Genomic DNA, 56,405 nt, shown 5'->3' on the forward strand with positions numbered 1-56,405 from the left:
CGATGAGCAGCCCGGCGGACAGCGCGCCGGGTACGCCCGGCGGATCGGGCGCCTCGTCGATGATCTGACGGCCGTACGCGGCACATGACCGAGGGATCAGAACAGGCGGAGCTTGTCGTCCTCGATGCCGCGCAGCGCGTCGTAGTCCAGGACCGTGCAGCCGATGCCGCGGTCCGTGGCCAGGACGCGGGCCTGGGGCTTGATCTCCTGGGCGGCGAAGACGCCGCGCACCGGGGCGAGGTGCGGGTCGCGGTTCAACAGCTCGAGATAGCGCGTGAGCTGCTCCACGCCGTCGATCTCGCCGCGCCGCTTGATCTCGATGGCCACGGTCGCGCCGTCACCGTCCCGGCACAGGATGTCGACGGGCCCGATCGCCGTCGGGTACTCGCGGCGGATGAGCGTGTAGCCCTCGCCGAGGGTGTCGATCCTGTCGGCGAGAAGCTCCTGGAGGTGCGCTTCCACGCCGTCCTTGATGAGACCCGGGTCCACACCCAGTTCGTGCGAGGAGTCGTGGAGGACTTCCTCCATCGTGATGATGAGTTTCTCGCCCGCCTTGTTGATGACGGTCCAGATGCCGCTGTCGTCGCCCGTGCCCTCCTTCAGGGTGCAGGGCGGGGACATCCAGTTGAGAGGTTTGTAGGCCCTGTCGTCCGCGTGGATCGAGACGCTGCCGTCCGCCTTCACGAGGATCAGGCGGGGAGCCGACGGGAGATGGGCTGTGAGCCTGCCCGCGTAGTCCACGGAGCAACGGGCGATGACGAGACGCATGGTCGGCAACGCTACTCGACGACCGGTGGTCCACGCGATTCGCCCTGGAACTACCGGGTTCGTTATTGGCCGGTTGTGGACCGACTGTGCCTGCGATCCCCTGTTGCGGGCCCCAGACGTTGCTTAACGTATAAGCGGGAGGTCGCGACGCCTGTACGCAGCGTGTTCGTGGTCGTACGTCGTCGCGCGCTCCTTACCTGCCCGTCAGCCCCCGCTCCCCGCGGGGGTGCGAGAGGAGAACCCATGTCGCTCGACGTCTCACCGGCACTGTTGGAACAGGCCGAGCGAGGCGAGGTCGACGAAGCTGACTTCGTCGACTGCGTCCGGACCTCCCTGCCTTACGCATGGGAGATGATCAGCTCCCTGGTGGCCCAGCTGAAGGTCGACGGCGGAGATTTCGCCGACAACCAGACGCCTCCACCGGACGAGCAGGCACGTGGGCAGCTGCTGCGTGCGCTCGCGAGTGACGCGATTCGTGGCGCGCTGCAGCGGCACTTCGGTGTACGGCTGGCTTTCCAGAACTGCCACCGTGTGGCGGTGTTCCCACAGGACCCGTCGGTGGACGGCACGCTGGCCCGCTTCACCTCGGCCCGCAACCAGCTGTTGAACCAGTCCCCGGAATTCAGGGACTGCTGATGGCCGGTTGACGGCGGAATCGGATGGTCTGCCGCTCCGTACGCGGGAGGTGCACAAGTACGGAGCGGTGGACTACGGGTCGCACCGCCGTTGCGCGACTCAGCGGAGCCGGGGGAGCACCTCGGCGCCGAGCCTGCGCACGTTCTCCTCGGTGGCCGCGAGATCTCCGGAGCCCTCGACGAGCAGGGCGAAGCGTGTGATGCCCGTGCGCTCCGAGGTCGCCGCGAGCCGGTCGGCGCACTGTCCGGGAGTCCCCACCGGGTGCAGCCCGCACAGGAGTTCCGTGTACGCGGCCGGGTCCCGCATGGACCGCGTGCGGCCGTCCACCGTCACATGGGCGTCGAGCCCCTGTTTCAGCCAGCCGGGCATCGCCTTGAGGAGTGTCTCCCGAGCGTGCGCCGTTCGGTCGCCGATCTGGGCCACCCCGGCCGAGACGTGCGCCGCGGCGTGGATCTCCTCCGGGCTGCGGCCACAGGCCCGTGCGTGCGAGCGCCACAGGGAGACCATCTCGGCTTTCTCCTCGTCCCCGGAGTGCATGCCGAGCAGCATCGGCAGGCCGCGCTCGGCCGCGAGCCGCACGCTGTTCGGCGAGGTGCAGGCGACCACCACCTCGGGGCCGTCGGGGGAGTCGAGCGCCTCGTCGGGGCGCGGGACCACGGTGACCTCGCGGAAGGCGAACCGTTCCCCCTCGGCGTCGACCCGTGGCTCGCGCAGCCAGCGCAGCAGCAGGTCCAGGGACTCCGGGAACCCTTCCTCGTACGCCTCGATGCCCGAGCCGAAGACCTCCAGGTCCACCCAGGGGCCTCCGCGGCCGACGCCGAGCGAGAAGCGGCCGCCGGACGTCAGGTGCAGCAGGGCCGCCTGCTCGCCGAGGGCGACCGGGTGGGCGGTCGGCAGCACACTGACCGCCGTGCCGACGCGGATGCGCCGGGTGCGGCCGAGCAGTAACGCCGCGAGCGTGACCGCGGACGGACAGGTGCCGTACGGCACGAAGTGGTGCTCCGCCAGCCAGACGGAGTCGAGCCCGGCCTCCTCGGCCGCCTCGGCGGACCGCACCGCCCGGTGCAGCGCCTCCCCCTGTCCCTGGCCGGGGAACTGGGCCGCCAGTACAAAAGTTCCTACGCGCATCGCACTCCTGCCTTTCTTGGCGCCGACGCGGCACTCCCCCTACCGGCAATAACGGCTGACAAGTGCCAAGGGCACGGCTTGCCATGGAGATTGGCAGATTTTCCGGAGAACTCATGAGGGTGATGGTGTGCGCGTACCCGAGAGGCGTCCGCGTACGCTGGACGTGAGCCCCAGTCCCAGTGCAGGCACCTGTACAAGTCCCAGAGGAGAGCCGGTGTCCCCGCGCCGAAACAAGTCGTCGCCCCGCCGCGGCGGCCGACCGTCCAGCCAGGCACCGGACGAGGAACAGGGCAGCCGCTACGGCGGATTCGAGCGTACGGAGAGCTGGCAGGGCGAGGAGTGGAGCGTGCGCCAGGTCGCGGGCGCGAGCGCCGCCGGCAAGACGTACCGGTGCCCCGGCTGCGACCAGGAGATCCCCTCCGGGGTCGCGCACGTGGTGGCCTGGCCCGCGCACTCGGGCGTGGACGAGCGCCGGCACTGGCACAAGGCCTGCTGGAACGCGAAGGACCGCCGCACCACACGGGTGCAGCGGTCCAGGAACGCGCCTCGTTACTAGGGCCTGCCGGCCCTACACGTCGCGCCGCTCGAGCAGTGCGAACGCGCCGACCACGGCCGCTGCCGTGACGCCGACGAGCAGCCACACCTGGGACCCGCCCGTGCTCCCCTCGTCCGCGCCGAAAATCTTGGCGAGGGCGTTGATGGCGTTGTACTCCTGCATCTTCTCGCCGAGCGTCCGCGTGCTGCGCGAGATCATCAGGAAGACCGGCAGGATCGACGGCAGCAGCACGACGCCGAGCATCGCGGTGATCGCGCCCGCCGAGTGCCGCAGCATGGAGCCCACGGCGAGGCCGAGGACGCCGAGCAGGGACACGTAGAGCCCGCCCTTGAGGACTGTGCCGCCCCAGCTCAGGTCGCCCGCCTCGGGGCTGCTGTGCATCGCCGACGTGACCAGGCCCACCAGGAGGATGGAGCCCGCGGAGACCGCGAACGAGACCGCGAAGAACACCAGGATCTTGGCGGCGAAGACGCGGTAGCGCTGCGGCGACGCGGTGAACGTCGTGCGGATCATGCCCGTGCCGTACTCCGACGACGTCACGAGGACGCCCAGCGTGATCAGGCAGATCTGGCCGAGCAGCAGCCCGATGAAGGCCGGGAACGTGAACGGCACGTCCTGGTAGTTGAGGTCCTCGGTCTGCGAGGAGACGAACAGACCGCCGCCGAGGACCAGGAACAGGAAGATGCCCAGCGTCCAGAGCGTGGAGCGCACGGACTTGATCTTCGTCCACTCCGAGGCGAGCGCGTGCCCCAGGTGCGTGCGGGTGACCGGGATGGGCGAGGTGTACGAAGTGCCGGGCGCGCCCTGCCAGTTGGGCGCGCTCTGCTGGGCGTAGGCCTGCGGAGCCGGCTGCGGGGGCGGCGTCGTCATCGGGGGTCCTCGGGCTTGTTCAGGTCGGCGGGGGCAGGAGCGGAGGCCGGGGCCGGGGCCGGGGCTGCGGGGGCCGGGGCCGCGGGTGCGGCAGGCGGCTGCTGCGGGGGCGCGGCATACGGGTTCGGCCCGCCGGGCGCGGCCTGCGGCGGGGCGAACGGCTGACCGCCCTGCTGGGGCGGCGGCGGCGCGTACCAGTCCGGCTGGCCCTGGCCGGGCGCGGGGAACTGCTGCTGCGGCATCGCGCCCGGCGGGAGCTGCTGCTGCAGACCGGCCCGCTGGTCGACGGTCGAGCGGTAGTCGACGGCGCCCTGCGTCATCCGCATGTACGCCTCCTCCAGCGAGGCCTGGTGCGGCGAGAGCTCCCACAGGCGTACGTCGGCACCGTGCGCCAGGTCGCTGATGCGGGGGAGCGGCAGGCCCATGACGCGCAGCGCGCCGTCCTGCTCGGGCAGTACCTGGCCGCCGGCCTCGGTCAGCGCCGCCGTCAGCTTCTCGCGCTGCTGCGGCTCCGTCTCGGGCGTGCGCACCCGCGCGAAGTCGGCCGAGTTGTGCGAGATGAAGTCCCGCACGCTCATGTCGGCGAGGAGCTGGCCGCGGCCGATGACGATCAGGTGCTCCGCGGTCAGCGCCATCTCGCTCATCAGGTGCGAGGAGACGAAGACGGTGCGGCCCTCGGCGGCGAGCGACTTCATCAGGTTCCTGACCCAGAGGATGCCCTCCGGGTCGAGGCCGTTGACCGGCTCGTCGAAGAGGAGCACCTGCGGGTCGCCGAGCAGCGCGGCCGCGATGCCGAGGCGCTGGCCCATGCCGAGCGAGAAGCCCTTGGAGCGCTTCTTCGCCACGTCCTGGAGGCCGACGACGCCGAGCACCTCGTCCACGCGGCGGGCCGGGATGCCGGACAGCTGCGCGAGGCAGAGCAGGTGATTACGGGCGTGCCGGCCGCCGTGCACCGCCTTGGCGTCGAGCAGGGCGCCGACCTGGCGCGGGGCGTTGGGGAGCTTGCGGTACGGGTAGCCGCCGATCGTCACCTGGCCCGTAGTCGGCTGGTCGAGACCCAGGATCATGCGCATGGTCGTCGACTTGCCGGACCCGTTCGGACCCAGGAAGCCGGTCACGGTGCCCGGCCGGACCTGGAAGGAAAGGTTGTACACGGCTGTCTTGGCGCCGTAGCGCTTCGTCAGGCCGACTGCCTCGATCATTCTCCGCACCCATCGAAAGGTTCAGGACATCGGGGCACACGCCCCCGTAAGGGTTAGGAGGGTATCGGGGCGCTGACGGTTCCGGCCAAGACGAGGCAAAGCCCCTGAGCCTGCCCGCGGCCCCTTACGCGTCCCGCTTCTTGAGGAGCACATATCCGAGGATCAGGGCCAGGACCACCCAGATCACCATGATGCCGAGGCCGCCCCACGGCCCGTAGGGGGTGTCGTCGTCGAGCGGCGTCACCACCTGCATGATCTTGCTGCCGGCCTGGTCGGGCAGGTACCGGCCGAGCTTCTTCGTCGCCGAGACGTTGCCCAGGATGTTGGAGATCAGGAAGAAGAACGGCATCAGGATGCCGAGCGACAGCATCGGGCTGCGCAGCATCGACGCGACGCCCATCGAGAACATGGCGATGAGCGTCATGTAGAGGCCGCCGCCGATGACCGCGCGCAGGACGCCCGGGTCGCCGATCTGGGCCCGGTACGCGCCGAGGACGGCCTGCCCGAGGAAGAACGCGATGAAGCTCGTGGCGAGGCCCACGACGAACGCCAGGGCGGTGGCCACGGCGACCTTGCTGAACAGGAACGTGCCGCGCTGGGGGACCGCGGCGAGCGAGGTGCGGATCATTCCGGTGCTGTACTCGTTCGAGACGACGAGGACACCGAAGACGATCATCGCGAGCTGTCCGAGACTCATCCCGGCGAAGCTGATGAACGTGGGGTCGAAGGACAGCCGCTCCTTCAGGCCCATGTTCTTGAACTCGTTCCTCGACAGGATCGAGATCAGCACGCCGAGCACGATCGTCAGGACGGCCGCGAGGCCGAGCGTCCACACCGTCGAAGCGACGGACCTGATCTTGGTCCACTCGGACCGGAGGACCTGGGTCGTGGCCATCGGTCAGGCTCCCTTGTTCTTCGTACGGTCCCAGCTCTCGCCCCAGCCCTGCTGCTGTGCCGGTGGTGGCAGCCGGTCGGGCGGCGGCATACCCAGCTCGTCCGTGTGCGCGTGGTACTCCACCGACTCCGCGGTGAGCTGCATGAACGCCTCCTCGAGCGAGGCCTGCTGAGGGCTGAGCTCATGCAGGACGAGGTGGTGGGCGGCCGCGAGGTCACCGAGCTGCTCGGGGCTCCGGCCATCCACTTCGAGCGTGCCGTTGCCCGCCTCCACGACGGTGATCCCGGCCTCGTGCAGCACATCGATGAGCCGCTCCTGCTGCGGCGAGCGCAGCCGCACGTACGAGCGGGAGTTCTGCTGGATGAAGTCGGACATCGAGGTGTCGGCGAGGAGACGGCCCTGGCCGATGACGACCAGGTGGTCCGCGGTCAGCGCCATCTCGCTCATCAGGTGCGAGGAGACGAAGACCGTACGGCCCTGGCCGGCGAGCGACTTCATCAGGTTGCGGATCCAGTGGATGCCCTCGGGGTCGAGCCCGTTGACCGGCTCGTCGAACATCAGGATCCGCGGGTCGCCGAGGAGCGCGCCCGCGATGCCGAGGCGCTGCCCCATACCCAGCGAGAAGCCCTTCGCCTTCTTCCTGGCGACGGGCGTCAGGCCCACCGTGTCGAGGACCTCGACGACGCGGGTGCGCGGGATGCCGTTGCTCTGCGCCAGGCACAGCAGGTGGTTGTAGGCGCTGCGGCCGCCGTGCATGGCCTTGGCGTCGAGGAGCGCGCCGATGTACCGCAGAGGGTCCTTCAACTGCGCGTAGTGCTTCCCGTCGATGCGTACGTCGCCGGCTGACGGGTTGTCGAGACCGAGCATCATCCGCATCGTCGTGGACTTGCCGGCACCGTTGGGGCCGAGGAACCCCGTGACGATGCCCGGTCTGACGGCGAACGTGAGGTTGTTGACGGCCAGCTTCTCGCCGTAATGCTTGGTCAGCCCCTCGAGCTCGATCATGCGGCAACGCTAGAACGGGACAAAGCCCCCTGCCACTGGAGCGGCAGGGGGCTTCGGTGTCCGGCTTCGGTCGTTCAGCGGGTCTGCTGGGCGGGAACCCCACGCGAGATCGGCTCGTCCTCCGCGGGCGCGCCCGCGGCGGCGACGGCCGCACCGGTGAGCGTCGCCAGCATCTCGCGCACGTTGGTGAGCTGCGCGTTGATGGAGTCGCGGCGGTTCGTCAGCGCGGCGAGCTCGCGCTCCGATTCCGAGCGGATCCGGTCGGCCTTGGCGTTGGCGTCGGCCACGATGTCCTCGGCCTGGCGCTGCGCGGTCTCCACCGTCTGGCGGGCGCGGCGCTCGGCGTCGGTGCGCAGCTTCTCGGCCTCCAGGCGGAGCTGCTCCGCGCGGTGCTCGATCTCCGCGAGACGCTTCTCGGCCTTCGCCTGACGCGAGGCCAGGTCGCGCTCGGACTGCTCGCGGCGCTTCGCCAGGTTCGTCTCGAAGTCCGCGGCGGCCTGGGCGGCCTTGGCGCGGGTCTCCTCGAAGAGGGCGTCCGCCTCCTCACGCTTCGACTGAGCGTCCTTCTGGGCCTCGGCGCGCAGCGTGCCCGCCTCGCTCTTGGCCTTCTCGACGATCCGGACGCCCTCGTCCTCGGCCTTCGCCTTGCGCTCCGCAGCGAACGATTCTGCGTCGTTGCGCACCTGCTGGGCCGCCGACTCGGCGAGCTCGCGGTGCTGCTCGGCGGCGCGCCGGGCCTCCTCGCGCAGGTCCTTCGCCTCCTCCTCGGCGAGGCGGAGGATCTTCTCGACGCGCGCGCCGAGGCCGGCGTACGACGGCTCGGCGTCGTTCACCTGCGCCTGGGCGTTCTGCGTCTCGAGGTGGAGCTCCTCGATGCGCTTTTCCAGAGCAGTGATACGAGCGAGAGCGCTGTCACGGTCGGAGACGAGCTTGGAAATGCGTTCGTCCACCTGAGCGCGGTCGTACCCACGCCGCACAAGCTCGAAGCCGTAGGGGGAAGTGTCGCTCATGGGGTTCCTGTCGAATGAGACCGGTGAGGTGATAGGGGGAATCCTAGGGGTCAAAGCGGCGTGTCATCGAGCAGATGCCCGTTTGATCTGGAGAATGACACCCCTTTTGAGTGGCTAACCGCAGGATGGCTTGCCAGCGGCAGCGCCGAAGGTCCTTACCAAGCACGCTCGTTGCCGTCCTGGCTACCCTTCCGACCCCTTGCCACCCGATCGGGTAGCGCCAGCCGCGGCTCCCGCCTTGACGGCGCCCTCCTTGGTCCCGCCGCCGGCGGACGGGGCCTCGAAGGACTCCAGCGCCTCCAGGACGTCCTGGACGCGGGAGATCTCGGCGTTGATGTCCTCGCGGCGGCGGACCAGGACCTCCAGCTCGTGCTTGCCCTCGTCGACCGTGCGCTCGGCCTCCGCCTGCGCCTCGGACAGGACGCGCTCGGCCTCGCGGGTCAGCTCGGTCTTCTTCGCCCCGGCCTCCTTGAGCAGGCCCTCGGCCTTCTTCACGGCGGCGATCCGGACCTTGCTCGCCTCCGAACCCGCCTCCGCGACCATCTCCTTGGCCTTCGCCTGTGCCTCGGCGAGCTGCTCCTCGGCGGCCTTCACCAGCGCGTCGCACCGCTCGCCGGCCGTCTTCATGGCTTCGGCGGACTCGCGCCGCGCCCGCTCGTGCAGTTCGTCGATCTCGCCGGTGATCCGCTCGCGCAGCTCCTCGGCACGCTCCCTGATCGCCGTCGCGTCGCGGCGCGCGCCGACGAGCAGCTCGTCCGCGTCCGTTCGGGACTTCTCCACCAGGGAGTTGCCCTCGACGGTCGCCTCGGAGACCAGCCGGTCGGCCTCCTTGCGCGCCGCGCCGACCATCATGTCGGCCTGCGACTCGGCCTCCGTGGTCGCCTTCAGCGCGGACCGCTGCGCCTCGGACGTCAGCTTCTCGGCCTCCGCGCTCGCCTCCGTGATGAGCTTGTCGACCTGCTCGGCGGCCTCCGAGCGGCGCTTGTTGGCGTCCTTGCGGGTCTCGTCGAGCGTCCGTTCGGCCTCGGCCCGGGCCGAGGAGGTGAGCCGGTCGGCCTCCGCCTCCGCCTCCGCCTTGACGCGCTCCGACTCGCTGCGGATCCGCTCGGCGTGCTGCTGGGCGGACCCGACGGTCTCGGCCGCCTCGGCGCGCAGCCGCTCGGCGTCGCCGACCGCGTCCGCGATGAGCTTCTCGGCCTTGGCGACCGACTCGGCGCGCACCCGCTCGGCCTCGGTGAGGGTCTCGTTCGTGAGCTGCTCGGCCGCCGCGGTGGACTCCGCGTGCAGCCTGGCGGCCTCGGTCGTGGCGCCGCCGACGAGCTGCTCGGCACGCGCGACGGACTCCGAACGGACGCGCTCGGCCTCGGCGTTGGTCTCGTTCGTGAGGCGCTCGGCCTCGCTCGTGGCCTCCGTGATGAGGGTGTCCGCCTGCGTCGCGGCGTCCGAACGGATCCGGTTGGCGTCCTCGCGGGCATCGGCCCGGGTGCGCGAGGCGTCCTGTTCGGCCGACGTGAGCCGCTCGGAGACCTCCGTACGGACCTGCTGGGCGTGCTCCGACGCCTCGGACCGCATCCGCTCCGACTCGGCGATCGCCTCCGAAACCGTGCGCTCCGCAAGGGACTTGGCGGCCTCCGACTCGGCGGCGGCCTCGCCGCGCACGCGGTTGGCGTCGTCGGTGGCGCGCTCGCGCTCCGCATACGCGTCGGCGCGGACCCGGTCGGCCTCCTCCTGCGCCTCGCGCTTGGTGCGCTCGGACGCGTGCTCCGCGGCGCTGCGCAGGCCCGCGATCTCCTCCTGCGCCTGCTCCTGGAGCCCGGACACGGAGTCGCGCACCTGCTGCGCGGTCTGCTCGGCGGCGCCGACCATCTCGGTGGAGCGCCGGTCGGCCTCCTCCACCAGACGTACGGCCTCTGCCTGCGCCTCCTCGACACGGGCGCGGGCGACCGCGAGGAGTTCCTCGCTCTGCTCGCGGGCCCGCTCGCGCTCCTGGTCGGCCTCCTGGCGCGCGGAACCGAGGGTCTCCTCGGCCTCGCGGCGCCGCCTGGCGGCCTCCTCCTGGGCGGCGGTGAGCGCCTCCGCGGCCTCCGTGGCGACGCGCTCGGCCGCGGCCGCGGCCTCCGCGCGCACCCGGTCCGCGCTCTCCTGCGCCTCCGACTTGAGCCGCTCGGCCTCGGCCGCGGCCTCGGACCGCAGCCGTACGGCGACGTTCTCCGCCTCCGCGCGGGTCCCGGACGCGTCCGCCGCGGCCTCCGTGCGCAGCCGGTCGGCCTCCGTCTCGGCCTGCGCCTGGAGCGTACGGATCCGCTCGGCGGCCTCGGAACGCAGCCGCTCCGTCTCGTCCGCGGTCTCCCGGCGGATGCGCTCCGACTCGGCCCGCGCGTCGGTGAGTGCGGTCTCGGACGCCGTCAGGCGCTGCTCGGCCTCGGTGTGCAGCCGGGTCAGCTCGCCGGCGGCCTCCGACTGCCGGGCCGCGACCGCGCGCTCGGTCTCCTCGCGCAGCTCCTGCGCGGCCCGCTCGGCCTCCGCCTTGGTGGCCTCGGCCTGCTCGGCGGCCTCCTCGCGGTGCCGCTCGGCCTCGGCGCGGGTGCGCTCCAGGGTCTCCTCGGCCTGCTTGCGCAGGTTCGTGGCGCGCTCGATGGCCTCGGTGCGGACCCGCTCACTCTCGGTCTGCGCACCGGCCCGCAGCTCGTCCGCGTCCGCCTTCGCCTTGGCGAGCAGCTCCTCGGCGGTCCTGGCCGCCTCCTCGATCTGCTGGACGGCCTCGCGCCGCGCCTCGCTGCGGATGCGCTCGCCCTCGTCGACCGCCTCGGCCCGCAGCTGCTCGGCCTCGCCGCGCAGCCGTCGCGCCTCCTCCTGGAGCTCGACGGTCTTGGCGCGGTAGTCCTTGGTGTCGTCCTTCGCGGCGCCCTTGAGCTGCTCCGCGATGTCGTGCGCCTCGCCGCGCAGCCGGTCCGCCTCGGCCTCGGCCTCGCTGCGCAGCCGCTCGGCCTCCTCGGAGGCGGCCCTCGTGGTGGCCTTGGCGTCCTCGGACGCCTTGTTGAGCACCTCTTCGGCCGTACGGGCGGCCTTGGCCAGCTGGGAGGCGGTCTCCTCGGCCGTGACGTTGCGTGCCTTCTCGCCGGCCTCGGCGAGGATCTTCTCAGCCCGCTCCTTGGCATCGGTGACGACCTGCTCGGCCTCCGACTTGGTGGCCTCGGCCTCCTTGGTGGCCTCCGAGACGAGCCGGGCGACCTGCTCCTTGGCGGTGCGGGTGCGCTGCTCGTTCGCCGACTCGGCGCCCGCGAGCTGCTTGGCCGCGGCTTCCTTCGCCTCGGTGACGACCTTCTCCGCCGACGCCCGCGCCTCGCGCAGCGCCGTGTCGGCCTCGGACAGGCGCTGCTCGGCGGCGCGGCTCAGCTCGGCGGACTGGCGGCGGGCCGTGTCCGACTCGGTGGCCGTGGACGAGCGCAGCTGCTCGGCGTGGTCGGTGGCTTCCTGCGCCTGGGTCGACGCGGCGTTCAGGAGGCGCTCGGCGTCGGTGCGGGCGCGGCGCAGCAGCGCCTCGGCCTCGGCGCGGGACGTCTCGGCCTCCGACGTCAGGCGCTGGCGGGCCTCGGCGGCGACCCGCTCGGCCTCGGCGCGGGCGGCGGCGAGCGCCTGGTCGGCCTCGGCGCGGGACTCGTCGACGAGCCGGCGGGCCTGCTGCTCGCTGCGGGCGCGCAGCTGCTCGGCCCACGCCACGTTCTCGTTGACGTGTGCCTCGACGGTCTGGCGGCGCTCGGCCAGCTCCTGGTCGAGCTGCTGGCGGCGCGAGACGGCCTCGGCGTGCAGCTCGGACTGGAGCCGGGACTGCTGCTCGGCGTGTTCCTGGAGGATGCGCTGCGTCTGGGCGCGGGCGTCGCGCAGCTCGCGCTCGGCGTCGGCGCGCAGCTGGTCGGCCTGGATCTGCGCGTTACGCAGCAGCTGCTCGGCCTGGTACCCGATGTCCCCGCCGTCGTAGGCAGGACGGGACACGAGGTTGCGGCGCGCCTCGTGCAGCTTGGCGCGCAACACCTCGACCTGGTAGCCCAGGTCCTCGGCGTGCTGGACCGCCTTCTCCCGCTCGGTCTTCAGCCGGTCCATCTCGGCCTCGAACCGCGAGAGATGGTCGGTCTCAGCCGGCCGCCGGCTGTCCTGGCTCTCGTAGCCCCGCACTGCGCGGTCCCATCCGTCCCCTGGTCGCAAGTCTCTCCAAACGAGCACCGTCCATCCGCCGAACGGGGCCCCCGGGGAATGGTGTCAGATCAACGGCGGAGCATGGGCTGCTGCCCCGTCGCTCGCCCCCCGAAACCCGGACCCCGGCCCGCGGCCGTCCGTGTGACGGACGGCCGCCCCCAACCCTACCGGCCCAGATATACGGAGGTCAGTGCTCAGGTGACTCAACCGGTGCGGAAGTGACGAGTTCGGTCAGTACGCCGTGGCAGTCCTTGGGGTGCAGGAAGGTGATGCGCGACCCCATCGAACCGATGCGCGGCTCGTCGTACAGGACGCGTACACCCTTGCCCCTGATGTCGGCGGAGTCGGCGTCGACGTCCGCCGTGCCGAAGGCGATGTGGTGGACGCCCTCCCCGTTCTTGGCCAGCCACTTCCCGACCGCGGAGTCCTCCCGGGTGGGCTCGAGGAGCTGCAGGTAGGAGGCCCCGCCGTCGCTCGTCTCATTGATCTTGAGCATGGCCTCCCGCACACCCTGCTCCTCGTTCACCTCGGAGTGGAACACTTCGAAGCCGTAGGTGGCGCGGTAGAACTCGACAGTCTTGTCGAGGTCGAAACAGGCGATTCCGATGTGGTCGATTCGCGTCAGCATGCTGTAAGTGCAGCGCGGTCCGAGGTGGTTACGCAACGTGCGCGCGATCACACCGTTCGGCCGGTGACGCGGGAGGTACCGCTCAGTACATTCGAGTAAACCCTCGTTCACTCCTCATCTCCAAGGGGCCGTGCCTCATGTCTGGAACGACCGGTACCACCTCAGTCATCGTCGCGGGCGCGCGGACGCCCATGGGCCGCCTGCTCGGCTCGCTGAAGTCCTTCTCCGGAGCCGACCTCGGAGGGGTCGCCATCAAGGCGGCGCTCGACCGGGCCGGGATCGGCGGGGACCAGGTGCAGTACGTGATCATGGGCCAGGTGCTCCAGGCGGGGGCAGGGCAGATCCCCGCGCGCCAGGCTGCCGTCAAGGCCGGCATCCCCATGAACGTGCCGGCGCTGACCATCAACAAGGTGTGTCTCTCGGGTCTCGACGCCATCGCGCTCGCCGACCAGCTGATCCGCGCCGGCGAGTTCGACGTCGTCGTCGCGGGCGGCCAGGAGTCCATGACGAACGCGCCGCACCTGCTCCCCAAGTCCCGTGAGGGCTACAAGTACGGCGCCGTCGAGATGCTCGACGCGATGGCGTACGACGGCCTGACCGACTCCTTCGAGAACATCCCGATGGGTGAGTCGACGGAGAAGCACAACACCCGCCTCGGGATCCTGCGCCCCGAGCAGGACGAGATCGCCGCCCAGTCGCACCAGCGCGCCGCCGCCGCCCAGAAGAACGGCCTCTTCGAGGCGGAGATCACCCCCGTCGAGATCCCGCAGCGCAAGGGCGACCCGGTCCTGTTCAGCAAGGACGAGGGCATCCGCGCCGAGACGACCGCCGAGTCGCTCGGCAAGCTGCGGCCCGCGTTCACCAAGGACGGCACGATCACGGCCGGTACGTCCTCGCAGATCTCCGACGGCGCCGCCGCGGTCGTCGTCATGAGCAAGGCGAAGGCGCAGGAGCTCGGCCTGGAGTGGATCGCCGAGATCGGCGCCCACGGGAACGTGGCGGGCCCCGACAACTCGCTCCAGTCGCAGCCGTCGAACGCCATCCGGCACGCCCTCGAGAAGGAGGGCCTGGGCATCGAGGACGTCGACCTCATCGAGATCAACGAGGCCTTCGCGGCCGTCGCGGTGCAGTCAATGAAGGACCTCGGCGTGTCCTCGGAAAAGGTGAACGTCAACGGCGGGGCGATTGCCCTGGGTCACCCGATCGGGATGTCCGGCGCCCGTGTCGTCCTGCACCTCGCGCTCGAACTGAAGCGCCGCGGCGGCGGCGTCGGCGCGGCCGCGCTGTGCGGCGGCGGCGGCCAGGGTGACGCGCTGATCGTGCGGGTACCCAAGGCGTAACCCTTCCGCCGGCACGGACGCCGGCGCGGTTGTCTGTACGTGTGCTTGTACGTACATCGGTACGGATGTCGGTACGTAAGTCGGACGAATCCGAGTGAACGGAGCTGTGATGCAGGACGTCTCCACCCTGGTGGCCCAGGCCAGGGAAGGCCGGCCCAGGGCCGTGGCCCGGCTGATCTCCCTGGTGGAGGGGGCGTCCCCGCAGCTGCGCGAGGTGATGGCGGCGCTGGCCCCGCTCGCGGGGCACGCGTACGTCGTCGGGCTCACCGGGTCGCCGGGCGTCGGCAAGTCCACGTCCACGTCCGCCCTGGTCAGCGCGTACCGGCGGGCCGGGAAGCGGGTCGGGGTGCTCGCCGTCGACCCGTCGTCGCCGTTCAGCGGCGGCGCCCTGCTCGGTGACCGCGTCCGTATGTCGGAGCACGCGTCCGACCCCGGCGTGTACATCCGTTCCATGGCCACGCGCGGGCACCTGGGCGGCCTCGCGTGGGCCGCGCCCCAGGCGATCCGGGTGCTCGACGCGGCCGGCTGCGACGTCGTCCTCGTGGAGACGGTCGGCGTCGGCCAGTCCGAGGTCGAGATCGCCTCGCAGGCCGACACGTCCGTGGTCCTGCTCGCCCCCGGCATGGGCGACGGGATCCAGGCGGCCAAGGCCGGAATCCTGGAGATCGGCGACGTCTACGTCGTCAACAAGGCCGACCGCGACGGCGCGGACGCGACCGCCCGTGAGCTGAACCACATGCTGGGCCTCGGCGAGTCCCGGGGCGCCGGCGACTGGCGCCCGCCCATCGTCAAGACCGTCGCCGCCCGCGGCGAGGGCATCGACGAGGTCGTCGAGGCGCTCGAGAAGCACCGGGCGTGGATGGAGGAGCGCGGTGTCCTCCAGGAGCGCCGCCTCGCCCGCGCCTCCCGCGAGGTCGAGACGATCGCCGTCACGGCCCTGCGCGAGCGCATCGCGGACCTCCACGGCGACCGCCGCCTCAGCTCGCTGGCCGAGCGCATCGTGGCGGGCGAGCTCGACCCGTACCGGGCGGCGGACTCCCTGGTGGAGGGCCTGACGGAGGCCTGAGCCGACGGTGGGGGCGGGGCTGCGCCGCGGTGTCACCCGTGGCCGACTCCCGCCGCCCGCTGTTACGTTGGCGGCATGTTCCTTCTTCGTGCGTAGGGCACGACCCGGCCGCGGCCACCGTCGAACGGTGCTGTCGCGGTCCTCGGCGTCCGTGTGCCCTTCGCTCTGAGGAACTCCCGCCCATGTCGTCGTACGCAGCGCTTCTGCGCGTTCCCCATGCCCGCCGTACCTTCGGCGCCGCCCTGCTCGGGCGGCTCTCCTACGGGACCGTGTCCCTGTCCCTGATGCTCGCGGTGAAGTCCGCCACCGGCTCGTACGCCGTCGCGGGCACGGCCATGGCGCTCTTCGGCGCCGCGAGCGTCTTCCTCTCACCCCTGAGAGCGCTCCTCATCGACCGGTACGGGCCGCGGCGCGCGCTCGCGCCGATGACGGCGGCGTACGCGGTCCTGCTGGGCGTGCTCGCCGCAGTGACCTGGCGGCCGGGGGCCTCAGGCCTGCTGCTCGGAGCGGCCGCCCTCGCCGCGGGCGCGTGCACCCCGCCCCTCGGCCCGACCATGCGGACGGTGTGGGGCGAACTCGTCGGCAGGCGCGAGGGGTTGCTCCAGCGCGCGTACAGCCTCGACGGGGTGGCCGAGGAGCTGCTGCTCGTGTCCGGCCCGCTCGTCGTGGGCGTGGTCGTGCAGTTCGCCCCCGCGGCGTTCGGCGTCGCCGTCAGCGCGGTCCTGGTGGCCGTGGGAACCGCCGCGTTCGTGGCGTCCCCGGCCGTACGGGGCATCGCCGGCCGGGACGCGGGGCGGCGGGGGCGGTCCGGCGGGATCTCTCCGGTGCGCGGTCTCGCGCAGCCGGTGGTCGTCGCGGTGGGCGTCGGACTTGCCCTCGGCGCCCTCGACCTGCTCGTCCTGGCCTTCGCCGACGCCCGGCAGCACGCCGATGCCGTGGCCTGGGTGATGGCCGCGCTCTCGGCGGGCAGCGCGGTCGGCGGTCTCACGAACGGCGCCGTCTCCTGGTCCGCTCCCGCCCGCGTCCGGCTGCCGTTCCTGGCCGCGGGTCTGGCCGCCGCGCTGGGGGCGGCGGCGCTCGCGCCGGGCCTCGTGACGCTCGGCGCGGCGGCCGTGGTTGCGGGCCTCTTCGTCGCGCCCGCCCTGACGACCGCGTATCTCGTGGCCGACGAGACGGCCGGCCCGGCGTTCCGCACCCAGGCCGGGGCCTGGGTCAACACGGCGGTGAACGCAGGGATCTCGGCCGGCACGGCGGGCGCGGGCCTCCTGGCGGCCCGCCTCCCGTTCGCGGCCTGCTTCGCCGTGGCCGCTGCGGCGCCGGTCGCGGCGGCGGTCTGGGGCGTACGGGGTGTGCGCGGCGCCCGTACGGCATCGGAAACCGCGCCCGGGGACGGTGTCCCGGACGCGGCTGAGGAGACGGGCTCGGCGGCGCGCTGAACCGGCGTACGCCGAGCCGGACTTGTCGGCGCCGCCGTCAGTCGTCGTCGCCGTGGTGGCCTTGGTCGTCGTCGGAGTCGTGACCCCGGCCGTGATTGCCGTGGTCGTCACCGGCGTCGTGCGTGGCGGTGTCGTCGCGCCCGTGGTCGTCACCGGCGTCGTGCGTGGCGCGCGTCGTGCGGTCGTCGCGGCTGTCGCCGTCGTGGGACGAGCGGTCCGGGGTCACCGCGCCGGACCGGAGGTCGACGCGCCAGTCGGCGTCGGTGCCGTTCGCCGCCGTGGTCTCGGCCTCCCAGGCATGGGCCGTGCCGTCGTCGTCCAGGTCGATCTCGGTGACCGTCCCCTTCACGGCGGCGGCCCTTGCCGCGTCCTGCGCCGTGGTCCTCGCGTCCTTCAGGACGGCGGTGACGCGGGCCGTGTCGTCGTGACGTGAGGTGTGCGAGCCGGTGACCTCGCCCGAGGCGGGGTCGACGAGGACGTCGTGCCACGTCGTGCCGTTCAGGACCTCGACCTCCCAGACCGCCCGGTCGTTCTCGTCGTCCAGCTCGGCGGAGACCGCCGTGCCGGGCACCGACCTGAGGGCGGCGGCGATGGCGTCCGAGGCCGTCACCTTCGCGGTCTTCAGCTCGGTGACGTGCTCCGCGCGGCCGTCGTCGTGCCCCGTGCCCCGCGACGCGGCAGACGCCGCCGCCGAGTTGTCGTCGTTGCCCGCAACGGCCACAGCGGTCGCGGTGCCGCCGCCGATCAGGGCCACGGCGGCGATGGTGGCGATCACGATGTTGCGCTTCATGAGGGATCCTCCCCGAGACGATTCCCGGCCCACCGGGCATCCGGTGCGCTTCGACGAGGACCACAGTGGCCGACCGATGCTGAAGCCCCGCTGAAGGACCCTGAAGACTTCTTCAGGGTCCGTTTGCGACCCTTGCCCCATGCGCCTGCTCATCGTGGAAGACGAAAAGCGTCTGGCCCTCTCCCTCGCCCGGGGCCTGACCGCCGAGGGGTTCGCCGTCGACGTCGTCCACGACGGCCTCGAGGGGCTCCACCGGGCGGGCGAGGGCGCGTACGACCTGGTCGTTCTCGACATCATGCTGCCGGGCATGAACGGCTACCGCGTCTGCGCCGCGCTGCGCGCCGCGGGCCACGACGTGCCGATCCTCATGCTCACCGCCAAGGACGGCGAGTACGACGAGGCGGAGGGGCTCGACACGGGCGCCGACGACTACCTCACCAAGCCGTTCTCGTACGTCGTGCTCGTCGCGCGCGTGAAGGCGCTCCTGCGTCGGCGAGGCTCCGGCGGCGGCTCGTCCGTCCACACCCTCGGCCCCTTGCGGGTCGACACCGGCGCGCGCCGCGTCCTGCACGGCGAGACCGAAGTACCGCTGACGGCAAAGGAGTTCGCGGTACTCGAGCAGCTGGTGGTGCGGCCCGGCGAGGTCGTCTCGAAGGCGAGGATCCTGGAGCACGTCTGGGACTTCGCGTACGAGGGCGACCCGAACATCGTCGAGGTGTACGTCAGCACCCTGCGCAAGAAGCTGGGCGCGGGGCTGATCAGGACGGTGCGCGGCGCGGGCTACCGCCTGGAGGCGCCGCGATGAGGCGGCGGCTGTTCGGTTCCGTACGGGCCAGAGCCACGCTCGGCGCGACCCTCGTCGTCGCCGTGGCGCTCCTCGCGGCCGGTGCCTCCGTGCTGCTCGCGCTGCGGTCCAACCTCACCGACCAGGCGTCGAGCGAGGCGGAGTCCTCCGCCCGCAAGGTCGCCGTGTCGATCGCGACGGGCACCGCGCCCAACGGCCTCGACCTCCCGGACGGCGACGACACCCCGGTCCAGGTCGTCGACAGCGACGGCCGGCTCCTGGCGGCCGGCGAGGACCTGGAACGGATCAGCGGGACCGGCTCGTCCGCCGTCAAGCCGGTGGCCCCGCCGGTGGACGACGGTGGCGATGACGACGGAGGAGACGACGACGGTGGCTCCGACCGTCATGGGGGCAAGGGCAAGGGCAAGGGCAACGGCGGGGAAGACGACTCGTACGCGTACGGGGAGATCGCCGACGACGCCGAGCGGAGCGCGGGTTCGGCCACGGTCGACGGGGAGACCCGGGACTACCGGTTCGCCGCGCTGGAGGTGAAGAAGACCCGGCAGGGCGACCTCACCGTGTACGCGGGCGCCTCTCTGTCCGCCGAACAGAGCGCCGTCGGCACCGCGCTGACCGTCATGCTGATCGGCTTCCCGGTGCTGCTCGGTGTCGTCGCCGCGGTCACCTGGCTGATGACCCGCAGGGCGCTGCGCCCCGTCGAGGGCATCCGGAGCGAGATGTCCGCGATCACGGCGTCGCAGGACCTGGCGCGCCGGGTTCCGGAGCCGGGTACGCACGACGAGGTGGCGCGGCTGGCGCGGACGACGAACGAGACGCTCGCCGCGCTGGAGACGTCCGTCGAGCGCCAGCGCCGGTTCGTCGCCGACGCCTCGCACGAGTTGCGCAGCCCCATCGCGTCGCTGCGTACCCAGCTCGAAGTGGGTGCCGCCCACCCCGAACTGCTCGACGTGGACGGGGCGGTGGCCGACACGGTGCGGCTCCAGGAACTCGCCGCGGGTCTTCTGCTGCTCGCCCGGCTCGACGCGGGGGAGCGGCCGGGGGAGGCGCGGATCGATCTGGCCGCGCTGGCCGGCGAGGAGCTGTCGCAGCGCCCGGCGGGCCGCGTCGCGGTCCGCACACACCTCGAACCCGTCGAGGTCGCGGGCTCGCGCAGTCAGCTGGCGCGGGTGGTCGGGAACCTCCTGGACAACGCGCAGCGTCACGCGCGGTCCCGCGTGGACATCGCCGTACGGGCCGAGGGGCCGTGGGCGGTCGTCGAGGTCGGTGACGACGGCGCGGGCGTGCCGGAGGCGGAGCGGGAGCGGATCTTCGAACGCTTTGTGCGCCTGGACGACGCGCGGGCCCGGGACGACGGCGGGGCGGGTCTGGGTCTCGCCATCGCCAGGGACGTCGCCGTGCGGCACGGCGGCGCCCTGACGGTCCGCTCGTCGCCCGCGGGCGGAGCGCTCTTCGAACTCAGGCTGCCGGTGGCGCCGGGGGCCTGAGGCCGGCGGACGGGGAAGGTCGGCGTTCCCCGTTCGCAATGGTCACGGTTTGCCGCGCTGCGAACGCAGGTGTTCGGCGATCGGGGTCAGGGCCTTGTGGAGGGCGTCGAGCTCCTCGGCGGGGATCAGGTCCACGAAGTGCCGCCGCACGGACGCCACATGGTGAGGGGCGACCTTCTTCATGGTCTCCATGCCGTCCTCGGTCAGGACGGTGTAGAGGCCGCGGCGGTCGGACTCGCAGTTCTCACGGCGGACGAGTCCGGCGTTCTCCATGCGGGTGATCTGATGGGAGAGCCGGCTCTTGGACTGCAGGGTGGCGGTCGCGAGATCGCTCATGCGCATCCGGTGGTCGTCCGTCTCGGAGAGATGGACGAGGATGTCGTAGTCGTTCATCGTCAGGCCGAACGGCTGGAGGTCCTTCTCGAGCTGGTAAGTCAGCATTCTGTTGACCTCTACGTGCGTGCGCCAGGCGCACTGTTCCTCGTCGGTCAGCCAGCGTGTGGCCGTCTCGGTCTCCATGTATTGATTCTACCTAAGAAGTTGAAATGCGAACGAAAGTGGGGGGTGTGACGCCTCCCACCCCTGGTGACAAAGGGGTCACGCGTTCGACGTCACACTCCGCAGGTTACCGCTCACAGTCCGAAGCGACGCTGGAGGTCGCCGAGCTGTCCGGGAAGACGCGGTACCCCCGGCTGCTGTCCGGGTGCCCCGTGGCCGCCCGGCACGCTGGCCTGCTGCGGCGTCTCGCCCGTCGCCCGTTCGGCCATCAACGTCTCCGTGGACTGCAGCAACACCGTTCCGGCGCCCACGAACTCGAACTGGTGCTCCTCCCCGGAGACGCCTCCGACGCCCGTCATCGCACGTAGACCGCCGATCACGCCCGTCAGATAGGAGTGGTCGTAGTGGTGGCAAGGTGACGGGCAGTCAGCCCAGCCGACGAGCGCCTGTGGATCAACGCGGATGGGCGGCTCCATGAAGACCACCGGACCGCTTGAGGCCGCCACGAATTTGCCCGTGCCAATGAGTGTCAGAAAGCCGGGAACGATCGACTGCTTCAGCGCGAGAGTTGGCTGAAAAGCGAGCAGGTTGCCCGAGCGGATCGTCAGGTTCCCGTTCTCCAGGTCGTACGAGTTCACGTCGAAGGCCCGGTCGGCGAGCAGCATCTTGCCCGAGCCCTCCGCCACGACCCAGTCGCTCGCGTGCAGCGGGGAGTGGAAGGACGCCCGCACGAGGCGGTCGAGGCGGCCGTGCCCGATCCCGTTGAAGTCGATGCGCCCGTAGTAGGCGATCATCTTGCCCTTCTGCAGGAACCAGCTGCTGCCCTTGAGTTCCACGCAGAACGTGTACGCGTTCACGTTGTCGTCGGCCGGCAGGGTGGCCGGGTCGAAGATCACCGGGGTGCTCACAGCTTCTCCTCCGAGGCCTGGACGTACACCGCGCCGCTGCCGCTGAGCTCCAGTTGGAACGCCTCGCCGGAGCCGCGCCCCACCATGTCGCGCCAGCCGAGGGCCGTGGACAGCTCGTTCCGTACGTCGCCGTGGTGCGCGACGTACGCCTGCGGGTCGACGTGGACGGGGCGGCCCGGCGTGATCGGCAGCTCGATGACGCCGCCGTGCGCCATGACGGCGACCGAGCCGTGTCCCTTGAGGGTCGTGGTGAACAGGCCCTGCCCGGTGACCTGGCCGCGCACCATCCCCATCACGCCGCCCTGCGAGCCCATGAACATCGTGCCCTGCTGAAGGCTCCCGTCGAAGGCGAGCAGCCGGTCCGCCTCCACATAGAGGGTGTCGCCGGAGAGGGTTACCACCTGGACATGGTGTCCGCCGTGCCCGAAGAGCACCGTGCCGCTGCCGTCGACGGTCATCAGCGGCGTCGCCTCGTTCGCCACGCGGCGCCCGATCATGGACATCACGCCGCCCTGGCCGCCCTGGATGCTGGGCGTGAAGGTCACGTCCCCTCTGTAGGCGAGCATGGCGCCGCGCTGGCTGTAGATCCGCTGCCCGGGGACGACCGTCGCCTCGACCATCTTCGAGTTGATCTCGCGGAAGGGCATCTCACACGTCTCCCGCGATCGTGTTGCGCTCGCTCGGCTGTACGTAGACCAGGCCGTCGCCCTCGAAGCGGATCTGGAAGGCCTCGCCGCCGCCCTCACCCATGAACGTGCGGAACGTGACGCCCGACTGGAAGGACTGCCGCACACTCCCCTGGTGTGCGACGTACGCGCCCGGGTCGACGGTCAGGGGGTGGTCCCGGCTGACGCGGAGCACCACCGCGGGGCCCTCGCTCATGATCGCCGCCTGGCCGTGGCCCTTGACGGTCGTGGTGAACAGGCCGTTGCCCTGGGAGGCGCCGCGCACGCCGGTGAAGGACGTGCCGGTGCGCAGGCCCGCGTCCGTGCAGAGCAGATTGCTCGACTCGACGAAGAGCTTGTCGCCCCGCAGGTTCACGACGCTGATCTCGCTGGCCCGGTCCGCGAACCAGCACGTGCCCTGCCCCTTCACCTCCATCACGGTCATCTCCTCGCCGGTGAGGCGGCGGGTCACCATGCCGCGGATGCCCTCGCCACCGCCCGTCATCTTCTTGAACGCCATCCGGCCGTCGTACGCGACCATCGAGCCGTTCTTCGCCTTGACGCTGTCGCCTGTCATGTCGACGGCGAGCACTCTGCTGCCTTGGAGCCGGAACGTAGCCACGATGTGACGGTAATGGGCGAGATGCCCCCGGGACAGGGGCCCCGGCCCTGAACGAACCCTGAGCGAACCCCGTGACATCCCCGATGCCACAATGGACAGCGCTTGTGCTTACGTTCACAAGATCGAACGCCCGCCCCCCTCACCGCTTCTGCCGAAGGTGCCCCGTGGACATCAAGACCGCCTCCGCACTCCGCCGACTCCGCCTGGTCTCCGCTCCGGAGGCCGTCTCCTTCCTGCTGCTCCTCGTCTGCTCGGTGCTGAAGCGGACCACGGACTTCGACGCCGTCCCGGTGATGGGCATGGTGCACGGCGTCCTGTTCATCCTCTACGTGCTCTTCTGGCTCGACGCGTGGAACCGTTCGAAGTGGGGTGTCAAGACCGGCGCCCTCTACTTCGTCCTCTCCGTCCTGCCGACCGGCGGCTTCTTCGCCGAGCGCAAGCTGAAGCGTGAGGCGGAGGCCGCGGTCATCGCGTCCCGCGCCCGCCAGGAGAAGGCCGTGAACGCATGATCGTCGCCTTCTCGGTCTCCCCGCTCGGCGTCGGCGAGGACGTCGGTGAGTACGTGGCCGACGCCGTCCGGGTCGTGCGCGAGTCCGGACTCCCGAACCGCACGGACGCGATGTTCACCTCGATCGAGGGCGAGTGGGACGAGGTGATGGACGTCGTGAAGCGCGCCGTCGCCGCCGTCGAGGCGCGGGCCCCGCGCGTGTCGCTCGTCCTCAAGGCGGACATCCGCCCCGGTGTGACGGACGGCATGACGTCGAAGGTGGCGACGGTGGAGCGGCACCTCGCCGCGGAGTGACACCCTCCGAACTGTCTTGCGTGCAAAGCCCCGGCCCGGGCGGGCCGGGGCTTTCGCGTGGGCCGGGACCGAAGGGCGAGACGGGGCTGACCAGCATATGACCGGCCGGTAAGGTCTTGGCCGTGCCGAAGCCGCTCAGCCTTGCCTTCGATCCCATCGCCCGCGCAGACGAACTCTGGAAGCAGCGCTGGGGATCAGTGCCGTCCATGGGTGCTATCACCTCGATCATGCGCGCGCACCAGATCCTCCTGGCCGAGGTCGACGCGGTCGTGAAGCCGTACGGACTGACCTTCGCGCGCTACGAGGCACTGGTGCTGCTCACCTTCTCCAAGGCCGGCGAGCTGCCGATGTCGAAGATCGGCGAGCGTCTCATGGTGCACCCGACCTCGGTCACGAACACCGTCGACCGCCTGGTTCGGTCCGGGCTCGTCGACAAGCGGCCCAACCCGAACGACGGTCGCGGAACGCTCGCCTCCATCACGGCCAAGGGTCGCGAGGTCTGCGACGCCGCCACCCGCGACCTGATGGCGATGGACTTCGGGCTCGGGGCGTACGACGCCGAGGAGTGCGGCGAGATCTTCGCGATGCTGCGGCCGCTGCGGGTCGCCGCGCACGACTTCGACGAGGGCTGACCCGCGCGAAGATCGCGCAAAACGGGCCGTTACGCTCGTATGCATGAAACGTAGCGTGCTGACCCGGTACCGGGTGATGGCCTTTGTCACGGGCGTCCTGCTGGTCCTGCTGTGCCTCGGCATGATCGCCAAGTACGCGCTCGGCATCGACGGCGCGGCCGATGTCACGCGCGTCGTCGCCATCGCGCACGGCTGGCTGTACGTGGTCTACCTGATCTTCGCCTTCGACCTGGGCTCCAAGGCGAAGTGGCCGGTCGGCAAGCAGCTGTGGGTCCTGATCGCCGGCACGATCCCCACCGCCGCGTTCTTCGTCGAGCGGAAGATCTCCCGCGAGCTGGACTCGAAGGTCGCCGACGTCGGCCCGGCCGTCGTCAAGGCCTGACGGACGGCGTCACTCCACCGCCCGCACGATGTGCGGGCGGTTTGCCATCGACATTTACTAGGACGTCCAAGTAAATTTGAAGGCATGGGAAGCATGGACGCTGACGCCATCGAAGAGGGCCGCCGCCGCTGGCAGGCCCGGTACGACTCCGCCCGCAAGCGGGACGCCGACTTCTCGACGCTCTCGGGGGACCCGGTCGACCCGGTCTACGGGCCACGTCCCGGGGACACCTATGAGGGCTTCGAGCGGATCGGATGGCCCGGCGAGTACCCGTTCACACGCGGTCTGTACCCGACCGGGTACCGGGGCCGTACGTGGACGATCCGCCAGTTCGCCGGGTTCGGCAACGCCGAGCAGACCAATGAGCGCTACAAGATGATCCTCGCCGCCGGCGGGGGAGGGCTGAGCGTCGCCTTCGACATGCCGACGCTCATGGGGCGCGACTCCGACGACCCGCGCTCGCTCGGCGAGGTCGGGCACTGCGGCGTCGCCATCGACTCCGCCGCCGACATGGAGGTCCTGTTCAAGGACATCCCGCTCGGGGACGTCACGACGTCCATGACGATCTCGGGCCCCGCCGTGCCCGTCTTCTGCATGTACCTCGTGGCCGCCGAGCGGCAGGGCGTCGACCCCGCCGTCCTGAACGGCACGCTCCAGACCGACATCTTCAAGGAGTACATCGCGCAGAAGGAGTGGCTCTTCCAGCCCGAGCCGCATCTGCGCCTGATCGGCGACCTCATGGAGCACTGCGCGGCGGGCATCCCCGCGTACAAGCCGCTCTCGGTCTCCGGCTACCACATCCGCGAGGCCGGCTCCACGGCCGCGCAGGAGCTGGCGTACACGCTCGCCGACGGCTTCGGCTATGTGGAGCTCGGCCTGTCGCGCGGGCTCGACGTGGACGTCTTCGCGCCCGGCCTCTCCTTCTTCTTCGACGCGCACCTCGACTTCTTCGAGGAGATCGCCAAGTTCCGCGCCGCGCGCCGCATCTGGGCCCGCTGGCTGCGGGACGTGTACGGGGCGAAGACCGACAAGGCGCAGTGGCTGCGCTTCCACACGCAGACCGCCGGCGTCTCCCTGACCGCGCAGCAGCCGTACAACAACGTCGTGCGGACCGCAGTCGAGGCGCTCGCGGCCGTGCTCGGCGGCACCAACTCGCTGCACACGAACGCTCTCGACGAGACCCTGGCGCTCCCCTCGGAGCAGGCCGCCGAGATCGCGCTGCGCACGCAGCAGGTCCTCATGGAGGAGACCGGCGTCGCCAACGTCGCGGACCCGCTGGGCGGTTCGTGGTTCGTGGAGCAGCTCACGGACCGCATCGAGGCCGACGCCGAGAAGATCTTCGAGCAGATCAAGGAGCGGGGCCTGCGCGCCCACCCGGACGGGCAGCACCCCATCGGGCCGATGACCTCGGGCATCCTGCGCGGCATCGAGGACGGCTGGTTCACCGGCGAGATCGCCGAGTCCGCGTTCCAGTACCAGAAGGCGCTGGAGAAGGGCGACAAGCGGGTCGTCGGCGTCAACGCGCACCACGGGTCCGTCACCGGCGACCTGGAGATCCTGCGCGTCAGCCACGAGGTCGAGCGCGAGCAGGTGCGCGAGCTCGGCGTCCGCAAGGCGGCCAGGGACGACTCCCGTGTGCGCTCCGCCCTCGACGACATGCTGAAGGCCGCCCGCCACGGCGGCAACATGATCCCGCCCATGCTCGACGCCGTACGCGCCGAGGCCACCCTGGGCGAGATCTGCGGGGTCCTGCGCGACGAGTGGGGCGTGTACACCGAACCCGCCGGATTCTGAAGGCGGTTCGCGCCGGTGGCACCTGGAGGCTGACAGGTGTCACCCGGCACGGGCCGGGGTAGGCGCGGGCACGTCGATCGTCGCCTGCCCCTGGAGTTCCCGTGCGCCTGTCCGGACTCAACCGCACCACCACCACCGTCGGCTGTGCCGCCCTGGCCCTGCTCGGCGGGATGGTCCTCGGCGGATCCGGGGCGGTGAGCGCGAGTCCGCCGGCCGAGCCGAAGGTGCAGAACACCTTCGACCCGCTCGGCCCCGACGTACGCGCCGCGAAGCTGCCCTCCGGGCGTACGGCCCACTACACCGACTCGGGCCCGCGCGACGGCGTCCCGGTCCTCTACATAGGCGGCACCGGGACCAGCGCGCGGGCCGTCCACATGACCGACTTCTTCCGCACCACGCGCGCGGACCTGGGCCTGCGGCTGATCTCGGTCGAGCGCAACGGTTTCGGCGACACCGCGTACGACCCCGCCCTCGGCAAGGCCGACTTCGCACGGGACGCCCTCGACGTGCTCGACCGCCTCGGCGTCGGGAGGTTCAGGATCGTCGCGATCTCCGGAGGCGGCCCCTACGCCGCCGAACTCGCAGCCCGGGCGCCCGGCCGCGTCTCGGCCCTGCACCTGGCCGCCGCCCTGCCCCCGTACGGCGACAAGCCCGCGTACTGCTCGATGTCCGACGACGCGCTCGCCGCGGCCCTGAAGGACTCCATCACCGACCCGCGCAAGTGGTGGGCGTTCCCCGACGACAGCCCAGTCAAGTCCATCCCGGGCTTCGCCGACACGGCGTACGAGGACGGCGCCCGCACCTACAACCAGCGCGGCCAGCAGGCCGATCCGGCGCCTCAGGTCCACGAGCAGAAGCTGTACTGCGAGCGGCCGGGCCCCGACCTGTCGAAGCTGTCGGCCCCCGTGTACCTGTACGGCGGCGACAAGGACACCACGGTCCCGCCGGCCACGCTCGCGACCTGGCGCCGACAGTTCTCCCCGGACCATGTCACGGTCCGCACGTACGCCGACTCCGCGCACGACGTGCAGTACCGCCACTGGGACCAGATCCTCGTGGACCTCGCCGGACACGGGGACCGCACGGTCGTCTGCCGGGGCTCGCACACCCGCGTCCTGTCCGCGGACGAGGCTGCCCGCCTGGTCGCCGAGAAGGGTGCCACGCTGGGCAGTTGCGCCTGGAAGAAGTGACGGAACCCGGGCGGGCTACGCCTGTACGGAGGCGAGTCCGCCCAGGAGCAGCGTGGTGAACCGGTCGACCCACTCCTCGTCCACCGGCTCCGCGCTCACCAGCGTGCGGTGCACCACGGCTCCCGCGACCACGTCGAAGATGAGGTCGGCGGTGCGGGCCGCGGCGGCCGGGTCGGCTTCGAGGGGGAGTTCGCCGCGCGCGTGGGCGCGGGCGCGGCCCTCCAGGACCAGGCGTTTCTGCCGGTCCACGATCGAGGTGCGGATGCGCTCGCGCAGCGGTTCGTCGCGCGTCGACTCGGCGACCACGGCCATCAGTGCCGTCTTGGTCTCCGGACGGTTCAGGAGTGCCGCGAACTGGAGGACCACACCCCCGATGTCGGCGGCGAGGCTGCCGTTGTCCGGGAGTTCGAGCTCGTCGAAGAGGACCGCCACTGCGTCCACGACGAGCTCGTTCTTGCTCGCCCAGCGCCGGTAGAGCGTCGTCTTGGCGACGCCCGCGCGCGTCGCCACGTCCCCCATGGAGAGTTTGGACCAGCCGAGGTCCACCAGTGCCGCACGGGTCGCCTCGAGGATCGCCGCGTCGGCGGCGGCACTTCGCGGGCGGCCCGTTCTCGGGAGGGGCGGGGGAATGCGGCTCTGCATGAAAAGGACCATACCGGCCGGTAGGGATAGCGCCGTGAGGCAGACCACAGCGAAGATCGCCGGGACCCCCTCCCCACGCCGCCCGCGCGAGAGTTACGCTACGGGCCGTAGCGAAAGCTCGTCGAGCCTTGCGACAACCACGAGGAGCCGGGTGGGGACCCGGCTCCGCACAGGCCCCTCCGGGCCGCAGAACGGCCCTTCTCGGGGCCGCAGACCGAGTCCGTGACCACGACCTCGACGGCGCCCGCAGCCCGGCGGGAGGCCGTGACGGGTGGTCCCGGCCCACAACGCGCCGCGGAAGGGGGAGGATGTACTCATGCAGCCACGGAACATGTCCATGAGCGGAGTCGTCGACCTCGCCGCGGTGAAGGCGGCCCAGGAGGCCAAGGCGAAGGCGGAGCAGGCGCGTGCCGAGTCCGCGCGGCAGGGCGGCGGCGGTGCCGTCTCCCCGTCGAGCCTCGTCATCGACGTCGATGAGGCCGGTTTCGAGCGCGACGTCCTCCAGCGCTCCGCCGAGGTACCCGTCGTCATCGACTTCTGGGCCGAGTGGTGCGAGCCGTGCAAGCAGCTGAGCCCGCTGCTCGAGGGCCTCGCGGCCGAGTACAACGGCCGGTTCGTGCTCGCCAAGATCGATGTCGACGCCAATCAGATGCTGATGCAGCAGTTCGGGGTCCAGGGGATCCCGGCGGTCTTCGCGGTGGTGGCCGGACAGGCGCTGCCGCTCTTCCAGGGAGCCGCGCCGGTCGAGCAGATCCGCGGGACGCTCGACCAGTTGATCCAGGTGGCCGAGGAGCGCTTCGGCCTGACCGGCATCACGGTCGACGCCGATGCGGAGGGATCTGCACCGGTCGTGGAGGCTCCGGCCGGTCCTCACGACGCCTTGCTCGAAGCCGCCGTCCAGGCTCTTGACGCCGGCGACCTCGCCGGAGCCGTTCAGGCGTACAAGAACGTGCTGAGCGACGACCCCGGCAACACCGAGGCCAAGCTGGGCCTGGGGCAGGCCGAGTTGCTCCTGCGGGTGCAGGATCTCGATCCGCAGAAGGTCCGTCAGGACGCCGCGGACCGGCCCTCCGACGTGGCGGCGCAGATCGCGGCGGCCGACCTCGACCTGGTCGGAGGCCATGTCGCGGACGCGTTCGGCCGACTTGTCGACACGGTGAAGGTCACGGCGGGCGAGGACCGGGACGCCGCGCGCGTGCGGCTGCTCGAACTCTTCGAGGTCGTCGGCTCCGACGATCCGCGTGTGACTACGGGCCGTGCGGCTCTGGCCCGGGTTCTCTTCTGAGCCGTTTCTGACCAGTTCCTAAACGCCGGGCGATGTGGTGCCCAGGTGAAAGTTCTGTCGCCACGGGTGCACAGCGGTCGCGCTTTACCAAAACTTGGTAAAGGCGGCCGCTGTTACTTGGAGTAAGTCAGGGGCCGCCTTCTGTCCGGTTACGCCCCTTCTTTCTCTGCTTTGGTAACTCGCTTGACACCACCCTGTGTTGTCGGCTGACACCGTCGGGTCGTTGTTCGGTTATCCGTCCGTTACTAGCCAGTAACGAACCCCCTTGTGCCTGGGCCGAGAATGCACCACGATCGGCGACGCTCGGTCCTCATCCCGCAGTCCGACAGCCAATCGGGTCGCGGGGTTTCAGGGTCCCCACCGAGCAGGCCGGTAGCAGTGCCGCCGGCCTTGGGCAGGGGGGTCTCTGCTTTCCGGCAGGGCCTGTCCAGCAGGTTGCGCGTGACTGTCAGGTGCGACCAGTGGTTGTCGCTCGGGGGTGATCGCCGGTGATTCGGGTGCCATTGCGCGCCCCCGATACGGGCGCTCTCCTTCCCGAGGACGTAGCACTTCTCCCATCCCTGCCCGGCTGAGCGCCCCAAGGGGTGCAGTCAGGGCCGGAGATGTACGTCCGAGAAGGAGGAAAGTCATGGAGTCCGTGGCTCGTGGCGGAACCAGATGGAAGCGGTTCGCCGTAGTCATGGTGCCGAGCGTCGCGGCGACTGCCGCGATAGGCGTCGCCCTCTCGCAGGGTGCGCTTGCGGCATCGTTCAGTGTTTCGGGTCAGTCGTTCAAGGTGACGGCCGACTCGCTCGACGGTACGGGATTCGTCCAGTACGGGGCGCTCGACAGCGGTAAGTCGGGTGCGCACCCGGTTGCCGTCGTCGGCCTCAACGAGGCGAAGATCACCAACCTGTGCCAGTCGGTCGTCGTGCCGGTGCCGGTCTTCGGTGACGTGTCGATGAAGCTCAGCGCGGGCGGTGCGGGCGGCCCCCGCGTCGAGGCGAAGAAGCTGTACATCGACGCCGACGACCTGTCGACCAACGCCACGTTCAAGAACATCGACATCGGCGTCGGTATCGACTCGACCACCAAGGGTCCGGGTCCGTCCAAGGGCGACAAGTACGTCCCGGACTCGTTCTCGCAGCAGGCCGACTCGGTGCACTTCGAAGATGTCAAGCAGCGCGCGTGGGCGACCACGGCCGGCACCTTCAAGCTCTCCGGCCTGCACATGCAGGTGCAGAAGGGCGCACACGAGTGCTACTAGGCCCCAGGGTCTAGCTCACTCACAGCGCTGAACGGCCGGGCGCGGGGACGAGCGGGAAGCTCCGGGACGTCCCCGTGCCCGTATCCGACACGCACCATCACCACAGAACAACGCCATTCCCGAGGAGCTGTACGACATGAGCGCCGAAGCGCAAGCAGGGCTGGGCGACAGGCTCGGCCAGACGCGCCGATCGTTCCGAGGGTGGCGCGGTCAGCGCCCATTCTGGGGTGGTCTGCTGACGCTGCTGGGCGGCATTCCGATCATGTACTTCCCGTACGCGAATCTCACGCTCGGCTCGATGACCATCCGGATGTCGACGACCGCCGGCGCCGGTTCACTGATCATCGGCGTCCTGCTTGTGGTGCTCGGCCTGACGCTCTGGTTCCAGCCGATGTCCCGCATCTTCGCGGGTGTCGCTGCGATCCTGCTCGCCCTGGTCTCCTTGGTGGTCTCCAACTTCGGTGGCTTTGTCATCGGCTTCCTGCTGGCGCTGCTCGGCGGCGCTCTCGGCATCTCCTGGGGGCCCGCACGGGCCGCGAAGCAGGAGGCGGGCGGCGGGAAGGCCGCGGACGACGCGGATGCCCTGAAGGGCGAGACTGCAGCCTTCGATGCCTTCGGCAGTGCGTCGGACGATCTGTCAGGAACGAGCCCGAACGGTAACGACGGGACGAACGGGAGGCACCGTGCCGGCTGACGAGGTGCACCACGAGAACTCTGCCGAAGAGTTCCGTGAGAGAACCGGGCCGCGGCATGCAGCCCCCAGAAAGCCGCTGTTCACCAGGCTGCACATGCCCGCGGGCAAAGCGATTGCCATTGCGGCGATGCCCACGGCCGTGCTCATGGGCATGGGGCTGACCCCCACGCTCGCGCAGGCCAAGGACAACCCCACCAAGTTCTCGGCGGACGACTACAAGGCGTGCGCCGACGCGATCAAGGCGTCGGAGGACGGCAAGGACGCGGCCGACGACAAGGGGGACGAGTCCGCCTCGCCCACCCCGTCGCCCTCCGCGTCCGCGAGCAAGGACACGTCGGACGACAAGGCGGACCCGGGCGACAAGGCCGAGCCCACCCCGTCGCCCTCCGCGTCCAAGTCGGCGGACACGCCCTCGGGTGACAGCACGGCCGGCAGCAAGACGGCCACGCCGACCCCGACGCCCTCCGAGACCAAGAACCCGCTCGACCCGCTGGGTGTCGGCGACGCGCTCAAGGACCTGCTGACGCCGGATCAGAAGGAGTCGGCGACCCCGACCCCCTCGGCGTCCAAGTCCACCGATGTGGGCGGCACCGTCAAGGACACCGTCGACAAGGTCACCGAGCCCGTCAAGGACACGGCGGACAAGGCCGGGGACGCGGTCAAGGACACGGTGGACAAGGCCGGCAAGGCCGTCGGCGACACCGCGGACAAGGCCACCAAGGTGGTCCCCACGCCGTCGTCGGGCGAGACCGGTGTGCCGGACAACTGCCCGGTCGCCACGGACGCCGAGGGGGACAACGAGCAGACCCCCGCTCAGGTCCCGAACGACTCGTGGCATCTTGAGGCCAGTTCGCTGACTCTCAAGGGCGCGGACTACCAGGGCGTCGTGAACGTGCGCACGCCCAACGGCACGATCAAGAAGGTCCTGAAGTACGTCATCTCGAACGGCACCGACATCGGTGACCTGCACCAGACGGTCGACGGCCCGGGCGGCAAGACGTACCACGTCCAGGCCGGCAAGGGCACCACGTCCACCATCCGTGGTGGGAAGACCACCATGTACACGGAGTCGATCTCGGGCAACCTCCTGGGGCTGATCCCGATCACGTTCGACGCCGAGCACCCGCCGCCGCTGAACATCCCCCTGATCTACTTCACGAACGTGAAGGTCAAGCAGGCCGGTCAGTTCGGCGGCGACCTGCACGTGCCGGGTCTCCACCAGTACCTCACCGGCTGAGCCGGCCGAGCCTGCCGACCCGCGCATCCACGGACCCGTCCGGGAGCCGCACACCACTGAGGGCGCCACCTGATTCAGGTGGCGCCCTCAGTGTGTCGTACGGGGCTGATGAGCCTGGCGAGGCGTCAGTCGCGCTCTCCGCCGCCCAGGTGGTGCACCCGGACCATGTTGGTGGTGCCGGGGACGCCGGGGGGCGAACCGGCCGTGATGATGACGGTGTCGCCGTCGTTGAAGCGGTTCAGCTTCACCATCTCGGCGTCGACCAGGTCGACCATCGCGTCGGTGTTGTCGACGTACGGCACGATGTGCGACTCGACGCCCCAGCTCAGCGTGAGCTGGTTGCGGGTGCCCTCGTCCGTGGTGAAGGCCAGGATCGGCTGGGCCGCGCGGTAGCGGGACAGGCGGCGGGCCGTGTCGCCGGACTGGGTGAAGGCCACGAGGCCCTTGGCGCCCAGGAAGTCGGCGATCTCGCAGGCCGCGCGGGCGACCGAACCGCCCTGCGTGCGCGGCTTCTTGCCGGGCACGAGCGGCTGGAGACCCTTCGACAGGAGCTCCCCCTCGGCCGCGACGACGATCTTCGACATCGTCTTCACGGTCTCGATCGGATAGGCGCCCACGGAGGACTCGGCGGACAGCATGACCGCGTCCGCGCCGTCCAGGATCGCGTTGGCGACGTCGGACGCCTCGGCGCGCGTCGGGCGGGAGTTGGTGATCATCGACTCCATCATCTGGGTCGCGACGATCACCGGCTTGGCGTTGCGGCGGCACATCTCCACGAGGCGCTTCTGCACCATCGGGACCTTCTCGAGCGGGTACTCGACGGCAAGGTCGCCGCGGGCCACCATCACGGCGTCGAACGCCGCGACGACGCCCTCCATGTTGTCGACCGCCTGCGGCTTCTCCACCTTGGCGATGACGGGGACGCGGCGGCCCTCCTCGTCCATCACCTTGTGGACGTCCTGGACGTCGTCGGCGTCGCGCACGAAGGAGAGGGCGACCATGTCGCAGCCCATCCGCAGGGCGAAGCGCAGGTCGTCGACGTCCTTCTCGGACAGCGCGGGCACGTTCACGGCCGCGCCGGGCAGGTTGATGCCCTTGTGGTCGGAGATGACACCGCCCTCGACGACGATCGACTTCACGCGCGGCCCGTCGACCTCGATGACGCGCAGCTCGACGTTGCCGTCGTTGATGAGGATCTGGTCGCCCTTGGAGACATCGCCGGGCAGACCCTTGTAGGTCGTGCCGCAGATCGACTTGTCGCCCGGGACGTCGTCGGTGGTGATGGTGAACTCGTCACCGCGCACCAGCTCGACGGGGCCTTCGGCGAAGGTCTCGAGACGGATCTTGGGGCCCTGGAGGTCCGCGAGGACGCCCACGGCGCGGCCGGTGCGCTCCGCAGCGGCCCGGACGCGGTCGTACCGCCCCTGGTGCTCGGCGTGCGTGCCATGGCTGAAGTTGAAGCGGGCCACATTCATGCCGGCTTCGATCAGCGCAACGAGCTGCTCTTCGGAGTCGACGGCGGGGCCCAGCGTGCAGACGATTTTGGAACGGCGCATGGGGGCGATCCTATCGGTTTGTTTCGCTACGGAATATTCCGTCTGGTGGAATCTACAAATGGGCGGTGGTGCGCTCAGTCGTTGCGGGTCGCTCAGTCGTGCACGAGGGCGTAGGTCTGCCGCGCGATCTCCAGTTCCTCGTCGGTCGGGACGACTGCGACAGCCACCCGCGCGTACTCCGGCGAGATCAGCCGCGGTTCGTCGGAACGCACGGAATTGAGCTCGCCGTCGACCGCGAGACCCAGCTCCTCCAGGCCCGCCACGGCAGCTTCGCGCACCGGTGCCGCGTTCTCGCCGACCCCCGCCGTGAACACCACCGCATCCACCCGGCCGAGCACCGCGTAGTACGCGCCGATGTACTTCTTCAGACGGTGGACGTAGATGTCGAAGGCGAGCCGCGCCTCGTCGTCGCCCGCGTCGATACGGCGGCGGATCTCCCGCATGTCGTTGTCGCCGCAGAGACCGACCAGACCGCTCTTCTTGTTGAGCAGAACGTCGATCTCGTCGGCGGACATGTTGCCCACCCGCATCAAATGGAAGATGACGGCCGGGTCCACATCGCCCGAACGCGTCCCCATCACCAGGCCCTCCAAGGGCGTCAGGCCCATGGACGTGTCCACGCACAGGCCGCCGCGCACCGCCGAGGCCGAGGCGCCGTTGCCCAGGTGCAGGACGATGACGTTGACCTCCTCGGGGGCCTTGCCCAGGAGCTCGGCCGCCTTGAGGGACACGTACGCGTGCGAGGTGCCGTGGAAGCCGTAGCGGCGGATGCGGTGTTCGTCGGCGGTCTTCACGTCGATCGCGTAGCGCGCCGCCGACTCCGGCATCGTCGTGTGGAACGCCGTGTCGAAGACGGCGACCTGCGGCAGGTCGGGGCGCAGCGCCATCGCGGTGCGGATGCCCGTGAGGTTGGCCGGGTTGTGCAGCGGTGCCACCGGGATCAGCCGCTCGATCTCCGCGAGGACCGCGTCGTCGATGACGGTCGGCTCGGTGAAGAACATGCCGCCGTGCACCACACGGTGGCCGATCGCGGCGAGTTCGGGGGAGTCCAGGCCCATCCCGTCGCGGGCCAGCTCCGCGGCGACCGCCTTCAGGGCCGCGTCGTGGTCGGCGATCGGGCCGTTCACCTCGCGCGCCTCGCCGCCGTCCCCGGTCAGCGGCGTGTGCTTGAGGCGGGAGGTCTCCTCGCCGATGCGCTCGACAAGGCCCACGGCGAGCCGGGCCCCGCTGTCCATGTCGAGCAGCTGGTACTTCAGCGACGAGGAACCGGAGTTGAGGACGAGGACTCGGCTGGGCGTGGCGGTCACAGGTGCTTACCTCTTCGTAGGGGTCAGGAGGCCGGCGTCTGGGCCTGGATCGCCGTGATGGCGACCGTGTTGACGATGTCCTGCACGAGCGCGCCGCGCGACAGGTCGTTGACCGGCTTGCGCAGCCCCTGCAGGACCGGGCCGACGGCGATGGCGCGTGCCGAACGCTGAACGGCCTTGTACGTGTTGTTGCCGGTGTTCAGGTCGGGGAAGATCAGCACGCTGGCCTGGCCCGCGACCTGCGAGCCGGGCAGCTTGGTCGCCGCCACCGACGGCTCGACGGCCGCGTCGTACTGGATGGGGCCCTCGATCTTCAGATCGGTGCGCCGCTCGCGGACCAGTTCCGTGGCCCGGCGCACCTTGTCGACGTCCGCGCCCGAACCCGACGTGCCCGTCGAGTACGACAGCATCGCGATCCGCGGGTCCACGCCGAACTGCTCGGCGGTGGCGGCCGCCTGGACGGCGATGTCGGCGAGCTGCTGCGCGTCCGGGTCCGGGTTCACCGCGCAGTCGCCGTACACGAGGACCTTGTCGGCGAGGCACATGAAGAAGACGGACGACACGATGTCGGCGTCCGGCTTCGTCTTGATGATCTCGAAGGCGGGGCGGATCGTCGCGGCCGTCGAGTGCACGGAACCCGACACCATGCCGTCCGCCAGACCGCCCTGCACCATCAGCGTCCCGAAGTAGTTGACGTCCGCCACCACGTCGTAGGCGAGCTCGACGGTGACGCCCTTGTGGGCGCGCAGCTGCGCGTACTGGGCGGCGAACCGGTCCCGCAGTTCGGACGTGTCAGGGTCGATGAGCTGTGTGTCGGCCAGGTCGACGCCCAGGTCGGCGGCCTTCTTGCGGATCTGCTCCACCGGGCCGAGCAGCGTCAGGTCGCACACCCCGCGGCGCAGCAGGACGTCCGCCGCGCGCAGGACGCGCTCCTCGGTGCCCTCGGGCAGCACGACGCGGCGCTTGTCGGCGCGGGCCCGCTCCAGGAGCTTGTGCTCGAACATCATCGGGGTGACGCGGTCGCTGCTCGGCGCCGAGACCCGCTCCAGCAGGCCGGCCGTGTCGACCCACCGCTCGAAGAGGCCGAGCGCCGTCTCCGCCTTGCGGGGCGTCGCCGCGTTCAACTTGCCCTCCATGGAGAACAGTTCACCCGCGGTGGGGAAGGAGCCGCCCTGCACCGCCACCACCGGCGTGCCGGGCGCGAGGCGGTCGGAGAGCGTCAGGATCTCCTCGCCGGGCCGCTCGTCGAGGGTCAGCAGGACACCCGCTATCGGCGGGGTGCCGGCGCTGTGCGCGGCGAGCGAACCCACCACGAGGTCGGCGCGGTCCCCGGGCGTCACGACGAGACAGCCCGGCGTCAGCGCCTTGATGAATGTCGGCAGCATCGCGCCGCCGAACACGAAGTCGAGCGCGTCGCGCGCGAGGCCCGCGTCGTCGCCGAGCAGCACCTGGCCGCCGAGCGCCTGCGCGATCTGCGAGACCGTCGGCGCGGACAGCGCGGGCTCGTCCGGCAGTACGTAGGTGGGCACCGGGAGATGGGCCGTCAGGCTGTCGTGTATCGCCTCGCGGTCCTGCGCCGCCACCCGGTTCACGACCATCGCGAGCACGTCGCAGCCGAGGACCTCGTACGCGCGGTACGCGTTGCGGGTCTCGGCGTGCACGGACTCCGGGGTCTGCTTGCGGCCGCCCACCACGGGGATGACGGACGCCCCGAACTCGTTCGCGAGGCGGGCGTTGACCGCCAGCTCGTCGGGGAGCTGTGTGTCGGCGAAGTCCGTGCCGAGGACGAGGACGACCTCGTAGTCGCGGGCGACCTGGTGGAAGCGGTCCACGAGGCGCGAGACCAGTTCGTCGGTGCCCTGCTCGGCCTGCACGGCCGACGCCTCGTGGTAGTCGAGGCCGTAGACCGTCGCCGGGTCCTGGGAGAGGCGGTAGCGCGCCCGCAGCAGATCGAAGAGCCGGTCGGGACCGTCGTGGACGAGCGGGCGGAAGACGCCCACCCGGTCGACCTGCCGGGTCAGGAGCTCCATGACTCCCAGCTCCACGACCTGCCGGCCGTCACCCCGGTCGATCCCGGTCACGTACACGCTGCGCGTCACGCGTGCTCTCCCTTTCGCTGGACGTGCCGCAGAGAAGGGGCCTCTGCCGCGGTGATTCGGCCGCTGAACCGGCCCCTGATGAAAGTCGTAGCCGTGCCCCCTTGACAATACCTCCGGGGGTGGCTAGGTCGCCCGCCGGACAAAGGCCCTGGTCCGGGGGTCGGAAGGCCCTGGAAGACAAGCCGCACGGGCCCCCGCGCCCGACGGTGACCCGCATCGCCCTCACGGCCGTGAAAGAATCGGAACGGCTCACAAGTCTCAACAGCGAGCAGGAGACACGCACGATGCGTATCGGAGTTCTCACCGCCGGCGGCGACTGTCCTGGCCTGAACGCAGTGATCCGGTCGGTCGTGCACCGCGCCGTGACGCACCACGGCGACGAGGTGATCGGCTTCGAGGACGGCTACGCGGGACTGCTCGACGGCCGCTACCGCACCCTCGACCTGAACGCCGTGAGCGGGATCCTCGCCCGTGGCGGCACCATCCTCGGCTCCTCCCGGCTCGAGCGCGACCGCTTCCGCGCCGCCTGCGAGAACGCCAAGGAACTCGCCACCGAGATCGGCTTCGACGTCCTCATCCCCATCGGCGGCGAGGGCACGCTGACCGCGGCCCGCATGCTCGCCGACGCGGGCCTGCCCGTGGTCGGCGTCCCGAAGACCATCGACAACGACATCTCCGCCACGGACCGCACCTTCGGCTTCGACACCGCCGTCGGCGTCGCCACGGAGGCCATGGACCGGCTGAAGACCACCGCAGAGTCCCACCAGCGCGTCATGGTCGTCGAGGTGATGGGCCGGCACGCCGGCTGGATCGCCCTGGAGTCCGGCATGGCGGGCGGCGCGCACGGCATCTGCCTGCCCGAGCGGCCCTTCGACCCCGCCGACCTGGTCAAGATGGTCGAGGAACGCTTCGCGCGCGGCAAGAAGTTCGCCGTCATCTGCGTGGCCGAGGGCGCGCACCCCGCCGAGGGCACGATGGACTACCAGACCGGCGCGATCGACCGGTTCGGCCACGAGCGCTTCCAGGGCATCGGCACGGCCCTCGCGTTCGAGCTGGAGCGGCGCCTCGGCAAGGAGGCGAAGCCGGTCATTCTCGGCCATGTCCAGCGCGGCGGCACCCCGACCGCGTACGACAGGGTCCTCGCCACGCGCTTCGGCTGGCACGCGGTGGAGGCCGCGCACCGGGGCGTCTCCGGCCGCATGACGGCGCTGCGCGGCACGGAGATCGAGATGGTCCCGCTCGCCGAGGCCGTCGCCGAGCTGAAGACGGTGCCGAAGGACCGCATGGACGAGGCGGAATCGGTGTTCTAGAGCTCCACGGTCCGTCCCTGGTTCCAGAGCTCCACGGTCCGGCCCTGGCCTATGACGTGTGCATCCTCGACCAGAACTCGTCGAGGATCCCGTCGAGGAACTCCCGCCCGGCCTCGCCCGACTCGCGTCCCGTACCTCCGCCCCAGCTGAGCGTCGCGGCCATCAGCGCCTGGTACTCGAGCTGCATCTCCTGGAGCGTTTCCTCCAGCCGGCCCTTGTCCACGGGGACGAGCCTGGCGACCGGGCGCGTGTAGGCCTGCCAGCGCGTGGTCACCGCGCTGCGCAGGAGATCCGCCAGCTGGTCATTGCGGCCGGTGACGGTCGCGAAGTCGGGCGGCGTCAGACCGAGCACGTCGGCGAGGGTGGCGGACTGGCGCTCGTTGCCGCGCCACTCGCCGGTCTCCTCCATCCGCAGATACGAGTGGATCTCCACCCCCACCGTGCGCGCCACGTCCTCCGGCGCCATGCCGCGGGCCATCCGGTGCTCGCGCAGCGTCCGCGCCGCGCCTATGAGATCCCCCGGCGAGCACCACAAGGCGCCCGCGAGAGCGGTGAGTTCCGCCGCCGTCGGAGAGGTGAGACCGCGCTCCCAGGAGATGATCGTGTCGGGCGTGACGTGATGCTGGCCGTACGAGGCCCGCATGCCGTAGGCGACGTGCCCGGGCGCCATGCCCAGGGCCTCGCGGAGGCGTCGGGCGGCCGGAGCGTTGAACGGCGGGGCGGAGTCGCTTGGGTGCACGGGCACACGGTAGGGGCGGGTGGGGCCGGTGGCTACGGTCTGTTCGCACCGCGTTACTTGTCGTAGGAACCTACGGGGACGGGACTCCCGGTAACCAGTTCCGTATACTCCTTGTATGCAACCCTGGGGGCAGTCGTGACGTCGGGACGGGACAAGGCCTACGCGTTTCTCAAGGAGAACGTGCTCGCCGACCCGGACAGACAGGGGGAGTTCCTCTCCGAGCAGGAGCTCGCCGACCGTATCGGCGTCTCCCGCACCCCGATCCGCGAGGCGCTCCTGCTGCTCGCCGCCGAGGACCTCGTGCGGCTGGTCCCCAAGCGCGGGGCTCAGGTCGTGCCGCTGTCGGGGCGGGAGATCACCGAGCTGATGGAGCTGCGCGGCATCGTCGAGCGGTACTCGGCGGAGCGGGTCATCGCCGAGGGCAAGGCCCCGCTGTCCGAGCTGACCGCACTGCTCGGACGCCAGCGCACGCTCAGCGGGGCCGAGCACGCCAAGGAGTTCATCGCGGTGGATCACCTCTTCCACGCGACGATCGTGGCGGCCGCGGGCAACGCCCTGCTCGACCGCCACTACGACGGGCTCCGCAGCCGCCAGATCCGGGCCGGGGTGGTGGCGCTGTTCAACCAGCACGGCCGGCAGGAGTCCGTGCTCCACGAGCACGAGGCGATCCTCGACGCGATCGCCGCCGGCGACCGGCAGGCCGCGTGCACCGCGATCGACAGTCACCTGGAGTCGACGCTCAAGGTGCTGCTCGCGGGTTAGGGCGTGCCGGTGGCCCGCCGGCCCGTCACAGGCTCCTGCGGTTGGCCAGTACCGGGATGGAGCGGCGGACCGAGGCGACCTCGTCGAGGTCCAGGTCCGCGATGAGCAGCCCCGGGCCCTCTTCGAGGTGCTTGCGTACGGTTCCGTCGGGGCCGACGACGGCGCTGTGGCCGATGCCGGTGGGGGCGTTCGACGCGGCGGGGACGCCGGACGCCGCCGGGTCCGCCTGGTCCACGGCGGCGAGCCAGAGCGTGGCGTCGAGCGCGCGGGCGCGGATGAGCAGCTCCCACTGCTCACGCTTGCCGGGACCCGCGCCCCACGAGGCGGGCAGTACGGACACGACCGCGCCCGCGTCGGCGTGCGCCCTGAACAGCTCGGGGAAGCGGACGTCGTAGCAGGTCGCGAGCCCGAAGCGGGTGCCGTCGACCTCGAAGGTGACGACCTCGGACCCGGGCGCCACCGTGTCGGACTCGGCGAAGCCGAAGGCGTCGTAGAGGTGGATCTTGTCGTACGCCGCCTCGACGCCGGGGCCGGTGGCGAGCAGGGTGTTGGCCACCTTTCCGTCCGGGGCGGGGGTGAACATGCCCGCGACCACGACGAGCCCGCTCTCCTTGGCGATCTGGCGGACCGCCGTGGCCCAGGGGCCGTCGAGCGGTTCGGCCAGCGGCGCCAGCGGGGTCCCGAAGCAGGCCATCGCGGCCTCCGGGAAGACGACGACGCGGGCGCCCGCGTCCGCCGCGAGAGCGGCCTGTTCGCGCAGGAGCGCGAGGTTCTCCTCGGGGCGGGGGCCGGTGGTGATCTGGCTCAGCGCGATACGCATGAGACGTTCCTCCTGGTGTGGGGCTCGGGAATGCGTGATCCGGTGGGTCAGGACGCCGCGGACGCGGCGGGGGAGCGGACCGGCTCGCCGCTCAGCAGCTCCTCGTCGCCGCGGTCGCCGTCGCGGCCGAGGCACAGTCCGGCGATGGTGACGATCGCGGTGCCCGCGACGTAGAGCGCCAGCGGGATCCACGAGTCGTACGCGTCGAGCAGCGCCGTGAACAGCAGGGGCGCGACGGCGCCGCCGATGACACCGGCCAGCGTGTACGCGAGCGAGGAGCCGGTGTAGCGCAGGCGCGGCGAGAACTGCTCGGCGATGAAGGCCGCCTGCGGCCCGTACATCGCGGAGTGGAAGACCAGGGCCACCACGATGCCGAGGGCGAGCAGCGGCCAGCTCCCGCCGCCGATCATCGGGAAGAACAGGAACGGCCACACTCCGGCGGCCGCGGCCGAGACCCCGTACAGGACACGGCGGTTGACGCGGTCGGAAAGGGCGCCGGCCAGCGGGATCAGGAAGACCTGGAGGGAGGAGCCGATGAGGACGGCGGCCAGGGCGGAGCCGCGGGACATGCCGAGCTCGCCGGTCGCGTAGGTCAGGACGAAGACGGTGAACAGCGCGTACAGGACGTCCGGGGCCACGCGGCTGAGGATGGCGGCCGCCAGGGCGCGCGGGTGCGTCGTGAAGACCTCGCGGATCGGGGCCTCGGGCCGCTTCTGCTCGGCCTCCATCGCCTTGAAGACCGGGGTCTCCTCGAGCTTCGCGCGGATCCACAGGCCGAAGAGGACGAGCACACCGGAGAGCAGGAACGCCACGCGCCAGCCCCAGGACGTGAACTGAGCCTCCGTCAGGAGCGCACCGAGGGCGGCGAGTACACCGTTGGCGAGCAGGTTGCCGACCGGCGGGCCGATCTGCGCGGCCGAGGCGTAGAAGCCGCGCCGGCGCGGATCGCCGAACTCGCTGGACAGCAGCACCGCGCCGCCCCACTCGCCGCCGACGCCGACGCCCTGGGCGAAGCGGAGTATCACGAGGGTGAGCGGCGCGGCCACGCCGATCGTGGCGTAGGACGGAAGCAGGCCGATCGCGAGGGTCGCGGCCCCGATCAGGACGAGGGTCGCGATCAGGACCTTCTTGCGGCCGAGCTTGTCGCCGAGGCGGCCGAAGACGAAACCGCCGAGCGGGCGCGACACATAGCCGACGGCGTACGTGGAGAACGCCAGCAGGGTGCCGGTGGCGGGGTCCTTCGAGGGGAAGAAGACATCGCCGAAGACCAGCGCCGCCGCGACGGAGTAGATGGCGAAGTCGTACCACTCCAGTGCGGTTCCGGTCAGGCTGGCGAAGAAGGCGCGGCGGACCGCGGACCCGCCGAGCGGGGTCTTTTCCGTGCTCGTGCTGGTGTGGTTCACGACGTCCGTCCCTGAGGTCCTTGGGTGAGGTTAGCTGTCGACCTTCCGGCATACTTCTTGTATACAGATCGTATGCGCAAGCCTTCCGCGCAAAAGTAACCTCGCCGATACGCGAACGATGTGGAGAAAACCCCCATGGCGCTGCTGACCTTCGAACTGCCCGACGGCACCACCCGCGAGGTCGATGTGGTGCAGGTGCTCAACGCCGGCTACGCCGGGCGCAGCCAGGACGACGTCGCCGCCCACGTCGCGGAACTCGCCGAGCTCGGGGTGCCCGCGCCCTCCGTGACCCCCGCGCTCTACCCGGTTTCCCCCTACCTCGCCCAGCACACCGACGAGGTCCGCGTCCAGCACGGACGCACCTCGGGCGAGGCCGAGTGGGCGCTGGTGGTCGACCGGGGCGGCGACCTGCTCCTGACGGCCGCCTGCGACCACACCGACCGTGAGCTGGAGGTACACGGCGTGGCGTGGAGCAAGAACGCGAGCCCCGACGTCCTCGCCCGCCGCGCCTGGCGCCTCGCCGACGTGCAGGAGCACCTGGACGACCTGACCCTGCGTGCCTGGGTGACCCACGACGGCCGGGAGACCCTCATCCAGGACGGCACCCTGGCCGAGCTGCTCACGCCCGCCTACTGGGCCGACGTCCTGCGCGAGCGCGGTGACCTGGTGCCCGGCACGGTCCTGATCTCGGGCACCATCCCGATGGCCGAGGGCGTCGACCAGTTCGCCGCCCACTGGCGCGTGGAACTGAACGACCCGGCCACGGGCGACACGATCGACCTGGCGTACGACGTGGTGAGGATGCCGGTGCCGATCGGCTGAACCAGCGGCCGGTCCGCCGGCTGATCAATGCTGTGCGCGAGGGTGCGGCCGTTCAGCCCTTGACCGCACCCCCCAGCGCGAACCCCCCGCCGAAGCGCCGGGCCACCAGGACGTACAGCAGGATCACCGGCGTCGAGTAGATGATCGAGAAGGCCGCGAGCTGGCCGTAGACCACGGTGCCCCGGTTGCCGAAGAAGTCGTTGATGCTGACCGAGGCCGGCATTTGTTCGGGGGTGAGCAGGAGCATGAAGGGGACGAAGAAGTTGCCCCACATCATGACGAACGAGAAGACCGTGACCACCGCCACTCCCGGGCCCATCAGGGGGAGCACGATGCGGATCAGGGACTGGAACGAGGACGCTCCGTCGGTCCAGGCCGCTTCCTCCAGTTCCTTCGGGACGCCGTCCATGAAGTTCTTCATCAGCCAGATGGCGAACGGGAGTTGGGACGCCGCGAAGAAGAAGATCGTGCCCTGCATGGTGTCGATCAGGTTGACCTGCACGAAGAGCGCGTAGACCGGGACCATGATGGCCGTGATGGGCAGGCACGTCGCGAACAGGACCGTCGCCAGGAACGGGTTGTTGAAGCGGGAGCGGTAGCGGGACAGCGGGTACGCCGCGAGCGCCGCGCTCGCCACCGTCAGCAGGGTCGCGCCGCCGCACAGCAGAAGGCTGTTGAGGAGCGGCGTGAAGGTGATGTCGGGGGTGAGGACCGCGTCGAAGTTGTCCAGGGTGACCCCGTCGGGGATCTTCACCTGGAGGTCCGCGTGCGGGTCGAGCGCGGAGAGGATCACCCACGCCAGCGGCAGGACGAACGCCGCGGCGACGATCAGGAGTCCGGCGTCGGCCGCGAGGCGGTGGCGGACGGTGCGGGGTGAGGACACTCAGGCCTCCGAGCGCAGCAGGCGCATATAGACCAGCGAGAACAGCGAGCCGACGACCAGGAGGAGCAGGGCGACCGCCGTGCCGTAGCCGATCATGCTCTTCTGGAAGGCCTGCTCGTACATGAACAGGGGCAGGGTCTGGCTGCGGTTTCCGGGGCCGCCCCGCGTCATCACCCAGATCAGGCCGAAGACGGACAGCGTCTGCAGGGTGTTCAGCATGAGGTTCGTGCCGATGGAGCGGCGGATCATCGGGAGCGTGATGTGCCACATGCGGCGCCAGCCGCCCGCGCCGTCCATCTCCGCGGCCTCGGTGATCTCCTTGGGTATCTCGCCGAGCGCCGCCGAGTAGACCAGCATGGAGAACGCCGTCCCACGCCACACGTTCGCGAAGGACACCGCGAGGATCGGCAGCGTGAACAGCCAGTTCTGGGTGGGGAGATGGAGCCAGTCCAGGATCGCGTTCAGCGTGCCCTCGCGGCGGAAGAACGCGTAGAGGAGGAAGCCGGCGACGACCTCCGGCAGCACCCACGCGCAGACCACGACCGCGCCCGTGACCGTGCGGACCGTCTTCGACGCGCGCTGCATGAGCGCGGCCAGGGCGAGACCCAGCGTGTTCTGGCCGATGAGCGAGGACAGGACCGTGAAGACGAGCGTCAGCCAGACCGCGTTCAGGAACGCGTCGTCCTTGAACGCGGCCGTGAAGTTGTCGAAGCCCACGAAGGAGGAGTGGGCCTGACCCGTCAACTGCAGGTCCGTGAAGGCGATGTACGCGCAGTACGCGATCGGGCCGGCCAGGAAGAGCAGCAGCAGGACCAGGGAAGGGGCCAGGGGCAGGGCGCGTGTCAGGGGGCGGCGTACACCGCCCCGCCCCGCCTTCACTTGGTGATCACCTTGCCGTCCGCCGCCGTCTTCAGCTGCTCGTCGTACGTGCTCGCCGCCTTCTCGACCGAGCTGTCACCTGTCGTGACCGACTCCATCGCCTCCTGGATCGCCGTGGAGACCTTCGGGTACGCGGGGTACGCGGGCCGGTAGTGGGTCGACGCCACCAGGTCCGTGAAGAACTTGATGCCGGGCTGCGCCTGCACGTACGCAGGGTCGGCCGCGACGTCCTTGCGGACCGCGATGCCCGAGTTGGCGATGTACCACTTCTGGGCGTTGGCCTTGGTCTGCATCGTCTTGATGAACTCGAAGGCCAGATCGGGGTTGGACGCCTTGGACGGGATCGACCAGGTCCAGCCGCCCGACATGCTGACCTTGCCCGGCGCCTGGCCGTTCTGCGTCGGCATGTGCGCGAGGCCGAGCTTCTGTGACCACTCGGGCCACTCGTGGCCGCTGCCCTTCAGCCAGTCCTGCGGGAGCCAGGAGCCGTCGAGGTTGATCGCCAGCTTGCTCTTGGGGAGCAGTTCGCCGCGGACCCGGGTGCCGAAGTTCGGGTCGAGGGCGTCGGAGACGTCGGGGCCGAGCTTCTCGCCGTAGACCGTCTTCACGAAGTTCAGCGCGTCCTTGAACGGCTTGCCCGCGGTGATCCACTTCTTGGACGAACTGTCGTACAGCGGGTCCGCGGTGCCCGACCCCGTCCCGTACAGGAGCATCTCGAAGCCCTGCATCGCCGACTGCTCGCCGCCCGGCTTGCCCGTGTAGACGTTGAGCGGGGTGACGGAGGGGACCTTCTTCTTGATCGTGCGGGCCGTGTCGAGGACCTCGTCCCAACTCTTCGGCTGCCAGGGCGTCTTGATGCCGGCCTTCGCGAAGATACCCTTGTCGTACCAGAGTCCGCGGGTGTCCGTGCCGTCCGGGACGCCGTACGTCTTCCCGTCCTGGGCCCTGGCCGCGTTCTTCGCCGTGTCGATGAACTGGTTCCAGTCGGGCCACTTGGCGAGATACGGGTCGAGGGGCTTGAGATAGCCGCTGGTGATGTCCGAGTTGATGAGGAACGTGTCCTCGTAGACCAGGTCGGGTGCCGTCCTCGGGGAGCGCAGCATCTGCTGGAGCTTGGTGTAGTACTCGGAGTCCGGCGCCTTGATCGGCACCAGCTTCACCTTCTTGCCCGGATGGTCCTTCTCGAACTGCTTCTTCATCGACGCCAGGTACTTGTCCATGACGCGTATCTGGTTGTCGGTCGACTGCTTGAAGGAGATCCTGACGGTGTCCGGGGAGTCTCCGGAGCCGCTGCTGCAGGCCGTCAGGCCGGTCGCGGCGATGAGCAGAGTGGCGCTGAGGAGCACTGGAGCGGTGGGGCGCACGGGCACGACCTCCTACGGGCCGCCGCCGGCCGGCTTGCCGAGCGGGGCTGCCCGGTGAACGTACGGGCGGGGTCGGACCAAGGTCAATCCCCGTGCAGGAGTGGGTGGTTGACCAGTGGTCTAGACCGTCTTGAGCCAGCGGTAGTGCAGTTCAGGTCGGCCCACCTGGCCGTACTGGGGGCTGCGGGCGGCGCGGCCCGACTCGACGAGATGCTCCAGGTAGCGGCGGGCCGTGATGCGTGAGATGCCCACGGACTCGGCGGCCGCCGCGGCGGTCAGACCCTCGGGAGCGGCGCGCAGCGTTCGCGTGACGCGCTCCAGGGTCGGTGCGCTCAGGCCCTTGGGCAGGGCGGCCGGACTCGGGGCGCGCAGCGTGGCCAGGGCGCGGTCGACCTCGTCCTGGCCGCCCGCCTCGCCCGCCGCCGCCCGGAACTCCGCGTAGCGCACGAGCCGGTCGCGCAGCGTCGGGAACGTGAAGGGCTTCAGCACGTACTGCACCACGCCGAGCGAGACCCCTTCGCGGACCACCGTGAGGTCGCGGGCCGAGGTCACCGCGATCACGTCGGTGTGATGGCCGGCCGCCCGCAGCGAGCGCGCCAGCTGGAGCCCGTGGCCGTCGGGGAGGTGCAGGTCGAGAAGGAGCAGGTCGACCGGGGTGCGCTCAAGCGCCCGGTGGGCCTCGGCGGCCGTGTGCGCCTTGCCGATCGCGGTGAAGCCGGGGACCCGGTTCACGTACAGGACGTGGGCGTCGGCGGCGACCGGGTCGTCCTCGACGACCAGTACGCGAATGGCGCCGCTGGTGGCGTCCTGATCTGTCACGCGGTGCCTCCCGTGGGCGTGGTCGCGCTCGTGCGCTGGAGGGGCAGGACGACGGTGAACTGTGCGCCGCCCGTGGAGGACTCGGTCAGGGTCAGGGTGCCGGAGTTGCGGGAGACGGACTGCTGGACGAGCGCGAGACCGAGGCCGCGCCCGCCGGGACCGGCCGGCTTGGTGGACCAGCCCCGCTCGAAGACGGCGTCCGCGTGGCCGGCGGCGACGCCCGGGCCCGTGTCCGTGACCCGCAGCAGCAGGGTGTCGTCCTGCGCGCGGGCCGTGACCGTCACCTTCGCGTGCGGGGAGCCCTGGGCGGCGTCTACCGCGTTGTCCAGCAGGTTGCCGAGGATCGTCACGAGGTCGCGGGCCGGCAGGCTGGGTGGCACCAGGCCGTCGTCGATGCGGCTGTCCCCGGAGATCTCCAGCTCCACGCCGTGCTCGTTGGCCTGCGCCGTCTTGCCGAGCAGGAGCGCGGCGAGCACCGGTTCGCTCACGGCGGCGACGACCTGGTCGGTGAGGGTCTGTGCCAGCTCCAGCTCGGCCGTCGCGAAGTCGACCGCCTCGCCGGCCCGGTCCAGCTCGATCAGCGAGACGACGGTGTGGAGCCGGTTCGCGGCCTCGTGGGCCTGTGAGCGCAGCGCCTGCGTGAAGCCCCGTTCGGAGTCCAACTCGCCCATGACGGCCTGGAGTTCGGTGTGGTCGCGCAGGGTCACCACGGTGCCGCGCCGGTCGCCGCTGGAGACGGGGGAGGTGTTGACGACGACCACGCGGTCGGTGGTCAGGTGCACCTCGTCGACGCGGGGCTCCGCCGCGAGGAGCGCGCCCGTGAGCGGGCTGGGCAGGCACAGCTCCGCGACATTGCGCCCGACCGTCTCGTCGCCGACGCCGAGCAGCTCGCGCGCCCCGTCGTTGATGAGCGCGATCCTGCGCTGCCCGTCGAGCATCACCAGACCCTCGCGCACCGCGTGCAGGGCCGCCTGGTGATAGGCGTGCATGCGGCTCAGCTCGGTCGCGTTCATGCCGTGGGTGTGCCGCCGCAGCCGGGCGTTGATGACGTACGTGCCGATGCCGCCGAGGACGAGAGCGCCGGCCGCGACGCCGGCCACCGCCATCACCTGGCCGCGCGCCTGCGCGCTGATCTCCTCGACCGTGATGCCGGCGCTGACCAGGCCGACGATCCGCTGCCCCGACATGACCGGGGTCACCACGCGCACGGACGGGCCGAGCGTGCCCGTGTACGTCTCCGAGAAGGTCCGGCCCCGCAGGGCGGGCCCGATGTGGCCGAGGAAGCGCTCGCCGATGCGGCGCTCGTCGGGGTGCGTCCAGCGGATGCCGTGCGGATCCATGATCGTGACGAAGTCCACGCCGGTGTGGCGCTGGACGTCGCTCGCGTACGGCTGGAGCGTGCGGGTCGGGTCGCGGTCCCCCGTGATCGCCCCGCGGACGGAGGGCGCGTCCGCGACCGCGCGGGCCGCCGCCGTCGCCTGGCGTGTGGCGGCCTGCTCGGCCTGGTTGCCGTCGCTGATGTACGTGAACAGCGCGCACCCCGCGACCACGGCGAAGACCAGGACGACCTGCATCGCGAAGAGCTGGCCGGCCAGGCTGCGGGCGCGTGGCAGGAGGGGGAGGCGCATGGGGCCAGTCTGCCTCTCGGGCGGGCGCGAACGTTTAAACGTGAACTACGTGAACGTATAAGCGCGAACTAAATGAACGGAAGGGTGACGGCCCTCACAAGGCGGGAGATAGTCACCGTGATTCGCCGGGCGTGAGCCGCACGCATGGCGCGTACGTGCAGGTTTTCCGTACGCAGTACGCCGGACACCGTCGTCAGGAGGCACCCGTGGCCGAGACCCAGGTGGCAGCCGCCACCAAGAGAGACCGCACCCACTATCTGTACATCGCCGTCATCGGTGCCGTCCTTCTCGGCATCGCGGTCGGCTTCATCTGGCCGGACTTCGCCAAGGAGCTCAAGCCGGTCGGCACCGGCTTCGTGAACCTGATCAAGATGATGATCTCGCCGATCATCTTCTGCACGATCGTGCTCGGCGTCGGTTCCGTGCGCAAGGCCGCCAAGATCGGCAAGGTCGGCGGGCTCGCGCTCGGCTACTTCCTGGTGATGTCCGTGGTCGCGCTCGCCATCGGTCTGGTCGTCGGCAACATCCTGCACCCGGGCGACGGCATGCACCTCACGCAGGCCGTGAAGGACGTCGGCCACACGGCGGCCAAGGACGCCGCCGAGGGCCCGGTCGACTTCGTCCTCGGGATCATCCCGACGACTCTCGTGTCGGCGTTCACCGAGGGCGAAGTGCTCCAGACGCTCCTGGTCGCCCTGCTCGTCGGCTTCGGACTCCAGGCCATGGGGCGCGCCGGTGAGCCGGTCCTCAAGGGTGTCGAGCACATCCAGAAGCTGGTCTTCCGCGTCCTCGGCATGATCATGTGGGCCGCGCCCGTCGGTGCGTTCGGCGCGATGGCGGCCGTCATCGGCGAGACCGGTGTGGACGCTCTGAAGGCGCTGGCCACGATCATGCTCGGCTTCTACGTGACCTGCATCCTGTTCGTCGTGGTGGTCCTCGGGAGCGTGCTGCGCCTGGCCACCGGCTACAACCTGTTCGCGCTCCTGAAGTACCTCGGCCGCGAGTTCCTGCTGATCCTTTCCACCTCGTCCTCCGAGTCCGCGCTGCCGCGGCTCATCGCGAAGATGGAGCACCTGGGCGTCAGCCGTCCCGTCGTCGGCATCACCGTGCCGACCGGGTACTCGTTCAACCTCGACGGCACGATGATCTACCTGACCATGGCCTCGCTCTTCATCGCGGACGCCATGGACCAGCCCCTCGGCATCGGCCAGCAGATCGGCCTGCTGCTGTTCATGATGGTCGCGTCGAAGGGCGCCGCGGGTGTCTCCGGCTCCGGCATCGCCGTGCTCGCCAGCGGTCTCCAGTCGCACAAGCCCGCGCTCGTCGACGGCGTCGGCCTGATCATCGGCATCGACCGCTTCATGAGCGAGGCCCGCGCCCTGACCAACTTCGCGGGCAACGCCGTCGCCACGCTCCTCATCGGTACGTGGACGGGTGAGGTCGACAAGGACCGCGTCCAGCGCGTGCTCGCCGGTGACCTGCCCTTCGACGAGCGCACGCTCGTGGACGACGGGAGCAACGCCCCGGCGGCCGACGTTCCGGACCAGCGGGGCGGCGACGACAAGGAGCTGGCGAAGGCCTGACCCCGGTCAGCCGATCCTGGCCACCAGTTCGGTGGCGCGTGAGGCGGGTACGCCCGCCGCGGTCAGTACGGTGACCGCGGCGGAGCGGCCCGCCTCTTCTGCTGGGATCAGCCCGTCGTTGACCGCTTCGAGCAGTCCGAACAGCACCTGCTCATGGACGTACGCGAGAGCCCCCGCCGGCAGGGGAGAGGCGAACTCGCCCGATTCCAGGCCCTGTTGCAGCAGCTCGGCACAGCTGTCGCGGACCGGGGTCAGCCGGGCGCGGATGCCCTCGACGGTGACGGCGCGCTGCGCGAGGGCGACCAGCAGGCGGTAGCGGTCGGCGACCTCCCACACGGCGAGCAGCGAGCGGGCCACGGCATCGGCCGGGTCGGTCGCCCCGGCGCGGCCCTCGGTCTGCGCGGCCTCGACCGCGACGACGGCGTCGTCGACCAGCGCGGCGACGAGCGCCTCGCGGCTGGGGAAGTGCCCGTAGACCGTGCGCCTGACGACGCCCGCGGCCCTGGCGATCTGGTCCATGGACGCGTCCGGGTCGCGCAGCAGCTCGGCGAGGGCGACGTCGAGGATGCGGCGGCGGTTGGTGTCGGCTCGTCCTGAAGTCACGCGCCCATTCTGCACCCCGGTCCCGACCCCGTTCACGTGTGGTTTTGCACAGTGCTGTGCAATGACGTAAATTGCACAGCGTTGTGTAATTGCACATCACTGTGCAATGTCCGTGGACACATGGACTCGTGGACTGTGGGGCCGAGGGCCCCGGAGGGTGGCAGGGGAATGCGCCTCGTCATGAAGGAACCGGTCGAGGGGACGGACCGGCCGTACGCCCGCCGCTGGTGGGCCCTGATCGTGCTCTGCCTGAGCCTGCTGATCATCGTGATGGCGAACACCGCGCTCACCGTCGCGGCGCCCGACATGACCAAGGACTTCGGCCTGACCAGCGCCGACCTCCAGTGGGTCATCGACGGCTACACCGTCCCGTACGCGGCCCTGATGCTGCTGCTCGGCGCGATCGGCGACAAGTACAGCCGGCGCGGGGCGCTCGTCCTCGGCCTCGTCGTCTTCGGCGGCGGCGCCGTCACGGGCTCGCTCGTCGACAGCTCCACCGGGGTCATCGCGGCCCGCGCGGTGATGGGCGTCGGCGCGGCCATGATCATGCCCGCCACGCTGTCGCTGCTCGCGGCCACCTTCCCGCGCGCCGAGCGCGCCAAGGCCATCGTGCTGTGGACCGCCACCGCGGGCCTCGCCATCGCCGCCGGACCCCTGGTCGCCGGCGCGCTCCTGCGCGACCACGGCTGGTCGTCCACGTTCCTGATCAACGTGCCTGTGGCCGCCGTCGCCCTCGTCGGCGCCCTCGTCCTCGTACCGCCGTCCAAGGCGGCGCACCAGCACCGCATCGACTACGTCGGCGGACTGCTCTCCGTCGTCTGGGTCGGCGCCCTCGTCTACATGATCATCGAGGGGCCGCACTTCGGCTGGGGAGCCAAGGCGATCGGCGCCGCGGTCGTCGCGGGCGTGGCCCTGGTGGCCTTCGTCCTGTGGGAGCTGCGCCACCCGCGCCCGGTCCTGGACGTCCGCCGCTTCACGGACCGCCGCTTCTCCGGCTCGAACCTCGCGGTCGCCCTCTTCTTCCTCGCGGTCTTCGGCGCCTTCTACTACCTCACGCAGCACCTCCAGTTCGTCCTCGGCTACGACGCGCTGGCCACCGGCGTCCGCATGCTGCCGCTCGCCGGAGCGGTCTTCGTGGGCTCGGCGCTCACGGGGTACCTCACCCCGCGCATCGGCATGAAGATCACGGTGACGGCCGGCATGGTCGGCGGCACCGCGGCCCTCGCCCTCCTCACACGCGTCGACGCCACGTCCTCGTACGGGGACTTCGTACTGCCCCTCGTCATCCTCGGCCTCGCGATCGGCCTCGCCCTCTCGCCGTGCACGGACGCGATCATGGGCTCGTTCCCCGAGTCGGAGCTGGGAGTGGGCGGCGCGGTCAACGACACGTCGCTCGAACTCGGCGGCTCGCTCGGCATCGCGATCCTCGGCTCGGTCCTGGCCGGCTCGTACGCGTCGCAGCTGGCGGACAACACGGCCGGTTCGAAGCTGCCCGCCGACGCGCTGGGCACCGCGCAGGACTCGGTCGGCGCGGGCTACGCGGTGGCGCAGGGCATCGGGGACCAGGCCCACAGGATCGCCGAGAAGGCGGCGGGCGCGACCAGCCCCGAGCAGGCGGCACAGCTCAAGGCGCAGGCCGAGCAGCTCGCGGGCGGCGCACGGCAGATGGCCGACGCGGTCGGTTCCGCCTTCTCGGACGCGGTGGCGCACACGAGCGTCGTCGGCGCGGTGATCCTCGGGGTCGGGACGGTGCTGGTGGCGGTACTGCTGCCGCGGCACGGGGAGCGGGCGGCGGGGGCGGACGCTGCCGCCGACGTTGCCGGTGAGTCTGACGTTGCGGTTGAGCCTGACATTGCGGTTGAGGCTGACGTGGCAGCCGAGACGTCCGCCGTCGAGCCGGACGCCGTCGAGAAGGAGCCGGCCGCGCAGGGTAATGCGTAATCGCTGGCCTTTCCGTCGGGGTCAACGTTTACCGTCGAGGACATGCGCATCGGAGAGCTGGCTGAGCGGGCGGGGACGACCACGCGGACGCTGAGGTACTACGAGTCGCGCGGGCTGCTGCCCGCGCGGCGCGGGGGCAACGGCTACCGCACGTACGACGAGGCGGACCTGCGGGCCCTGCGGCAGATCAGGACGCTCCAGGACTTCGGGTTCGAGCTGGAGGAGACCCGGCCGTTCGTGGAGTGCTTGCGGGCCGGGCATCCGCAGGGCGACTCGTGCCCCGCCTCGCTCGGGGTGTACCGCCGCAAGCTCGGCGAACTCGACGCGCTGATCGGCGAGTTGACCGCCGTTCGGGAGAAGGTCGGCGCACAGCTGGAGCGCGCCGAGGAGGCCATGGACGCGCTGGCGGACGAGGACCCGTCGCCGCGCTGCGAACTGGGAGGGTGAAGTGAGCACGGATCTGAGGGACGTCACGGACGCGGACTTCGACACGGAGGTGCTGGGGGCCGGGCGGCCGGTCCTGGTGGAGTTCACCGCCGAGTGGTGCGGGCCGTGCCGGCAGCTCGCGCCGGTGCTGCGCGCGATCGCGGACGAGGAGCGCGAGCGGCTCGATGTCGTGGTGATCGACGTGGACCGCAACCCGGAGACCGCGGTGCGTTACGGGGTGCTGTCGATGCCGACGCTGATGGTCTTCAAGGACGGTGAGCCGGTGTGGTCGCGGGTCGGGGCGCGCCCGAAGCGGCGACTGCTGGAGGAACTGGCGGAGGCCGTCTGATCACGACGGTGAAGACGGAGGGCGGCGACCGGGCCGAATAGCGGCGGTGAAATCCCCGGGGTGCAATTGGACCCTGCCAGGGGGTATATTTGGTGTTTCTGTATGCCCACAGAAAAGGCCCCTCACGAGGGGCCGAATAAACACATCGTACCTGGCAGGGAGCCGCTTTGTCAACCCGTGAAGCGCGTGAAATCGCTGAATTGCAGAAAGAGCAGGAATTCATCGACCGGCTTTACGCGCGCGTCGATGTGCTGCGCGGCGATGCCGCGGAGTCGGTCTCGGACGCCCTGACGCCGGTCGGCACCGGGCAGCAGGCGCGGCTCGAACGCGACCTCCTCGTCGTCGAGCGCTCCGGCTTGCTCGCCGCGCTGAACTCGGTCGACGGTTCGCTGTGCTTCGGCCGGATCGATCTCACCGAAAAGGCGGGCGGCACCGCGCATCACATCGGGCGCATCGGAATTCGTGAGGACGACAGCGAGCACACCCCGATTCTGGTCGACTGGCGCGCGCCGGTCGCCCGCCCCTTCTATCTCGCCACCGGGCACACGCCCATGGGCATCAGGCGGCGGCGCCACCTCACCACCGAGGGCCGCACCGTCACCGAGCTGCACGACGAGATCCTCGACCTGGGTGACGAGGAGCGCACCGGGTTCGAGGACCCGACCGGCGACGCGGTGCTGCTCGCCGCCCTGAACTCGGCCCGCACCGGCCGCATGGGCGACATCGTGCAGACCATCCAGGCCGAGCAGGACCGGATCATCCGCCACTCGCACCGCGGTGTGCTCGTGGTGGAGGGCGGCCCCGGCACGGGCAAGACCGCGGTGGCGCTGCACCGCGCGGCGTTCCTCCTGTACGAGCAGCGCGAGCTCCTCGCCAAGCGGGCCGTGCTCATCGTCGGCCCGAACCCCGCGTTCCTCGGCTACATCGGCGAGGTCCTGCCCGCGCTCGGCGAGACCGGCGTGCTGCTCGCCTCGCTCGGCGAGCTGTTCCCCGGCGTGCACGCCACCGCCGAGGACACCCCGCACGCCGCCGCCGTCAAGGGCGCCGAGGCCATGGTGGACGCCCTCGCGCTCGCCGTCCGTGACCGGCAGCAGCTCCCCGAGCCCGGCGCTCCCATGATCGTCCGGCACGACGACGGCGATCTGATCCTCGACTGGGAGATCGCCTACGAGGCCCGCCAGGCCGCCCGGGACACGCTCCTGCCGCACAACCTCGCCCGCCCCCACTTCGCCTTCCAGGTCATCGACGCGCTCACCGACCAGCTCGCGGAGCGCATCGGCACCGACCCGTACGGCGGTCCCAACTTCCTCGGCCCCGACGACCTCGCCCTGCTCGGCAAGGGCGTCGCCGCCAGCTCCGAAGTGCACGCAGCCATCGAGGAGTTGTGGCCCCAGCTCACTCCGCAGGACCTCGTCGCGGACTTCCTGGCCGAGCCCGTGCACGTGGCGGACGAGGACGCGAAGGCGATCCGCCGGGACGTGACGGGGCCGGCGGACTGGACCCCCGCCGACGTTCCGCTCCTCGACGAGGCCGCCGAGCTGCTCGGTGTCGACGACAGCGCCGAACGTGCCCTGGCCGAGGCGGCGCGGCAGGAGCGGATCGGCTACGCGCAGGGCGTGCTCGAACTCTCCCGCGGCTCCGAGACGTACGAGTTCGAGGACGAGGAGGACTCCGAGGTCCTCGCCGCGCACGACATCGTCGACGCCGAGCGGGTCGCCGACTGGTACGAGGAGGGGGACCACCGCAGCGCCGCCGAGCGCGCGGCGGCCGACCGGACCTGGGCGTTCGGGCACATCATCGTCGACGAGGCGCAGGAGCTGTCGCCGATGGCGTGGCGGCTGCTGATGCGCCGCTCGCCGACGCGGTCGATGACGCTGGTCGGCGACCCCGCGCAGACCGCCGAGGAGGCCGGCGTCGGATCGTGGGAGAAGATCCTCGCGCCGTACGTCGCGGACCGCTGGGAGCACACCCGGCTCGGCGTCAACTACCGCACGCCGTCCGAGATCATGGACGTGGCGGCGGCCGTGCTGCGCGCCGAGCACCCCGGCTTCGAGCCGCCGTCCTCGGTCCGCTCGACGGGCGTGCACCCCTGGGCGCGAGCGGCCGACGACGTCGTGAAGGCCGTGGCCGAGGAGGCCGTCGCCGCCACTCCCGAGGAGGGCCGGCTCGCGGTGATCGCCCCCCGCCGGCTGCACGCGGCGCTGGCCGCCGTGCTGCCGGACGTGGTGGCGGGCGGCGCGCCCGACCTCACCAAGCACCTGGTGCTGCTCGACCCCCGCCAGGCCAAGGGGCTCGAGTTCGACCGGGTGCTGGTCGTGGAGCCCGGTGAGTTCGGCGTCAGCGACCTCTACGTCGCGCTGACCCGGGCCACCCAGACCCTCGGCGTCGTGCACGGCGGGGAGCTGCCCGAGCCGCTGCGCGGCGTGCTGGGGCCTGTCCCGGTCACGCGGGCCTGAGCCACACCGTCGCGAGCGGCGGCAGCGTCAGCCGGACACTGGCCGGACGCCCGTGGGCACCCCGGGCGTCCGGCTTGACCGGGTCCGGGTTGCCGACGTCACCACCGCCGTAGCGGGCCGCGTCGGTGTTGAGGACCTCGTGCCAGGCCGGCACGTCGTCCGGGGCGCCGAGCCGGTACTCGTGGCGCACCACCGGCGAGAAGTTGGACACCGACATGAGCGGGCTGCCGTCGGCGGCGCGGCGCA

At 70.8% G+C, this 56,405-nt stretch carries 53 protein-coding genes (1 of these 53 running past the window's edge); 25 read left to right on the top strand and 28 right to left on the bottom strand.

Annotation, left to right across the window (positions count from 1 at the left end; genetic code table 11):
* Positions 1-96: 96 nt before the first annotated feature.
* Complete coding sequence (nucS, locus tag ACZ67T_RS39555) at positions 97-768, bottom strand: endonuclease NucS (protein WP_199841896.1); 672 nt, start codon at positions 766-768, stop codon at positions 97-99.
* Positions 769-1,011: 243 nt separating this feature from the next.
* On the opposite strand from nucS, the gene ACZ67T_RS39560 reads away from it, so the two are divergent.
* On the top strand, positions 1,012-1,404 hold the full coding sequence (locus ACZ67T_RS39560) for an SCO5389 family protein (RefSeq protein ID WP_326774068.1): 393 nt from the start codon (positions 1,012-1,014) through the stop codon (positions 1,402-1,404).
* 99 nt (positions 1,405-1,503) lie between these two features.
* On the opposite strand, the gene ACZ67T_RS39565 is transcribed toward ACZ67T_RS39560, so the two are convergent.
* On the bottom strand, positions 1,504-2,532 hold the full coding sequence (locus ACZ67T_RS39565; protein ID WP_469990992.1) for an LLM class flavin-dependent oxidoreductase: 1,029 nt from the start codon (positions 2,530-2,532) through the stop codon (positions 1,504-1,506).
* Positions 2,533-2,746: 214 nt separating this feature from the next.
* On the opposite strand from ACZ67T_RS39565, the gene ACZ67T_RS39570 reads away from it, so the two are divergent.
* Positions 2,747-3,088, top strand: coding sequence for an ATP/GTP-binding protein (locus ACZ67T_RS39570; RefSeq protein WP_469990993.1), 342 nt, complete (start codon positions 2,747-2,749; stop codon positions 3,086-3,088).
* 12 nt (positions 3,089-3,100) lie between these two features.
* Here the strand turns inward: ACZ67T_RS39570 and ACZ67T_RS39575 are convergent, their stop codons facing one another.
* The 7 genes from ACZ67T_RS39575 to mce all read right to left on the bottom strand — a co-directional run bounded on the left by ACZ67T_RS39575 (position 3,101) and on the right by mce (position 12,892).
* The gene (locus ACZ67T_RS39575) at positions 3,101-3,958 is read right to left on the bottom strand and encodes an ABC transporter permease (RefSeq protein WP_469990995.1); all 858 of its coding nucleotides are present in this window, start codon (positions 3,956-3,958) and stop codon (positions 3,101-3,103) included.
* Positions 3,955-5,160, bottom strand: coding sequence for an ABC transporter ATP-binding protein (locus ACZ67T_RS39580; protein WP_469990997.1), 1,206 nt, complete (start codon positions 5,158-5,160; stop codon positions 3,955-3,957). The genes ACZ67T_RS39575 and ACZ67T_RS39580 overlap by 4 nt, the downstream gene beginning before the upstream one ends.
* A 124-nt stretch (positions 5,161-5,284) precedes the next feature.
* Complete coding sequence (locus ACZ67T_RS39585; protein WP_469990999.1) at positions 5,285-6,055, bottom strand: ABC transporter permease; 771 nt, start codon at positions 6,053-6,055, stop codon at positions 5,285-5,287.
* Between the two features lie 3 nt (positions 6,056-6,058).
* The gene (locus ACZ67T_RS39590) at positions 6,059-7,060 is read right to left on the bottom strand and encodes an ABC transporter ATP-binding protein (RefSeq protein ID WP_469991001.1); all 1,002 of its coding nucleotides are present in this window, start codon (positions 7,058-7,060) and stop codon (positions 6,059-6,061) included.
* Positions 7,061-7,134: 74 nt separating this feature from the next.
* A complete protein-coding gene (locus ACZ67T_RS39595) occupies positions 7,135-8,070 on the bottom strand; it encodes a coiled-coil domain-containing protein (protein ID WP_376258225.1) in 936 nt (311 codons plus the stop codon).
* 183 nt (positions 8,071-8,253) lie between these two features.
* Positions 8,254-12,243 (bottom strand): polarized growth protein Scy, encoded by a 3,990-nt coding sequence (gene scy, locus ACZ67T_RS39600; protein ID WP_469991003.1) that lies wholly within the window; start codon positions 12,241-12,243, stop codon positions 8,254-8,256.
* Positions 12,244-12,451: 208 nt separating this feature from the next.
* A complete protein-coding gene (gene mce / locus ACZ67T_RS39605) occupies positions 12,452-12,892 on the bottom strand; it encodes a methylmalonyl-CoA epimerase (RefSeq protein WP_100595983.1) in 441 nt (146 codons plus the stop codon).
* Between the two features lie 137 nt (positions 12,893-13,029).
* Between mce and ACZ67T_RS39610 the strand changes: the two genes are divergently transcribed.
* The 3 genes from ACZ67T_RS39610 (at position 13,030) to ACZ67T_RS39620 (ending at position 16,734) form a co-directional block, all read left to right on the top strand.
* The gene (locus ACZ67T_RS39610; protein WP_469991005.1) at positions 13,030-14,232 is read left to right on the top strand and encodes an acetyl-CoA C-acetyltransferase; all 1,203 of its coding nucleotides are present in this window, start codon (positions 13,030-13,032) and stop codon (positions 14,230-14,232) included.
* A 109-nt stretch (positions 14,233-14,341) separates the two neighbouring features.
* Positions 14,342-15,298: a methylmalonyl Co-A mutase-associated GTPase MeaB gene (gene meaB / locus ACZ67T_RS39615; RefSeq protein ID WP_100595830.1), complete on the top strand. Its 957-nt coding sequence runs from the start codon at positions 14,342-14,344 to the stop codon at positions 15,296-15,298.
* A gap of 182 nt (positions 15,299-15,480) precedes the next feature.
* Positions 15,481-16,734, top strand: a complete 1,254-nt coding sequence (locus ACZ67T_RS39620; protein WP_469991007.1) for an MFS transporter — start codon at positions 15,481-15,483, stop codon at positions 16,732-16,734.
* A 37-nt stretch (positions 16,735-16,771) separates the two neighbouring features.
* On the opposite strand, the gene ACZ67T_RS39625 is transcribed toward ACZ67T_RS39620, so the two are convergent.
* On the bottom strand, positions 16,772-17,524 hold the full coding sequence (locus ACZ67T_RS39625; RefSeq protein WP_469991009.1) for a PepSY domain-containing protein: 753 nt from the start codon (positions 17,522-17,524) through the stop codon (positions 16,772-16,774).
* Between the two features lie 139 nt (positions 17,525-17,663).
* On the opposite strand from ACZ67T_RS39625, the gene ACZ67T_RS39630 reads away from it, so the two are divergent.
* Positions 17,664-18,329 carry a response regulator transcription factor gene (locus ACZ67T_RS39630; protein ID WP_469991011.1) on the top strand — a complete coding sequence of 222 codons (666 nt, stop codon included), beginning with the start codon at positions 17,664-17,666 and terminating at the stop codon, positions 18,327-18,329.
* Positions 18,326-19,813 (top strand): sensor histidine kinase, encoded by a 1,488-nt coding sequence (locus ACZ67T_RS39635; RefSeq protein ID WP_469991013.1) that lies wholly within the window; start codon positions 18,326-18,328, stop codon positions 19,811-19,813. The genes ACZ67T_RS39630 and ACZ67T_RS39635 overlap by 4 nt, the downstream gene beginning before the upstream one ends.
* Before the next feature lie 42 nt (positions 19,814-19,855).
* Here the strand turns inward: ACZ67T_RS39635 and ACZ67T_RS39640 are convergent, their stop codons facing one another.
* From ACZ67T_RS39640 to ACZ67T_RS39655, 4 genes are all read right to left on the bottom strand, one after another.
* Positions 19,856-20,332: a MarR family winged helix-turn-helix transcriptional regulator gene (locus ACZ67T_RS39640; protein WP_469991015.1), complete on the bottom strand. Its 477-nt coding sequence runs from the start codon at positions 20,330-20,332 to the stop codon at positions 19,856-19,858.
* Between the two features lie 113 nt (positions 20,333-20,445).
* Complete coding sequence (locus ACZ67T_RS39645; RefSeq protein WP_469991017.1) at positions 20,446-21,219, bottom strand: AIM24 family protein; 774 nt, start codon at positions 21,217-21,219, stop codon at positions 20,446-20,448.
* Positions 21,216-21,866, bottom strand: a complete 651-nt coding sequence (locus tag ACZ67T_RS39650; RefSeq protein ID WP_469991019.1) for an AIM24 family protein — start codon at positions 21,864-21,866, stop codon at positions 21,216-21,218. The genes ACZ67T_RS39645 and ACZ67T_RS39650 overlap by 4 nt, the downstream gene beginning before the upstream one ends.
* 1 nt (position 21,867) lies before the next feature.
* The gene (locus ACZ67T_RS39655; protein WP_469991021.1) at positions 21,868-22,506 is read right to left on the bottom strand and encodes an AIM24 family protein; all 639 of its coding nucleotides are present in this window, start codon (positions 22,504-22,506) and stop codon (positions 21,868-21,870) included.
* Between the two features lie 164 nt (positions 22,507-22,670).
* On the opposite strand from ACZ67T_RS39655, the gene ACZ67T_RS39660 reads away from it, so the two are divergent.
* From ACZ67T_RS39660 to ACZ67T_RS39685, 6 genes are all read left to right on the top strand, one after another.
* Positions 22,671-23,015 (top strand): DUF3817 domain-containing protein, encoded by a 345-nt coding sequence (locus ACZ67T_RS39660; protein ID WP_469991023.1) that lies wholly within the window; start codon positions 22,671-22,673, stop codon positions 23,013-23,015.
* Complete coding sequence (locus ACZ67T_RS39665; RefSeq protein ID WP_116509796.1) at positions 23,012-23,308, top strand: MTH1187 family thiamine-binding protein; 297 nt, start codon at positions 23,012-23,014, stop codon at positions 23,306-23,308. Before ACZ67T_RS39660 ends, ACZ67T_RS39665 begins: the two co-directional genes overlap by 4 nt.
* Before the next feature lie 122 nt (positions 23,309-23,430).
* The gene (locus ACZ67T_RS39670) at positions 23,431-23,940 is read left to right on the top strand and encodes a MarR family winged helix-turn-helix transcriptional regulator (protein WP_100595820.1); all 510 of its coding nucleotides are present in this window, start codon (positions 23,431-23,433) and stop codon (positions 23,938-23,940) included.
* 43 nt (positions 23,941-23,983) lie between these two features.
* Entirely contained in the window at positions 23,984-24,322 is a 339-nt protein-coding gene (locus ACZ67T_RS39675; RefSeq protein WP_469991024.1) for a DUF3817 domain-containing protein, read from the top strand.
* Positions 24,323-24,415: 93 nt separating this feature from the next.
* Entirely contained in the window at positions 24,416-26,116 is a 1,701-nt protein-coding gene (locus ACZ67T_RS39680; protein ID WP_469991075.1) for an acyl-CoA mutase large subunit family protein, read from the top strand.
* A 101-nt stretch (positions 26,117-26,217) separates the two neighbouring features.
* Entirely contained in the window at positions 26,218-27,306 is a 1,089-nt protein-coding gene (locus ACZ67T_RS39685; RefSeq protein WP_469991026.1) for an alpha/beta fold hydrolase, read from the top strand.
* 15 nt (positions 27,307-27,321) lie between these two features.
* Here the strand turns inward: ACZ67T_RS39685 and ACZ67T_RS39690 are convergent, their stop codons facing one another.
* Positions 27,322-27,948: a TetR/AcrR family transcriptional regulator gene (locus tag ACZ67T_RS39690; RefSeq protein ID WP_469991028.1), complete on the bottom strand. Its 627-nt coding sequence runs from the start codon at positions 27,946-27,948 to the stop codon at positions 27,322-27,324.
* A gap of 316 nt (positions 27,949-28,264) precedes the next feature.
* Between ACZ67T_RS39690 and ACZ67T_RS39695 the strand changes: the two genes are divergently transcribed.
* The 4 genes from ACZ67T_RS39695 (at position 28,265) to ACZ67T_RS39710 (ending at position 32,410) form a co-directional block, all read left to right on the top strand.
* Positions 28,265-29,233 (top strand): tetratricopeptide repeat protein, encoded by a 969-nt coding sequence (locus ACZ67T_RS39695; protein ID WP_469991030.1) that lies wholly within the window; start codon positions 28,265-28,267, stop codon positions 29,231-29,233.
* Positions 29,234-29,861: 628 nt separating this feature from the next.
* A complete protein-coding gene (locus ACZ67T_RS39700; RefSeq protein WP_116509787.1) occupies positions 29,862-30,479 on the top strand; it encodes a DUF6230 family protein in 618 nt (205 codons plus the stop codon).
* A gap of 136 nt (positions 30,480-30,615) precedes the next feature.
* Positions 30,616-31,173: a DUF6114 domain-containing protein gene (locus ACZ67T_RS39705; protein WP_469991032.1), complete on the top strand. Its 558-nt coding sequence runs from the start codon at positions 30,616-30,618 to the stop codon at positions 31,171-31,173.
* Positions 31,163-32,410 carry a hypothetical protein gene (locus tag ACZ67T_RS39710; RefSeq protein ID WP_469991034.1) on the top strand — a complete coding sequence of 416 codons (1,248 nt, stop codon included), beginning with the start codon at positions 31,163-31,165 and terminating at the stop codon, positions 32,408-32,410. The genes ACZ67T_RS39705 and ACZ67T_RS39710 overlap by 11 nt, the downstream gene beginning before the upstream one ends.
* 125 nt (positions 32,411-32,535) lie before the next feature.
* On the opposite strand, the gene pyk is transcribed toward ACZ67T_RS39710, so the two are convergent.
* The 3 genes from pyk to pta form a co-directional block, all read right to left on the bottom strand.
* Positions 32,536-33,966 carry a pyruvate kinase gene (gene pyk / locus ACZ67T_RS39715; protein WP_469991036.1) on the bottom strand — a complete coding sequence of 477 codons (1,431 nt, stop codon included), beginning with the start codon at positions 33,964-33,966 and terminating at the stop codon, positions 32,536-32,538.
* A gap of 92 nt (positions 33,967-34,058) precedes the next feature.
* Complete coding sequence (locus ACZ67T_RS39720; protein ID WP_469991038.1) at positions 34,059-35,273, bottom strand: acetate kinase; 1,215 nt, start codon at positions 35,271-35,273, stop codon at positions 34,059-34,061.
* 23 nt (positions 35,274-35,296) lie between these two features.
* Entirely contained in the window at positions 35,297-37,372 is a 2,076-nt protein-coding gene (pta, locus tag ACZ67T_RS39725) for a phosphate acetyltransferase (RefSeq protein ID WP_469991039.1), read from the bottom strand.
* A 284-nt stretch (positions 37,373-37,656) separates the two neighbouring features.
* Between pta and ACZ67T_RS39730 the strand changes: the two genes are divergently transcribed.
* Positions 37,657-38,682, top strand: coding sequence for an ATP-dependent 6-phosphofructokinase (locus tag ACZ67T_RS39730; protein WP_100595810.1), 1,026 nt, complete (start codon positions 37,657-37,659; stop codon positions 38,680-38,682).
* Positions 38,683-38,731: 49 nt separating this feature from the next.
* Here the strand turns inward: ACZ67T_RS39730 and ACZ67T_RS39735 are convergent, their stop codons facing one another.
* Complete coding sequence (locus ACZ67T_RS39735) at positions 38,732-39,427, bottom strand: helix-turn-helix domain-containing protein (protein WP_469991041.1); 696 nt, start codon at positions 39,425-39,427, stop codon at positions 38,732-38,734.
* Positions 39,428-39,556: 129 nt separating this feature from the next.
* Here ACZ67T_RS39735 and ACZ67T_RS39740 point away from each other — a divergent pair, with 129 nt between their 5' ends.
* Positions 39,557-40,183 carry a GntR family transcriptional regulator gene (locus tag ACZ67T_RS39740; protein ID WP_469991043.1) on the top strand — a complete coding sequence of 209 codons (627 nt, stop codon included), beginning with the start codon at positions 39,557-39,559 and terminating at the stop codon, positions 40,181-40,183.
* A gap of 25 nt (positions 40,184-40,208) precedes the next feature.
* Here ACZ67T_RS39740 and ACZ67T_RS39745 read toward each other — a convergent pair whose 3' ends face one another.
* Both ACZ67T_RS39745 and ACZ67T_RS39750 read right to left on the bottom strand, forming a co-directional pair.
* Positions 40,209-41,003: a carbon-nitrogen hydrolase family protein gene (locus ACZ67T_RS39745; RefSeq protein WP_469991045.1), complete on the bottom strand. Its 795-nt coding sequence runs from the start codon at positions 41,001-41,003 to the stop codon at positions 40,209-40,211.
* A 47-nt stretch (positions 41,004-41,050) separates the two neighbouring features.
* A complete protein-coding gene (locus ACZ67T_RS39750) occupies positions 41,051-42,406 on the bottom strand; it encodes an MFS transporter (RefSeq protein WP_469991046.1) in 1,356 nt (451 codons plus the stop codon).
* Positions 42,407-42,541: 135 nt separating this feature from the next.
* On the opposite strand from ACZ67T_RS39750, the gene ACZ67T_RS39755 reads away from it, so the two are divergent.
* The gene (locus ACZ67T_RS39755) at positions 42,542-43,228 is read left to right on the top strand and encodes a DUF2848 domain-containing protein (RefSeq protein ID WP_469991048.1); all 687 of its coding nucleotides are present in this window, start codon (positions 42,542-42,544) and stop codon (positions 43,226-43,228) included.
* Positions 43,229-43,280: 52 nt separating this feature from the next.
* On the opposite strand, the gene ACZ67T_RS39760 is transcribed toward ACZ67T_RS39755, so the two are convergent.
* The 5 genes from ACZ67T_RS39760 to ACZ67T_RS39780 all read right to left on the bottom strand — a co-directional run bounded on the left by ACZ67T_RS39760 (position 43,281) and on the right by ACZ67T_RS39780 (position 48,801).
* Positions 43,281-44,111, bottom strand: coding sequence for a carbohydrate ABC transporter permease (locus ACZ67T_RS39760; RefSeq protein WP_469991050.1), 831 nt, complete (start codon positions 44,109-44,111; stop codon positions 43,281-43,283).
* Complete coding sequence (locus ACZ67T_RS39765) at positions 44,112-44,990, bottom strand: carbohydrate ABC transporter permease (protein ID WP_469991052.1); 879 nt, start codon at positions 44,988-44,990, stop codon at positions 44,112-44,114.
* The gene (locus tag ACZ67T_RS39770; RefSeq protein ID WP_469991053.1) at positions 44,987-46,354 is read right to left on the bottom strand and encodes an extracellular solute-binding protein; all 1,368 of its coding nucleotides are present in this window, start codon (positions 46,352-46,354) and stop codon (positions 44,987-44,989) included. The genes ACZ67T_RS39765 and ACZ67T_RS39770 overlap by 4 nt, the downstream gene beginning before the upstream one ends.
* Positions 46,355-46,474: 120 nt before the next feature.
* Complete coding sequence (locus ACZ67T_RS39775; protein ID WP_469991055.1) at positions 46,475-47,173, bottom strand: response regulator; 699 nt, start codon at positions 47,171-47,173, stop codon at positions 46,475-46,477.
* The gene (locus ACZ67T_RS39780; RefSeq protein WP_469991057.1) at positions 47,170-48,801 is read right to left on the bottom strand and encodes a sensor histidine kinase; all 1,632 of its coding nucleotides are present in this window, start codon (positions 48,799-48,801) and stop codon (positions 47,170-47,172) included. The genes ACZ67T_RS39775 and ACZ67T_RS39780 overlap by 4 nt, the downstream gene beginning before the upstream one ends.
* Before the next feature lie 206 nt (positions 48,802-49,007).
* On the opposite strand from ACZ67T_RS39780, the gene ACZ67T_RS39785 reads away from it, so the two are divergent.
* Positions 49,008-50,384, top strand: coding sequence for a cation:dicarboxylate symporter family transporter (locus ACZ67T_RS39785; RefSeq protein WP_469991059.1), 1,377 nt, complete (start codon positions 49,008-49,010; stop codon positions 50,382-50,384).
* A 6-nt stretch (positions 50,385-50,390) separates the two neighbouring features.
* On the opposite strand, the gene ACZ67T_RS39790 is transcribed toward ACZ67T_RS39785, so the two are convergent.
* Entirely contained in the window at positions 50,391-50,987 is a 597-nt protein-coding gene (locus tag ACZ67T_RS39790) for a TetR/AcrR family transcriptional regulator (RefSeq protein ID WP_469991060.1), read from the bottom strand.
* 168 nt (positions 50,988-51,155) lie between these two features.
* On the opposite strand from ACZ67T_RS39790, the gene ACZ67T_RS39795 reads away from it, so the two are divergent.
* The 4 genes from ACZ67T_RS39795 to ACZ67T_RS39810 all read left to right on the top strand — a co-directional run bounded on the left by ACZ67T_RS39795 (position 51,156) and on the right by ACZ67T_RS39810 (position 56,159).
* Positions 51,156-52,928 (top strand): MFS transporter, encoded by a 1,773-nt coding sequence (locus tag ACZ67T_RS39795; RefSeq protein ID WP_469991062.1) that lies wholly within the window; start codon positions 51,156-51,158, stop codon positions 52,926-52,928.
* A gap of 42 nt (positions 52,929-52,970) precedes the next feature.
* Positions 52,971-53,375, top strand: a complete 405-nt coding sequence (locus tag ACZ67T_RS39800) for a MerR family transcriptional regulator (RefSeq protein ID WP_469991064.1) — start codon at positions 52,971-52,973, stop codon at positions 53,373-53,375.
* Between the two features lies 1 nt (position 53,376).
* Entirely contained in the window at positions 53,377-53,703 is a 327-nt protein-coding gene (gene trxA / locus ACZ67T_RS39805) for a thioredoxin (protein ID WP_469991066.1), read from the top strand.
* Positions 53,704-53,903: 200 nt separating this feature from the next.
* Entirely contained in the window at positions 53,904-56,159 is a 2,256-nt protein-coding gene (locus ACZ67T_RS39810; protein ID WP_469991068.1) for a HelD family protein, read from the top strand.
* Here ACZ67T_RS39810 and glgB read toward each other — a convergent pair.
* Positions 56,146-56,405: the 3' portion of a 1,4-alpha-glucan branching enzyme gene (gene glgB / locus ACZ67T_RS39815; protein WP_469991069.1), read on the bottom strand. Its footprint extends 1,981 nt past the window's final position; the window shows 260 of its 2,241 coding nt (coding positions 1,982-2,241); its start codon lies beyond the right edge, outside the window — the gene reads right to left on this strand; the stop codon is at positions 56,146-56,148. The two genes, ACZ67T_RS39810 and glgB, sit on opposite strands and share 14 nt — an antisense overlap.

Source organism: Streptomyces sp. NPDC107517 (genome assembly GCF_055582645.1).

Excerpts from the sequence above, each read along its gene's own strand:
- nucS (WP_199841896.1), bottom strand. The coding sequence starts at position 768 with ATGCGTCTCGTCATCGCCCGTTGCTCCGTGGACTACGCGGGCAGGCTC.
- ACZ67T_RS39560 (WP_326774068.1), top strand. The coding sequence starts at position 1,012 with ATGTCGCTCGACGTCTCACCGGCACTGTTGGAACAGGCCGAGCGAGGC.
- ACZ67T_RS39565 (WP_469990992.1), bottom strand. The coding sequence starts at position 2,532 with ATGCGCGTAGGAACTTTTGTACTGGCGGCCCAGTTCCCCGGCCAGGGA.
- ACZ67T_RS39575 (WP_469990995.1), bottom strand. The coding sequence starts at position 3,958 with ATGACGACGCCGCCCCCGCAGCCGGCTCCGCAGGCCTACGCCCAGCAG.
- ACZ67T_RS39580 (WP_469990997.1), bottom strand. The coding sequence starts at position 5,160 with ATGATCGAGGCAGTCGGCCTGACGAAGCGCTACGGCGCCAAGACAGCC.
- ACZ67T_RS39585 (WP_469990999.1), bottom strand. The coding sequence starts at position 6,055 with ATGGCCACGACCCAGGTCCTCCGGTCCGAGTGGACCAAGATCAGGTCC.
- ACZ67T_RS39590 (WP_469991001.1), bottom strand. The coding sequence starts at position 7,060 with ATGATCGAGCTCGAGGGGCTGACCAAGCATTACGGCGAGAAGCTGGCC.
- ACZ67T_RS39595 (WP_376258225.1), bottom strand. The coding sequence starts at position 8,070 with ATGAGCGACACTTCCCCCTACGGCTTCGAGCTTGTGCGGCGTGGGTAC.
- mce (WP_100595983.1), bottom strand. The coding sequence starts at position 12,892 with ATGCTGACGCGAATCGACCACATCGGAATCGCCTGTTTCGACCTCGAC.
- ACZ67T_RS39610 (WP_469991005.1), top strand. The coding sequence starts at position 13,030 with ATGTCTGGAACGACCGGTACCACCTCAGTCATCGTCGCGGGCGCGCGG.
- meaB (WP_100595830.1), top strand. The coding sequence starts at position 14,342 with ATGCAGGACGTCTCCACCCTGGTGGCCCAGGCCAGGGAAGGCCGGCCC.
- ACZ67T_RS39620 (WP_469991007.1), top strand. The coding sequence starts at position 15,481 with ATGTCGTCGTACGCAGCGCTTCTGCGCGTTCCCCATGCCCGCCGTACC.
- ACZ67T_RS39625 (WP_469991009.1), bottom strand. The coding sequence starts at position 17,524 with ATGAAGCGCAACATCGTGATCGCCACCATCGCCGCCGTGGCCCTGATC.
- ACZ67T_RS39630 (WP_469991011.1), top strand. The coding sequence starts at position 17,664 with ATGCGCCTGCTCATCGTGGAAGACGAAAAGCGTCTGGCCCTCTCCCTC.
- ACZ67T_RS39635 (WP_469991013.1), top strand. The coding sequence starts at position 18,326 with ATGAGGCGGCGGCTGTTCGGTTCCGTACGGGCCAGAGCCACGCTCGGC.
- ACZ67T_RS39640 (WP_469991015.1), bottom strand. The coding sequence starts at position 20,332 with ATGGAGACCGAGACGGCCACACGCTGGCTGACCGACGAGGAACAGTGC.
- ACZ67T_RS39650 (WP_469991019.1), bottom strand. The coding sequence starts at position 21,866 with ATGCCCTTCCGCGAGATCAACTCGAAGATGGTCGAGGCGACGGTCGTC.
- ACZ67T_RS39665 (WP_116509796.1), top strand. The coding sequence starts at position 23,012 with ATGATCGTCGCCTTCTCGGTCTCCCCGCTCGGCGTCGGCGAGGACGTC.
- ACZ67T_RS39675 (WP_469991024.1), top strand. The coding sequence starts at position 23,984 with ATGAAACGTAGCGTGCTGACCCGGTACCGGGTGATGGCCTTTGTCACG.
- ACZ67T_RS39680 (WP_469991075.1), top strand. The coding sequence starts at position 24,416 with ATGGACGCTGACGCCATCGAAGAGGGCCGCCGCCGCTGGCAGGCCCGG.
- ACZ67T_RS39690 (WP_469991028.1), bottom strand. The coding sequence starts at position 27,948 with ATGCAGAGCCGCATTCCCCCGCCCCTCCCGAGAACGGGCCGCCCGCGA.
- ACZ67T_RS39695 (WP_469991030.1), top strand. The coding sequence starts at position 28,265 with ATGCAGCCACGGAACATGTCCATGAGCGGAGTCGTCGACCTCGCCGCG.
- ACZ67T_RS39700 (WP_116509787.1), top strand. The coding sequence starts at position 29,862 with ATGGAGTCCGTGGCTCGTGGCGGAACCAGATGGAAGCGGTTCGCCGTA.
- ACZ67T_RS39705 (WP_469991032.1), top strand. The coding sequence starts at position 30,616 with ATGAGCGCCGAAGCGCAAGCAGGGCTGGGCGACAGGCTCGGCCAGACG.
- pyk (WP_469991036.1), bottom strand. The coding sequence starts at position 33,966 with ATGCGCCGTTCCAAAATCGTCTGCACGCTGGGCCCCGCCGTCGACTCC.
- ACZ67T_RS39730 (WP_100595810.1), top strand. The coding sequence starts at position 37,657 with ATGCGTATCGGAGTTCTCACCGCCGGCGGCGACTGTCCTGGCCTGAAC.
- ACZ67T_RS39745 (WP_469991045.1), bottom strand. The coding sequence starts at position 41,003 with ATGCGTATCGCGCTGAGCCAGATCACCACCGGCCCCCGCCCCGAGGAG.
- ACZ67T_RS39755 (WP_469991048.1), top strand. The coding sequence starts at position 42,542 with ATGGCGCTGCTGACCTTCGAACTGCCCGACGGCACCACCCGCGAGGTC.
- ACZ67T_RS39780 (WP_469991057.1), bottom strand. The coding sequence starts at position 48,801 with ATGCGCCTCCCCCTCCTGCCACGCGCCCGCAGCCTGGCCGGCCAGCTC.
- ACZ67T_RS39795 (WP_469991062.1), top strand. The coding sequence starts at position 51,156 with ATGCGCCTCGTCATGAAGGAACCGGTCGAGGGGACGGACCGGCCGTAC.
- ACZ67T_RS39800 (WP_469991064.1), top strand. The coding sequence starts at position 52,971 with ATGCGCATCGGAGAGCTGGCTGAGCGGGCGGGGACGACCACGCGGACG.